The organism is Uliginosibacterium aquaticum (assembly GCF_012972705.2).
GTDB classification, from domain to species: Bacteria; Pseudomonadota; Gammaproteobacteria; order Burkholderiales; family Rhodocyclaceae; genus Uliginosibacterium; species Uliginosibacterium aquaticum.
In genome coordinates, this window is the sequence record NZ_JABCSC020000003.1 from 165,234 (window position 1) to 219,724 (window position 54,491).

A 54,491-nucleotide genomic window follows, 5' to 3' on the forward strand; every position below is an offset into this window, starting at 1 on the left:
AGCCTGGCGTGATCCAGCCCGGTAGGGTGCGCACCGCGCACGCGGAACCGGCGTTGGTGCGGGCACGGCGGTTTGTTCGGCCTCCGCGATGATCGGAGCGGTGTGATGGTGCGCATTGCGCACCCTACAAATTTTGTGCGGTACCAGACTTTGATCGAATTGGCGGAGTTGGCACTCCGCCCTACGCCTGTATTTCCATTCATCCGGAGGCTTCATGAAACTGGCTGTCATTTCCGGTGGCTCGCGCGGGCTGGGCGCTGAGCTGTGCCGGCAATGCGTTGATGCGGGCTTCGAGCTGCTGGAGTTTTCGCGCAGTGCGCCACATGCGTTTTCGGTGGCCTGCGATTTCACTGATTCCTTGTCGGTCGCGCGCATCGTGGCCGAGCATTTGGCACCGTTGGCGGCGCGAACGGATCTGAGCGAACTGGTGGTGCTCAGCAATGCAGCGATGCTGGAGCCGATCGGGCCGGTGTCGCGGCAGGCGCCGGCTGCGGTGCAGGCCAATCTGAATGCCAATCTGGTCGCCGCGATCCTGTTCATGGGTGAGGCGGTCCGCGCATTCCAGCAGCATCCGGCGCGCAAGACGCTGGTGAGCCTGTCTTCCGGCGCGGCACTCAAGGGGCGTGCGGGCTGGTCGCTGTATTGCGCGGCCAAGGCCGGGCTGGACAATTTCATCCGTGCGCTGGCGCTTGAGCAGGCACTCGAAGCGGCGCCGTTCCGTGCTTTGAGCGTTGATCCCGGCGTGATGGATACCGACATGCAGGCGGAGATCCGTGCGGCTTCGGCGGAGGATTTCCCGAGCGTTGAACGCTTTCATGCGCTGCTGCGCGAGGGTGAGCTGCGCACACCGCAGTCGATCGCCGGAGCGATCCGCCGAATAGTGGCCGGGGAGCATGAGGGCGGCGCGCGGCTGGTGGCGGCGGACTTTCTCTGAGCGCGCAAAACGCGGGCCAACATAAAAAAACCGGGCTCAAGGCCCGGTTTTCTTTTGGTGCGCCAGGCGAAGCTTACGGCCGGGCGTTCTTGCTGCTCCAGCTGGCGAAGTTCGTCAGCATGGCCTGAGCGGTGCTGTTGTACTGCGCGTAGCCGGTCAGGCGCTCGGCAGACACTGAAGTGGTCGAGCCGAAGATCAGGCCGTACACCGTGCTGGCGCTGCCGTGGCGGTCGGCAAAATCACCGAAGAGCATGCGCACGCGGGCGGTGACGGTGCTGGCAGCGGGGTTGTAGACCGACAGGTCGTAGTAGCGTGCCCAGGCGTTGGTGCCGGAGACGCTGGAGAGCACGCCGCTGGACCACTTCTTGTCGTTGATCTGGCTGGCCTTGAAGAAATCGGCCGCGGCGTAGACCGCTTCGCGCGTGGTGGCGTCCGGGTTCGGCAGGCTCATCAGGAAGCTGACGACCTTGGCGCTTTCCTGCGAGGTCAGCGAGGGCATTTCGTAGGCACGGGCCGGAGTCGGGGCGCCGGTCAGTACGTCATGCTGCTGGCCCCATACGGTGCGCTTGCCATTCACGAAGACCTGATTGGCGAGTAGCCAGCTGGTGCCGTTGCTGGCCGCGGTGGCGCACTTGTTGCGCAGCGGGGTGTCGATGAAGGCGAAGTCGCTGTTGGCGCTGGTGCCAATTTCGCGCAGCAGCTTGATGACGTTAAGCATGGCGTCGTCATTCAGCGTGATGGCGTCGTGATAGTCGCCATTGAGCGGGTAGACCTGCGGCCAGCCCCAGTTGGGTGTCTGCGCCGCGAGCAGGTAGTTGAGGCCCTTGGTGATCGAGGCCTGGATGCTGGCGCGATCACCGGTCTGGGCGGCCTGCACCTTGCCCAGGTAGCGGAGCTCGGTGATGGTGGCGCCGTTGTCGATGGTGCCGACATAGGGCCAATTGGCCGGATCGGAGCTGTTCGGGTCGATGCCGCCACCGGTCCAGGACTGGCCCTTGGCACGCACAACACCCGTCCGCACCATGTTCTTGGCCCAGCCACCCGAGGGAATCTGGAAGCTGACGATCTCGCGGGCGATCGACAGGGCCTTGCTGCCGGCGTAGTAGGAGGCGGTTTCCGAGAGCGGCATGGTGTCCGGGCCGGTCTTGTCCGAGCCGCGTGCCGAGGGCACCGAGGAGAGGCCCGCGCGCTCGGCCTTCAGCGCGGCCTTGTCGGCAGCCAGCGCAGAGTTCGAGGCACTCAGGTAGGCGGTGAAGGCGCTCTTGAGGCTGCCGGCTTCGCTGTCGATGCGCGCCTGGGTGAGCGGCTTGGCCTTCACGTTCTGGCGGATGTAATCGGTACAGGCGCTGACGCAGGCGCCGTCATTGCCGGTACTGCTTGCTGCGCTAGAGGAAGCAGCCTTCGAAGAGGCGGCGACCGACGAGGCTGCTGTAGAAGAGGCTTTCGACGAGGCCGCAACCGAGGACGCGGCTGTCGAGGAGGCTGCTACAGATGAAGCCGCTGCGGAGGACTGGGCTGCAGAGGAGGCACTGCTGCTGGCCGGGCCAATCGAGCACCAGGCCGAATCGGCGAGGGCGCTGCCGCCGGTGAACAGGGATTTCGAGCAGGTGAAATTACCGCTCAGGTTGGCATAAACGAAGCTGCCGGACTTGCCCAGGGCGACGCTGTGCGTGCCGCTCATGCTGCAGGCGCCGCCCACTTGTGCGCACTTCGTGTAGCCCGTGGGCGCATCGCTTGCGGCATGCGCCGGTACCGACAGAATCAGGGCGGCAGCACCGCCCAACAACCATTTGCTCTGCATTGCTTGTCTCCGGAATGGATGGCGCGACTCTTCGGGCGCGCTCGTGTGATAAGACTTTGGTTGTAAGAAAAGTTCTTACATAAGGAATGCTAACGTAGTCGGACAAATGAATTCTGGCAAGCCTTGGTCATGTTTTTGCGGCCCGGCGGCGGAGTTTGGGCCACTTCTTTCGCCGTCCCTGACCGAAAATACCCGCATCAGCTTTCATGACGGATAACCGCATGATTCATTCCTTCCGCTTGTGGGTTTTGTACCTGATGCTTCTCGGTCCATTTGCGCAGGCGGCTTCGTTCGAAGACATCCTGGCGAGCCATGAGGCGCGTCTGGGCGGGCGCATCGGTCTGGCTATTCTCGATACCGGTAGCGGCGCGCTGCAGACGGTAAAGGGCACGCAGCGGTTCCCGATGATGAGCACCTTCAAGACGCTGGCTTGCGCAATGCTGCTAGCGGAGGTCGATGCCGGGCGTCTGCGTTTGGAAACACTGGTGGAGATCAGGCCCGAGGCCTTGCTGAGTTACGCACCGGTGAGCACGAAGCTCGTCGGCCAGCCTTTTAGCCTGCAGCAGGCCTGTGACGCAACGATGCGCACGAGCGACAACACGGCAGCCAATCTGGTGCTGCAGGCCATCGGTGGTCCGGCGGCGGTGACGCGTTTCATGCGTGGCCTGGGTGATGAGGTGACGCGGCTGGACCGCATCGAGCCGGCGCTCAACTCGGCGCTACCCGATGATCCGCGTGATACGAGCAGCCCGTTAGCAATGGTGCGCAGCTTGCAGACTTTGCTCTTCGGGGAGGTGCTGCAGCCGGCCTCACGGGCGCAGCTGAAGCAGTGGATGCTGGATAACGAGGTGGCTGGGCCGCTGTTCCGTGCCGAGCTGCCCTCGGGCTGGGTGATCGCTGATCGCTCCGGTGCTGGCGACAACGGCTCGCGCGGCATCACGGCGATCCTGTGGCCGCCGCAGCGCGCGCCGTTGATTGTCAGCCTGTACCTGACCGGGACCCGTGCCGACATGCCCGAGCTCAATCGCAGCGTGGCTGAAATCGGCCGTGAGATTTTCGCTGCCTATCGTCCCTGAGTGCGCGGGTCAGGGCTTGTGCGTGCTGCCCTTACTTGAGGTGAAACAGGCCAACGATGAGGGCCACCATGCCGCCGGCGATCAGTGGGCCAACTGCGAGTCCCTTGAAAAAGCACACGCCGATCAGTGTGCCGACCATCAGGGCGGTGACGATCTCGGGTGAGGCCTGCATATAGCCCACGCCCCGCCCGGCCACCCAGGCGACGGCGAGCCCGGTGATTACCGCGATCACGCCGGCCGGTGATTTGAAGGTATTGCCGAGCCCGGCGAGGTCGATCTTGCCCGAGGCCAGGGGCGCCAGTACAGCGGCGGTAAGGATGATCACCCCGGTGGTGAGGCCATGCGTTTCCACCGTGCCCAGCCAGTTCGTGAGCCCGAGCAATTTCAGCAGGAGCAGGGCGCTCGCCGCGATGGCAACCGAGCTGTTGTTGCCGACCACGGCCAGCGCAAGGATCAGGAGGAGGGGCAGGTTTTCGAAACTCATGGGGATCCGACCCATCAAGGGCCACCGTCGTACTGGGGATGTGTGGAGTCTAGTCGCCCTTGCCTGAGCATGTCTGGCGGATCTAGCCAAGAAAGCTGGTTGGCCTGTTCAGGGCAAATCGATGCCGCTTGTCCGTCTGAGCCTGTTTTATGCCCGTTCATCAGGACTGCTCTGAGCTCAATGCTAAAAATGTAAGAGTAAACCCCTACTTTTGAGTGTCGGCAGCGCGGAGGGAATGCCCTGTCTGGCACTGCCACGCCGGCAGATTTCTTCAACATCACCCTTGCCCGGGACCTACCGCATGAAGCTCACCCCCACGATCCTTGCCACAGCGATCCTGCTGTTGGCAGGCAACGCCTTTGCCGCCCGCACCGGTGGTTTCGCAACCGCTGATGGCGGTGATCTGCCTGGCGCACGGTATTTCACTGCCGCGAATTACCAGGAGATCAACAACATCATCACCAGCGCATCCACCGTCCCCGGTGGCGCCTATCCGCTGGTCATTACCTACACCGGCAACGAGGATGCCGCGATCGCCACGATCGTGATGGATCACAATCCGGATGCCGCCGGCAATTGCCCGAATCCGCACTGGAACGACGCTTACCGCCAGGTGGCCGTCACCGGATATACCGCCGGCTTGACCATCCTCGGGGCCGACGGCTCCTCCGGCAACTTCGGCATCACGCTGACCAACTCCAGCAATGTCGTCATCCGCAACATGAAGCTCGGCGCGCTCGGCGGCGCGGCCAAGGATGCCGATCTGCTGCGCGTCGATTCTTCCTCGAATGTCTGGATCGACCACAACGAGCTTCTGAGCAACAGTCACGAGTGCAACGGTTCTCCGGACGGTGACCTGACTTTCGAAGGCGCTGTCGACATCAAGAAGAACTCGCACAACGTCACCGTTTCCTACAACTACATCCATGACCACAAGAAGGTCGGCCTGGATGGCTCTTCCGGCACCGATATCGCCGGCGGCCGCGAGATCACCTTCCACCACAACCTGTACTCGAACGTGAGCCAGCGTCTGCCCCTGCAGCGTGGTGGCTGGACGCACATGTACAACAACCTCTACAGCGGCATCACCGATTCGGGCATTAACGTGCGCCGCGAAGGCTATGCGTTGATCGAGCAGAACTGGTTCGAGAACTCGGTCAATCCGGTGGTCTGTCGCTATGACGCCACGCTGTGCGGCTGGTGGGATCTGCGCAACAACAACGTGAAAAGCCCGGCCGATTTCACCCGCTACGGCATCGCCTGGACGCCGGATGACGGCATCAATACCGTGACCGCCATCGAATGGAAGACCACCGCCGTTTTCCCGAAGACATTGCCTTATGTGTACGAATCGGTCAGCCCGCAGTGTGTGAAGAACAAGCTGCGCAAGTACGCCGGGGTGGGCAAGAAGCTCAAGCAGCTGACGCCGGTTGCCTGCCTGGGGCGTGATGATGACGAACACGACATGCATGATCGCCATGCACCGGCAGGTGACTACATGGAGAATTACACCAAGTGTGCCGATGCCGGCGAGATCTGCAAGGTCAAGACTGGCGCCGGCTGGGTGGCCTTTGGCCGCAAGGGCAACTGGGTCACCAAGTACATCGGAACCGGCCATGCGGTGAGCTGCACGGTCGCCAGCTTTGGTTCTGATCCGGGTGGCCGGCCGAACAAGTGCTCCTACCGGGTCTATTGATCCAAGCCTTCCGGCAGACACTTATGAAAAGCCCCGTCGGTTCGCCCGACGGGGCTTTTTCGTGAGTCGCGATATCCGCCCGGGGCTGACCAGATGCGCCGGGTGCTTGCCGGGGGAAATGAACGCAGCACGCTATTTGTGCGGACCTATACTCAAAGCGGGCAGGGCGCCTCTCTGGCGCCCGGTCAGGAGGCCCGTATGACGATGCCTGTGCATGCCATTGATTCAAGCGCTGTTCCCCGCCTGCGCAGTGTTGATGCGGTGGGAACGCCGGAGGAATACACCACTACCGGTGCGCGATCGCGTGCCCAGCTGAATGCCTCGATCCTGCAGGCATCGCTTGATGTGTCGATCAGTTCAAGGAATGAGCCACTGGCGCTGCTGTACAGATCGGCGATTGATGCCATCAATGAAGCCCTCCAGCCGGAGCTGGGCGACAACGCGCTGCAGGCGGCGATGAGTCAGGACAACACGCCGGAAGGCACCGCCGGGCGCATCGTGGCCCTCTCCACCGGCTTTCTGGAGGCTTTCAAGACCCAGCACGCGGGGGAAGACGAAGCCGAGGTGCTGAAGAACTTCATGGCCACGATCCGCAGCGGTTTTGAGAGAGGCTTCAAGGAAGCCGTCGATATCCTCAAAGGCCTGAAGGTGTTCGAGGGCGATATCGCGAGCAATATCGAAAAAACCCATGCGCTAGTGCTGCAAGGCTATGCCGATTTTGAAGCGGCGCGCACCGCCAGGGCTGCTGAGCCTCTGGCAGACCGGGTGGGGTAAGCGGAGCGCCTGCTTTACGCGACCGGACAGTCTCCGGCCGCTGCCAGCCTCTTGCAGGCTTCACACTCAAAGCCGTTCGCGCTGAGCCATTCCCAGGCCTGCTCACGCGCGCTGACGGTGATGACCGGCACTTCGATGCCGTCGAACACCCCCTGGTTTTCAGTCACGCGGGCCAGGAAGCCCACGGTGTGGATGCGGATGATGGCATCTGCGCCATGACTGGTGGCCCATACCAGCAGATCGTGCGAGGCGGCGAAGCCGCTTTCGGTGCCGCCCTGCCATTGATGCAGATCCATGACATGTGCCCAATGCGTGGGCTGCCCAGCGTCACGCCAGGCTTGCTGGATCGTGGCCGTCATGACCAGCACGCCTTCGCGGTTGAAGCTGCCTTGCAGCACGGCAAAGCATGCCTGATCGCACCAGTAAACCTTGCATTCACCATGAGGGGGATGGGGCATGGCATTTCTCGCCGGATACGCTGAACTGCACTATAGATCCGGCGGTGCCTGGCTTGCCATCAGGGCTGATCCTGTGGGCTCCAGGTTGGCCTGGGCCCTTTTGCTCAGGCCCAGAAGCGTTTGAAGCTGCCGACCACCACGCCCCAGATTGTCAGCTCGCTGCCGGCTTCGAGCAGCAATTCGGGCAGATCCGGGTGGTCGGCCTGCAGCGCCGTTTTATGCCCGCGGTGGTGCAGGCGGCGCACCAGGCGCTCGCCGTTCACGAAGGCCAGCACGATGTGGCCGTGCACCGGCTGGATGCGCTTGTCCACGATCAGCAGGTCGCCCTCGAAGATGCCGGTGCCGGTCATCGCGTCATCACGCGCTTCGAAGACGAAACTCGCTTCGTCGCGACGCACCAGATAGTCGTGTACATCGAGGCTGTTGCTGTCGTCGTCGGCGCTTGTCAGCGGCGGAGCTTCTGCCGCCCGGCCTGCTACCAGCAAGGGCCGGCTGCGTGCAGGGTTGCGACGGGTTCGGCGGATGCCCGGCAGCGCTTCCGGCGGCGCGGACGGCGAGGCACCGACGAGGCTGACGAAGGGGAGCGGGATCTGATCGGTCATGGCGGCAGATGCTGTAAATAAATACAGTATCCGAGTCTGGGGCTGTTGCTGTCAAGCGCAGTGTGGGCTGTAAGCAGGGCTTTGGCCGACTCGTGCTCGAGGCTGCAGATCCATGCAATTGGTATGACAAATGTTTTCACAAGCACACAGTGCTTGAGTGGGTATTGAACTTTTAATGCAACGCATTGTTAATAAATGAAATGTTGGATATTTGAGGGCGCTTTCGGGCGGAATGACCCTCTATATCCAAAGGCCTATATGAAAGGTATCCGGGCTAAAGTTGTTTGACGACTTATCGTTAGTTTCAAGCAGCAAGACATGCAAAGTTTGACAGGCAAGATCACCTGCACAGGGGCGGCCAGAAGACAGGCAATAACCCAATGGAGCCCCCGACATGCGCAGCAACCTTCCCGTCACTCAAGTCGAGACAATCATCCCCAGCGGGGTGTTCATCTATTCGCGTACCGATCTCAAGGGACGCATCACCGAGGCCAATGCAGCCTTTGCCGAGATCAGCGGTTTTCTGCGCGAGGAAATGATCGGCGAGCCGCACAACATCGTGCGCCACCCGGACATGCCGGAAGCCGCTTTCGATGACATGTGGCGCACCCTCAAGGCCGGTACGCCCTGGCGCGGAGTGGTCAAGAACCGGCGCAAGGATGGCGGTTTCTACTGGGTGGAGGCGAATGTTTCGCCGGTGCGCGAAAACGGCCAGGTGGTCGGCTTTCAGTCGGTGCGTACGCGCCCCACGGCGCAGCAGATTGCAGCGGCCAGCGCGGCCTACGCCCGCCTGCGTGCTGGCGATCGTAGCCTGCGCGTGGAGCAGGGCTTGGTGCGGCGCAATCACGGCCCGCTGGTGCGCGCGGCAACGGCCTTCCCGGTGCAGATGGCAGCCGTGGCGGCCTTGGCCTGCCTGGCCGCACTGAGCTGCCTGGCCTTGCTGCTGTGGCCCGGGGCGCTCACGCGCACGCTGGCTGGCGCTCTGGCCGGGCTGAGTCTGCCCGCCAGCCTGTGGCTGGTGGTCTGGCAGATGCCGCGGGTGTGTGGCGAGCTGCGCAGCATGCGGCGCAGCCTGGATGATGTGCTGAGCCATGGCGATCTGCTGAGCAATCTGAATTCGACGCGTAACGATGAGATCGGCGATATCGCCCGGCGTGTCGACAGCCTGCTGGCGGCCACCCGCGCCACCCTGCAGATCATTGGCGATACCACCCGTGAGGTGGCGGAAGCCACGACGCGGCTGGGCAGTGACATGGCCGGGCTGCTCACTTCTTCCGAACAGCAGAGCCGCGACACTTCAGGTGCGGCGGCCAGCGTGGAGGAGATGACGGTGTCCATCGGCGAGGTGGCCACGCATGTGCAGGAAACTCATCGCATCTCGCGTCAGGTGGAAGAGGAAGCGCAAGCCGGTGCGCGCCTGTCCGTGGAGGCCAGCCAGACCATCAGCGCCTTGTCGGTCACCGTTGGCCATTCCGCCGGAACGGTGGAGCAGCTGGGCCTGCGCACCCAGGAGGTGGGCAAGATCGCCGGGGTGATCAAGGATATTGCCGACCAGACCAATCTGCTCGCGCTGAATGCCGCCATCGAGGCTGCGCGGGCCGGCGAGCAGGGCCGCGGCTTTGCGGTGGTGGCGGACGAGGTGCGCAAGCTGGCTGAGCGTACCCGCCAGGCCACCCAGGAGATCGACACCATGATCGGCCGGATTCAGGGCGATACCGGCGAGGCCGTCGAAGGCATGCGTCGCAGCGCCGAGCAGGTGGGGCAGAGCGTGGCGCTGGTGCATGATGCCGAGGCTGCGCTGCGCCGCATCACGCAAGAGGTGGACACCATGCTCGAGCGCATCGGCGAAATCGCGCATTCCACCCAGGAGCAGCGTGGTGCGATGGAGCACATGGCCGGCGGCATCGAAGCCATTGCGCGCCAGACCGAGAGCAATCTGGGGGTGGCACACGCCACGGACGATACCACCCATCAGCTGGAACGCAGCGTGGAACGCATGCGGCGGGCAGTGACCCAGTACCGGGTGTGAGCGGCCGCTCACGAACTTTGGATGGCCATCCATGCACCCATCACAGGCTCAGGCCGGTTTGCGATGGCGCGAAAAGAGGTCGTGAATCTTGCAGAACTTTGCCGTGATATCGAAAGGCGGTTTGGGCTGCGCGTCTCCGGCCAGGAAGTTGCGGATCGCGATCACCGGATCAGGCTCGCCGGTGAGCAGCACGCGAGTGCCGCGTTGCTCCATGCGCCGGAAGAAGCCATCGCCGGCGCTGAAGCTCAGGATCAGGTCGACGCCATCCAGCGGATGCGGCCCCTGATCATTGAAATGATGGATGGCCATCTCCTTTGGCAGCTCGATTTCCTCGGCGGCGGGCAGGGTCTGGGTAAGGCCCACCGGTGCGGGCAGGGTGTAGAGCAGCCAGCGGCGGGCCTGACCGGCGTGGCCGCAGACCGTCCGGAAGTCCTTGGTCGGAATCGCTATCTTCATCGCCTGCGCCTTTCGCTGAAGCATCGGAAAACGTCAGCTTGGCGCAAGTGGGCAGGCGGGGAATCGATGCAGGTCAAATCCTGCGGGCTGCCTGGCGAAGGCTTTCGTTGAAGCTCGCCCGGGGCAAGGAGGCCGGCCGCAATACGGCGCCCAGGAGCGCGCCGGTGGCGGAGGGGCAGCGGATGAAGCAGAGCGCGAAGCACAGCAGGTCGAACATGATGTCAGCCCCTTGGATTGCGTCGGCTCAGTTCAGCACGCGCATGCCGATGACCTTCACCTTGCTGAAACCGAAGGCCTTGCCGATGTACTTGCCCTGGATTTCGAGCCGGGTCTTCGCATCCACCGGGCTGCCTAGGGGCCAGGCCCAGTGCTTGTCGTCGATATCGAGATAGATGTTGCCGCTGCCGTCGGTGAACGCGTAGAGATCCTTGCTGGCACGGCGGGTGATGTGGCCCTGGAGGGTGACGAACTGGTCGTGGCTGGACAGGCCGTTGAGCTGATTGATATGGGTGGCCGCGCTGTTCGGGCCGACGTATTGCGCCGTGACCGGGGCGGCGCAGAGCAGGGCGGACAAGCTGCAGAGGGCGAGCAGGGATTTCATTTTCAACTCCTTTGGAATGGGGCCGGCTGGTCTTCAGCGCGGCATGGAAACCAGTCTAGTGAGCGGATCCTGAACGCCGGATGAATGCCTGCCGGCGCGTTCCGGCGGCCTAGGGCTTGCGAGGATTGCGGATGCCGTTATGCTCCGGCTGATCGAGTTCCGATCCAGGAAAGCCCGGCATGAAATTCCGTTCCCTCCTCCTCGCGCTGGCCTGTGTGGCGACCAGCGCGGCCGCAGAAACCGTATTCCTGATCGGGGATTCCACCGTCTCCAGCTACACCCCGCCGGATCCGCGCAATGGCTGGGGCCAGGTGATCGGTCAGTACTTCACGTCGGAGGTGGCGGTGAAGAATTTCGCCCTCTCCGGGCGCAGCTCGAAGAGCTTCCTGGAGGAGGGCGCATGGGCACCGGTGGCTGCCGCGATCCAGCCCGGCGATTACGTTTTCATTCAGTTCGGCCACAACGACCAGAAGCGCGATGCAGCGCGCAGCACCGATCCCTTCGGCAGCTATCAGGAATTTCTCTCGCGCTATGTGGAAGACACGCAGAAGGCCGGCGGCATACCGGTGCTGGTCACGCCGGTCGGGCGCGGCGGGCTGAAGCGCTCCAGTGGGCCGGGCTCGCACGGGCGCTACCCGGATGCCATGCTGGAGCTGGCGAAGAAGAAGGGCGTGCTGGCCATCGACCTCACCGCGCTGAGCGAGGCCTACTACAGCAAGATCGGCTATAGCGCGACGATCAAGCTTTTTGTCGCCGCCCAGGACGGCAAGGACGACACCCATTTCCTGCCCGCCGGCGCAGCCGAAATCGCGAAGCTGATGGCGCGGGCGATCAAAGGCCTCGATACGCCCCTGGCGCAGCGCGTCAGCGGGCTGGACTGAGCCTTGCAGAAAGGAGACGCACGATGGGCAAAACCCGGCTTGAAGCCTTCAGCGATGGCGTGCTCGCCATCATCATCACGATCATGGTGCTGGAGCTGAAAGTGCCGCACAGCAGCGATCTGGCGGTGCTGCAGCCCCTGCTGCCGGTGTTCCTCAGCTACCTGTTGAGCTTCATCTACATCGGCATCTACTGGAACAACCATCACCACATGCTGCACACGGTGCGCGAGGTGACTGGCGGCATCCTGTGGGCCAACCTGCACTTGCTGTTCTGGCTGTCGCTGATTCCCTTCGCCACTGGCTGGCTCGGCGAAAACCACTTCGCTGCCGCTCCGGCCGCGCTGTACGGCTTCGTGCTGCTGATGGCGGCGGTGGCCTACTGGATCCTGGCCCACGTCATCATCTGCGCGCAGGGCTCGGGCTCGCTCCTGAAGAAGGCCATCGGTCCGGACTGGAAGGGCTATGGCTCGGTCCTGCTGTATGCCGCAGCGATGGGTCTGGCCTTTGTGTCGGCCTGGCTGGCCTGCGCGATCTACGTGCTGGTGGCGATTCTGTGGCTGGTGCCGGATACGCGGATCGAACGAGTCCTGCGTGCGCGGGGCGAGCAAAGCGGTAGCGCGCCATGACCCAGCCTGAGCGGGAGCTTTTCGCGCGCGATGATCAGGCCAAGGATGCGGCGCTGCTGAAGTTGCGGGCGCGCTTGGCCGCGGCCACCCCACCTACCCGGGCGCGCCCCTTGCAGCGCCTGGCGCGGGACTGGCCACGCAGCCTGAAGGCTGCCGCCCTGATCCTGTTGCTGAGCCTGATGCTTGTGGCTGGCAGCGGTCTGTTTGGCTGAACAAGAACGCAGGTGCGAGCTCCATCGCCCCTTTAGTGCTGGCGGGCCGAAGTCAGCCCTGCAGGCTTTTGCGAATGAATCGTGAATCGCTTCCGAGGAGAGTTAACGATGCGAGCCGTACTATCCGTGATCCTGATCGTGCTGGGCCTGCAGGCCGCCCAGGCCGGCCCTTTGCTCGATCGCCTGCGTGAGCGCCGTGCCGAGCGTGCGGAGTGGGGCGAGGAGGCCGATGGCGCGAGCGCCGGCAAGCTGCCTGCCGGTAGCCGGGTGCTGCGCGATCTGGCCTACGGTCCGGATGCCCGTCAGCGTTTGGACGTCTATCTGCCGGCCGCGCCGAAGCAAGCGCCGGTGATCCTGATGGTGCATGGCGGCGCATGGCGTACTGGCGACAAGGCCATGAGCCGGGTGGTGGACAACAAGGCGGCGCGCTGGCTGGCACGCGGCGTGATCTTCATCTCGACCAACTACCGCTTGCTGCCCATCCCCCCGCACGAGCAGGCCCAAGACGTGGCCCGGGCGCTTGCCTTCGCGCAGGGCAAGGCGGCCGGCTGGGGCGGTGATCCGGCGGCCTTCGTTCTAATGGGGCATTCGGCCGGCGCGCATCTGGTGAGTCTGCTCAACAGCGCCCCGCAGATCGCGCTGGGCTTGGGGGGCCGCCCCTGGCTGGGCACGGTATCGCTCGACACAGCCGCGATGGATATCGTTGCCACGATGGAGGGCAAGCATTACGGCTTCTACGACAAGGCGTTCGGCAGCGACCCCATGGTGTGGCAGGCCAGCTCACCCTACCAGCAGCTCACCCGCGAGGCGCCACCCCTGCTGGCGGTATGCTCCAGCCAGCGGCCGGACCAACCCTGCGCCGGCACCCGGCGCTATGCACAGCAGGCACGCAGCCTCGGTCTGCGCGTGGAGCTTCGGGAGCAGGCCGCCAGCCACGGCGAGATCAACGAGCAGCTGGGTTTGCCAGGCGCCTATACCGACGCGGTGGAAGTCTTTCTGGCGAGCCTGGCACCCGCCTGGCGGGCGGCGCTGGCGCCCTGAGCGCATGTCAGCTTCATGCAAGCTCCGGCTCAGGCTTCGGTCAGCTTGCAAGGCCATGATGAACCCATCGGACAAGCACACAGCGAGTCCGGGCCATCAAACCCAAGGAGCCTGACCATGAAAAAGACCATCCTGACCGCCCTGATCGCCACCTTCGCTGCCGGCAGCGTGTTCGCCGCCGATGTACCGGCTGCGGCCTCCGCGCCTGCTGCGGTGAAAGCCGAGCAGCCGGCCAAGGAAACCAAGCCGGTCCACAAGGCTGAGAAGAAGGTCGAACACAAGGCTGAAAAGGCGCACGGGGCTGCAACCCCGGCGGCTTCGGCACCGGCAGCCACCAAGTAAGGTCTGCCCGGGCTCACAGCGGGCGCCGCCCCTCCTCCATCGGCCCCGTTGCCCGCGCCACCCGCTGACCCGGGTGGCGTTTTCGTTTACGGCGTGGGCGTCGTGCCCCCGGGTGTAATCAAGGCGCTGGCGGCGCGATGCTCTCGGCGTAGTCATAGAGCGCGCCGAGAATTTCCTCGCCTCGCTCATCCACTGTTTCACTCAAGGCATCAATCTTCTCGAAGAAGCTCATCAGGTCGCGCGGGCCGGCACCTTCATGCAGGCAGGCCACGCGATGGGCTTCCCAGCGCAGCTGTTCGTCTGCCGAGAGGGTGTGCGGGAAATTGCGGGCGCGGTAGCGGAAGACGAGCTCTTCGAGGCGCTCGTCCTGAAAGCTCACCGGGGTCTGGGCGAGTTCGGCCGGGTCCAGCGCCCGCAGTTCATTGAGCTTGCGTCGGTCGCCATTGCCTACGAAGCCGCCGTAGAGGTCCTCATCCACATCGGCCCGCCCCTCGCTAGCCGGGCGCTGAAACACGGCTGCCCACTTGGCCGTGAGCGGGGGCAGGGCGCGCGCGGCAGCGGCGTGCTGCTCGACGAGCGCGAAATCCACGCCCCATTTTTCGGCGCTGGCAGCGTTCAGCACTTTCAGATTGCCGATCGCGATGGGCGACTTGTTGATGTGGATGGTTTTGATCGGCAGGCGGCTGACGCCCTCGGGCAGCTCATCCGTTTTGGTGAACATGCGCAGGCGGATCGTGTCGGCATTCAGCCCGGCGAGTTCGGATGGATCGGCGGCCAGATCCCACACGATGATTTCGTTCTTGTTCGTAGGGTGCTGCGCCAGCGGCCAGCAGATGGCCAGGCAGCCACGCTCCGGGCCGAACATGCCGGAGATGTGCAGGAAGGGCTTCGGATTCAGCAGGTCGATCTCGGCGGCGACCGCGTCTTTCTTGCGCAGCTTGAGGCAGAAGTCCCACAGGCGTGGTTGTTTTTCGCGGATCAGGCGGGCCAGGGCGATGGTGGCGCGCACGTCCGAAAGCGCGTCGTGGGCGGCTTCGTGCAGCAGGCCGTTGGCCTTGGAGAGGTGCTCCAGCTTGAAGGAGGGGCGGCCGTCTTCGTGCTTCGGCCATTCAATGCCTTCCGGGCGCAGGGCGTAGACGGTGCGCACCACGTCGAGCAGATCCCAGCGGCCACAATCGTTCTGCCACTCGCGCGCATAGGGGTCGATCAGGTTGCGCCAGAAGAGGTGGCGGGTGACTTCGTCATCGAAGCGGATGGTGTTGTAGCCCAGGCCGACGGTGCCCGGCTCGCCCAGCTCGCGCTCGATGATGGTGGCGAACTCAGCTTCAGGCACGCCCTGGGCGAGGCAGGTCTGCGGCAGGATGCCGGTGAGCAGGCAGGATTCCGGGTCCGGCAGGTAGTCGGGCGCCGGCTGGCAGTAGATCATCAGCGGCGCGCCGATCTCGTTCAGCTCGGCATCGGTGCGGATGCCGGCGAACTGGGCCGGGCGATCACGACGGGTCGAGATGCCGAAGGTTTCGTAGTCGTGCCAGTAGAAGGTGTGGCTCATTGCGGGCGGGGTGGGCAAAAAGGAGGGCAGGGCGGATTCTACGCGCCGGGCCGGCGCGGGCAGCTCTGCGTTACCATTACGGGTTAGCAAAAACCTGTCTGAAAGCCTGCCATGCGTCGCGATTGGGAAGTTGTCATCGGTCTGGAAACCCACGCCCAGCTCAACACCACCTCCAAGATCTTCTCCGGAGCCAGTACCGCCTTCGGTGCCGAGCCCAATGTGCAGGCTTGCGCCGTGGATATCGCCCTGCCCGGCGTGCTGCCGGTGCTCAACCGCGGCGCCGTGGAACGCGCGATCCGTTTCGGCCTCGCCATCGGCGCTGAAGTCGCGCCGCGCTCGGTGTTTGCGCGCAAGAATTACTTCTATCCCGACCTGCCCAAGGGCTACCAGATCAGCCAGATGGACCTGCCGGTCGTCGTGGGCGGTGAAATCACCATTCAGGTCGGAGAAGGCGACAAGGCTTACACCAAGGTCGTGCATCTGACCCGCGCCCACCTCGAAGAAGACGCCGGCAAGAGCCTGCACGAAGACTTTCATGGCCAGAGCGGCATCGATCTGAACCGTGCCGGCACGCCGCTGCTGGAGATCGTGACCGAGCCGGACATGAGCTCCTCGGCAGAAGCCGTGGCCTATGCCAAGGCCTTGCACGCGCTGGTGCAGTGGATCGACATCTGCGACGGCAACATGCAGGAGGGCAGCTTCCGCTGTGACGCCAACGTTTCGGTGCGTCGCCCCGGCGAGCCGCTGGGCACCCGCCGCGAGATCAAGAACCTGAACTCCTTCCGCTTCCTGCAGCAAGCCATCGATTACGAAATCAACTGGCAGATCGAGACGATCGAAGACGGCGGCAAGATCCAGCAAGCCACGGTACTTTTCGACCCGGACTCGGGCGAGACCCGCGTGATGCGCACCAAGGAAGACGCGCACGACTACCGCTACTTCCCCGACCCCGACCTGCTGCCGCTGGTGATCAGTGACGAGTGGAAGGCCGAAGTGGCCGCTGCCATGCCGGAACTGCCGGTACAACTCGCCGCTCGCTTCCAGAGCGAATACGGCCTGTCTGCCTACGATGCCGCTGGCCTGACCTCAAGCCGCGACACCGCGCTGTACTACGTCGAGGTGGTGAAGCTGGCCGGTGCCGCGCAAGCCAAGATTGCCGCCAACTGGGTGATGGGCGAACTCGCCGCGCGCCTGAACAAGGAAGAGAAGAGCGTGGCCGCCAGCCCCGTCTCCGCCGCCCAGCTCGCCGGCTTGATGCAGCGGATTGCCGACAACACCATCTCCAACAACATCGCCAAGAAAGTCTTCGAGGCGCTGTGGAATGGCGAGGGCGCCACGGCCGACGAAGTGATTGAGAAGCAGGGCCTCAAGCAGGTGACTGACGCTTCGGCCATCGAGCCGATCATCGACGAGGTGCTGGCCAACAACGCGCAGAACGTCGCCGAATACAAGGCCGGTAAGGAAAAGGCCTTCAACGCGCTGGTGGGTCAGGTCATGAAGGCCAGCAAGGGCAAGGCTTCGCCGGCGCAGGTGAATGAATTGCTGAAGAAGAAGCTGGGCTGAGCGCGATGCTGAAGTCAGGAGTCGCCTGGCTCCTTTTGATGGGCGCTCAGGTGGCCGCTGCCGAGGCTTTGCCATCCCCTGGGCAATACGGCTTCGACTGGCTCAAGCCCGAAACCACGCGTTGCGTGGCGATCAAGCCGGCCTTGATCGCCCGCTTCAAGCACTGCAGTCCGGCCGATGTCAGCAACGCCTTCGGGCTGGACTTCCCTGGACGGGCCTGCCGGGTCAGCCCGCAGAGCGAATACATGGTTTATGCCACGCGCAAGCAATGCCAGGAAGCGCTGGAGACCATGCAGGCCAACGCACCTTAGTTGCTCTTCGAGCAGCAGCAGATCAATGCGCTGAGAAAACCGGGCGGAATGGTTGGGGTGTTCACTTACAACTGGACACACTTCTTTAACTCTCTGCACATCTCGCGCAAACGCGCTTTACATCTGCCTGCAGCAAGATGGACTCATGGCGAATCCGCCTGAAGGAGTTCCATCATGATGAAGAAACAGATCATTGCCCTGACTCTCCTGTCCTGCCTGAGCAGCCTGGCTGCAGCCGCTGAATACGGCCAGGTGATGTCCAGTACGGCAGTCACCCGCGAAGTGCTTACGCCGCAGCGCACCTGCCGTGATGAGCAGGTCGAAGTCGAGCAGCCTCACAACGCCGCAGGCTCGGTGATCGGCGCGGTGGCCGGGGGCATTCTCGGTAGTACCGTCGGCCGCGGCGCCGGCAATGCTGCGGCCACGGCAGCCGGTGTGATTGCCGGTGCGGTGGTCGGTGATCAGGTGGCGAATGCCGACAAGGGCACGACCACGCGTACGGTGCGCCGCTGCAGCACGCGGCAGGTGCGCAGCCAGCAGATCATCGGTTACGACGTGGTCTATGAATACGCCGGCCGCCGTTACACGACGCGTCTGGCCAACGAGCCCGGCGAGCGCATTCCGCTGCAGATCGGCCCGGCCGCTTCTGTGGTGCAGGACGATGATCAGGCCTATGACACGACTGAAACCGTGATCGAAGAGCCGGCGGTGGTCACGCGCCGGGCGGCGCCGGTGTATGTGACGCCGCCGGTAGTGCTGCACTGGGATCTGTGGCCTGGCCCGCGCGGCCCCTACGGCCCGCACCATCGCTGAGGCGGGCGGGGCTGCTGATCCGGACTTACTGAGAAGCGTCGATGCTGGCCTGGGTGAAGCTCGGGTAGCTCGCCGGCTTGTAGGTGTTCAGATTGCTCAGGAAGTTGCTGTCCTTGAGCGGGATGCTGGCCGAGCCGTAATCGAAGCTGTTCAGATTGGCGCGCAGGGTGGCGTTGCTCACGCCATCGCCCTTGAGCGCATACCAGCTGATGATCTGTGGCGCGACGAAGCTGCCATAGCTGTTCTCGGCCGCTTCGCCGCTGGACGCGAAGCGCAGGGCGTGGGTCGAGACGCCATCCTTGTGATACACGATCTTCACATGCCCGCTCTGCTGGGCCAGCGTGCCGATCTCGGCGTTGTAGAGCTTGCCGTGGGCGCTGTAACCGGCATGGGTAACGACGCCATTCTTGGTCCATACGGCGGCATGCTCCCAGTCGTGGCGATGGCCGCCGCCCAGCGTGCTGATCTGGTCCTTCAGAAAGTAGAGCGCGTAGAAGTGGCCGCAATAGCTGTCGCTGCCGCTGGTGATGCAGGCGTAGCGATGCAGGGTGTTCGAGCTGTCGAGAAAGGTGGTGGCGCGGCAACCGCCACCGAGGCTGCCGGAAGGATTCAGGCCACCGTTCTGCTTGCCCTCGCGGCTGATGCCGGCGCTGGGCAGGCAACCATCGCTGTCGAAATCAAACACCGGGTGATTGGCCGTGATGCTGACTTTGGCGGGCAAGGCCTGGTCGAGCTTGCCGAACAAATCGGCATGGGCGTTGCCGGTGAAGGCCAGGGTTAGCAGCAAGGCGCCGAGCAGAGGGTGGCGGGGCATGTTTGGGTCTCCTTGGTGTGGTTTTCCCGGCGGGAGCGCCGGTACGCCAGCAAGTTTCACCAGCCCTGATTACGCCGCCATGAAGCGTGAATGACACTCGCCGGAAGGCTGTTCGCCTTGCCCGCGCCGCGTCTTGTCCCGGAGAATGCCGGGCATGAATCCCGTGATCCTGCTTGTTGAAGACGAACCGGCGATTGCCGACACCCTGGCCTGGGCGCTCAGGAGCGAGGGCTTCGAGCCCTGCCATGTGGCCACCGGTGGCGAGGCGCTGACGCGGCTGGCCCAGGGCGGGATCGCGGTGGCGGTTCTGGATGTGGGCCTGCCGGACCTCTCCGGCTTCGAGCTGTGTCGCCGCATCCGTGCGCAGGACGCGGCCCTGCCGGTGATGTTCCTCACCGCGCGTTCCGAAGAGATCGACCGGGTGCTGGGCTTCGAGATCGGCGCGGATGATTACGTCGCCAAGCCCTTCAGCCCGCGCGAAGTGGTGGCCCGCCTGCGTGTGATGCTGCGCCGCTCCGGTGCGATCGCCGCACCCGCTCAGGCTGCGCCGGGTCTGCAGCTCGATGAGGCCGGCGCGCGCGTCCTGCATGCCGGCCATCCGCTGCCGCTTACGCGCTACGAATACCTGTTGCTGCGCCATCTGCTCAGGCAGCCCGGCCGCGTGTTCTCGCGTGATCAGCTGCTGGACGCGGTGTGGGGCGCGGGCAGCGAGAGTACGGATCGCACCGTCGACACCCATATCAAGACCCTGCGCGCCAAGCTGCGCGCGGTGGCGCCCGAGCTGGATCCGATCCTCACCCATCGCGGCATGGGCTACTCGCTGGCGCTGGCATGAACCTGCCGCTGCGCATCCTGCTCGGTTACTTCCTGGTCGTCGGCCTTGCCGCCTTTTTCGTGCTGCGCATCTTCGTGGGCGAGGTGCAGCCCAGCGTGCGCGAGGCCATCGAAGAGACCATGGTCGACAGCGCCAACATCCTCGCCGTGATGGCCGCCGACGAGTTGCGTGCCGGCCGCATCGGCGAGGGCGAGTTCGCCGCGCGGATTGCCGACTACCGCAGGCGCGGCGTGGATGCGCCGATCTGGCACTTTCGCAAGAGCACGCTGGATTTCCGCGTCACCGTCACCGATGCCGACGGTATCGTGCGCTTCGACTCTGACCAGCGCGCCTTAGGGGCCGATCACTCACGCTGGAACGATGTGTACCGCACCCTGCGTGGCGAATACGGCGCCCGTTCCACCCGCGATGATCCGGATGATGACGGCTCCTCGGTGTTCTACGTCGCCGCGCCAGTGCGCGATGGCGAGCGCATCATCGGCGTACTCACCCTGGCCAAGCCGGTGCGCACCGTGCAGCCGATCATCACCCGCAGCGAGCAGACCATCCTCAAGCACGGCTTCTGGCTGATGGGTGGTGCGGCGCTGATCGGCCTGCTGGTCACCCTGTGGCTCACCGGCTCGATCCGCCGCCTGCGTCACTACGCCCAGGCCGTGGCCGCCGGCGAAGCGGCCAACCCGCCGCTCGGGGGCGGGCAGGAACTCTCCGACCTTGCCCGCGCTATGGAAGCCATGCGCCAGAAGCTCGAAGGCAAACAGTATGTGGAGCAGACCGTGCAGGCGCTGACCCACGAGCTCAAGAGCCCACTCGCCGCCTTGCGTGGCGCCGGTGAAATCCTCGCCGAAGCCGAGTTGCCAGCCGAGCAGCGCCAGCGCTTCGCCGGTCATGTGCTGAGCCAGAGTGCGCGCATGCAGGAATGCGTCGAGCGCATGCTCTCCCTTTCCCGCCTCGAAGCCGGGCGTGGCCTGGGTGAGCTGGAAACGCTGGAGGCAACGGAGTTGCTGGACGATCTGTGCCGTGTGCGCCAGCCGCGTGCTGATGCTCAGGGCATCAGCTTCGAAACGCTTGTGCCGGCGACCTCCATCGCCCTGCGCGGCGAACGCGAGCGTCTGCTGCTGGCACTCGGCAACCTGCTCGACAACGCGCTGGACCACGCCCCCGCCGACAGCCTGATCTGCCTGTCCGCGAGCATCGAGGCGAGTGAATGCTGCTTCCGCATTCGCGATCAGGGCGAGGGCATTCCGGACTACGCCCTGCCGCATCTCTTCGAGCGCTTCTACGGCCTGCCGCGCCCCGATGGCAGCAAGGGCTCCGGCCTTGGGCTAGCCATCGCGCAGGAAGTCGCTCGTCTGCATGGCGGCAGCGTCAGCCTGGCGAATCATCCCGAGGGCGGGGTCGAGGCGTGTCTGCGGGTGGCGCTTGGGTGAGTCCGATGGGTGCGGCTTTGTGGAATGCTGAATGCGTACAATCGGCCCGCTGCGGCCGGTCGCATCTTCTTCAATCCCGCCATTCAGGCGGCCGCTTCGCCTCGGAAACCGGCCAGACAGCCACTGCCAACAACTCGGCAATAGCCGCCCGTCGAAGCGCCTTTTATGAGCGACGGCATCCAGTACTTAGCGGCCTGCTAGATCACTCGCCCCTGAGCTGAAACCGCTTCGTGCAAGCTTGCCGTCAAGCTGCTTGAGCCTTGAAAACAAAACAGGTTGTAGTCGCGTGGGCGTACAAGCGGCCTTTCTCGTCTTCGACGCGCGCCTCGGCCGTCGCCATTTGACCGCCCCGGTGTAGGACTGTCGCGACGGCACGCAGCGGGCCGGTCCTTTGCGATGCGGGCCGCACGATGTTGATGCTGAGTTCCGCCGTCGTGTAGGAGCGCCCAATCGGCAGTGTCGTTTGAACAGCACAGCCCAGCGCGGAGTCCAGCAGCGTAGCGAACCAGCCGCCGTGCACCGTGCCCAGCGGGTTGTAATGCTGCAGCAACGGGATGCCCTGGAACACGGCGCGGCCGTCGCCTACTTCCAGCAGCGTCATGTTCATGGTTTCGTTCATCGGCGGATAGGGCAATTCGCCAGACATCATGGCTTCGAGAATGGCCCGCCCGCTCTTGCCCGCAAGCTGATCCATTCGGGCCAGACCAGGCGATCCACCGCTGTCGCGCGCGCGTTGAATGGCATCCGATTGCTGGCTCGCCCAGCCAGCCGGGCTCTTTTCAATTTCCATGATTATTCCGCTTGGTGAATGCCGCTTGATGCTGGGTCAACTTACGATTTCCTGGCAAGGCTTGCCGGCCCGGTTCTGACCGGGAGGCACAAGGCGGCGGTCAGCAGCGCCAGACTCATATGGCATAGATAAACCGCATCGAAATTGGCGCGGCTGAGAACTGCACCGCCCAGCAGCAACACAGTAAGCGCGACGCCCATGACCGACCCGATCTGGCGTATCGCCTGATTGATGGCGCTGCCGACGGCGTAGTGCTGTGCGGGCAGGTGGCTGACGGCCGCGCCCGACAATGAGGGCAGCACCATGCCCACGCCCATGCCGCTGAGCAGCGCGCCCGGCAGCCATTGCGTCAGGTAGGCCGGCTCGGTGCCCGGCACCAGCAAGAACCATAGTCCGCTCAGCCCGTAGATCAGGCAGCCGACGACCAGCAAGGGACGGTGGCCGTAGCGCCCCGCCAATCGCCCCGACAGCGCTGCCACTGGCACGACGCACAGCGGCCCGGGCGCCATCGCAATGCCCGCCAGCGGCAGCGAGTAGTGCCAGATCGCATTCATGTAAAAGAAGAAGGCGAAGAACATCATCGAGAAGGCGATGCCGAAGCTCAAGCTCGCGAGATTTACGTAACGGTAGGTAGCGTCGCGAAACAGGCTCAGGTCCACCAGTGGCGCGCTGGCAAGCCGCGCCCAGGCGATGAAGCCGGCGATGCTTGCGAGCCCGAGGCCGGCAATTTCCAGGAGTTCATGGCGCGACCAATCGGGCGACTCGGCCTGCACGATGGACAGCGCCAGGGCGCCGATGCCGAGGATCAGCAAGCCCATGCCCACCAGATCGAGTGGCCGTCCTTTGTTGGGCTGTTTTGCTTCGGCCAGCAGCGTGACGCCGCGCCAGATGGCGAACATGCCCAGCGGCAGATTCAGGTAGAAGGCCCACGGCCAGCCGAGCGAGGCCACGACGAAGGCGCCCAGACTGGGCCCCACGGCAGCGGCCAGGCCCCCGACCGCGCTCCACAAGCTGACTGCCACCGCACGTTTGTTGGCCGGGAAGGCCGCCAGCACCAGCGAGAGCGAAGCCGGCGTCAGTAATGCCGCGCCCAGGGCTTGCAACGCTCTGGCCGCAACCAGCCAGGCCACGTTCGACGCCAGACCGCAGGCCGCCGACGCCACCAGGAACAGCGCAACGCCGAGGAGAAACACCTTCTTGCGCCCATGCCTGTCAGCCAGCCCCCCGGAGGGGATCAGCATCGCGGCATACACCACCGTGTAGGCGTTCAGCACCCACGAGAGATCGGCCGCCGTGGCCTGCGGAAAACCTGCCCGCAAGGCGCTGAAGGCGGCGAACAGCATGGTGCCGTCCATCGACACCAGAAACACCGCGATGCTGGCCACCCAGAACACTGGCCAGGGCGAGGCGGTGTCTGGCGAGGCCTGCTTCACGGAGGCCGGCGAGGAGAGAACGATCTGCTTGTCGGGGGTGCTCATGGGGCGCTTCGAATGTTGGCGACGACGGGATATCTGCGGCGAGGAATCAGGCGAGCCCGAAGGTTTTTCGCAAGCCCTTCTCGACCGGGCCGGCGGGCATGAAGCGGCGCAGCTTGGCCAGCAGCGAGGCTTCACCCTTGGGCGTGTGGCGCATCTTCCAGGAGCCCAGGGCGGCGTCGACAATCGTCTTGGCGACGCCATCGGGCAGCGGCGCTTTCTGCACGTTGTTCTGGATGGCCTGCGACACGATGCTCAGCTCCTTGCCGTAGGCCGGAATTCTGGCGACGGTCTGCGGCGCGTTGAGATCCAGATTGGTCTTGGTGAAGGAAGGCTCGACCAGCGCCACGCGAATGCCGAACTGGCGCACCTCGTGATCCAGCGTTTCGGACAGGCCTTCCACGGCATGCTTGGAGGCTGAATAGAGCGCCATGTACGGTGCGGGCAGGAAGCCCAGCACCGAGCTGACGTTGACGATGCGCCCCGACCCCTGACCACGCATGTAGGGCAGCACGGCCTTGATGGTGCGCAGCAGGCCGAACAGGTTGGTGTCGAACAAGGTCCGTGCTTCGTCGATCGAGGTTTCCTCGGTCGCGCCCAGCAGCGTCACGCCCGCGCTGTTGACCAGTACGTCGATGCGCTTGGCATGGCCGATGACGGTCTGGATGCCGCGCTCGATGGATGCTTCGTCGCGGATATCCATCTCGACCAGTACGACACCCGGAATGGCTTGCGCGCTGGCTTTATTGCGTACGGTGCCGAAGACCCGGCAACCCTGCTGGGCAAACTTGCTGGCGGCGGCGCGCCCGATGCCCGACGACACGCCGGTCACAACGACAACTTTTGAATTAGACATGGCAAATCCTTTTTATGCGGGTAAGTTGGGGTAAAGGAATCAGCCCTGCGAAGGCGCGGGCCTGATCTTGAACCAGATGGAATACATGGCTGGCAGGAACACCAGCGTTAGCACCGTGCCGGCGAGCGTACCGCCAATCAGCGTGTAGGCCAGTGTTCCCCAGAACACCGAATGGGTCAGCGGGATGAAGGCCAGGATCGCCGCCAGCGCGGTCAGGATCACCGGTCGCGCACGCTGCACGGTTGCCTCCACCAGTGCGCGGAAGGGGTCGAGCCCGGCCTCTTCGTTCTCGCGGATCTGGCCGATCAGGATCAGCGTGTTGCGCATCAGGATGCCGGACAGCGCGATCAGCCCCACCAGCGCATTGATGCCGAAAGGTTGCTGGAACAGCAGCAGCGTCGGCACCACGCCGATCAGCCCCAGCGGGCTGGTCAGGAAGACCATGACCATGCCGGAGATCGAGCGCACCTGCAGGATGATGATCAGCAGGGTGGCCGCCAGCATGATCGGGAAGATCGGCAACATGGCGACCGTCGCCTTGCCGGCTTCCTCGATGGAGCCGGCCTCCACGATGCGGTAGCCGCTCGGCAGCTTGGCCATGATGGGCTGGAGCTGCTGGGTCATGGCCGTCGACACATCGGGCGGCTGCAGGCCTTCGGCGATGTCGCCGCGCACGGTGATCGTCGGCGTGCGGTCGCGTCGCCGCAGGATCGGGTCTTCCATGCGCACCTCGACCTTGCCCACCTGCGACAGCGGGATGCGCTGCCCGGCCGAGCCGACCAGCGTGAAGCCGGCGATCTTGGCGGGGTCGAGACGGGTGTCGCCGGCCGAGCGACCGACCACCTGCAACGAACGGATGTCCTCGCGCACCTCGGTCAGCGGCGCGCCGCTCAGCAGGAACTGCAGCTGCAGGGCCACCGAGCTGGAGCTGAGCCCCAGGGCATGGAGCCGGTCCTGGTCGAGGGTGAAATGCAGGGTGGGGACGCGCGGACCCCAGTCCGTGTTCACGGTGCGCATCATCGGGCTGGCGTGCATGACGGTCTCGACTTCGGCGGCGATCTCGCGCAGCTTGTCCGGGTCCGGCCCGGTGACGCGGTAGGCCACCGGGAAGGGTGAAGGCGGCCCGAACACGATCTGGGTCACGCGCACCCGCGCCTGGGGCGCCAGGCCCTCGGCGATCACCTTGCGCAGCCGGAATTTGAGCGCCTCGCGTTCCTTGTCGTTGCCGGTGAGCACCACGATCTTGGCGAAGGACGGATCGGGCAGCTCGGGCGACATGGCCAGGAAGAAGCGCGGCGCGCCCTGGCCGATGTAGGCAGTGACGATCTTGGCTTCCGCCTGCTTGGCGAGCCAGGCCTCGACCTTCGCCGTCGCGGCGCTGGTCTGCTCGATCGAGCTGCCATAAGGCATCTGCACCTCGACCAAGACTTCCGGCCGGTCTGAGGTGGGGAAGAACTGCTTCTTGACTGCTCCCATTCCTAGCACCGACAGCACGAACAGGCCGACCACCGTGGCGGCGACGATCCACTTGCGGGCGATGACGCGCCCTAGCAATTGGCGGAAGCGGTTGTAGCGCGGCGTATCGTAAATGGCCGCGTGGCCGCCCTCGACTTTCTTGAACTCAGGCAAGAGTTTGACGCCGAGGTAGGGCGTGAACACCACTGCCACCACCCAAGAGGCGATCAGCGCGATACCGACGATCCAGAACATATTGCTGGTGTATTCACCGGCGGTGGAGCGGGCGAAGCCATTCGGCATGAAGCCGACCGCCGTGACCAGTGTGCCGGACAGCATCGGCGCCGCGGTGTGGCTCCAGGCGTAGGCCGATGCGGCGATGCGGTCATAGCCCTCTTCCATCTTCACCACCATCATTTCGATGGCGATGATGGCGTCATCCACCAGCAGACCCAGCGCCAGGATCAGCGAGCCGAGCGTGATGCGGTCGAAGTTCTTGCCGGTGGCCGCCATGATCACGAACACCGCCGCCAGCGTCAGCGGCACGGCCGCCGCCACCACGATGCCGACATGCCAGCCCATGCTGACAAAACACACCACCATCACCACCAGCAGGGCGACGAAGAACTTGACCATGAATTCGTCGACTGCCGAGCTGATGTTGACCGCCTGATCGGTCACCTTGGTCAGCGTCATGCCCAGCGGGAGTTCCGCATTGATCTTGGTGACTTCCGCTTCGAGCGCCTTGCCCAGGTCCAGCCCGTTCCAGTCGTCGCGCATCACGACGCCCAGCAAGAGCGCCGGCTCGCCGCCGTTGCGCACCATGAAGGTGGCGGGGTCTTCGTAACCGCGCTCGACGCTGGCCACGTCCGACAGTTTCAGCGTGCGCCCCTGCGCGACGATGGGCGTCTGGCGAATCTTCTCTAGCGTGTCGAAGGCACCGTCGACGCGCACGAATACCTGTGGCCCCTTGGTTTCAATCGAGCCGGCAGGGGTCAGCAGGTTCTGGCTATTGAGCGCGGCGAAGATGTCCTGCGGCGCGACGCCCAGCGTCGCTAGGCGGTCATGCGAGAAGGACACAAAAATGCGTTCGGGCTGCTCGCCGATGATGTTGACCTTCTTGACGCCGGCGACGTGCAGCAGTTGCTGGCGCAGCGCTTCCGCGTCGCGCACCAGCAGGCGCTGCGGCTCACCCTTGGCCTTGAGGGCGAAGAGTGCAAAGGTCACGTCGGCATACTCGTCGTTGACCATTGGCCCGATGACGCCGGCCGGCAGCTTCTTGGCCTCATCGCTGATCTTCTTGCGCGCCTGGTAGAACTCCTCCTGCACCTCGGACGGCGGCGCGCTGTCGCGCAGGGACACCATGGTGAAGGCCAGCCCTGGGCGGGTGAAGGTCTCCGTGCGGTCGTACCAGCGCAGTTCCTGCATGCGCTTTTCCAGCGGTTCGGCGACCTGGTCCTGCATCTCTTGCGCCGTCGCGCCTGGCCAGGCAGTCACGATGGTCATCTGCTTGATCGTGAAGGGCGGATCTTCCGCGCGCCCCAGTTTGAAGAAGGCGAGAATGCCGGCTGCCGAAATCAGGAAGATCAGGAACAGGGTGATGGCGCGTTCGCGTACCGCGAGCGCCGACAAATTGAAACGGCTCTCGCTCATGGATGCGCTCCTTCCGTTGCTTTGGCCGAGGCAAGACCCGCCACGCGGACCTCTTCACCTTCGCGCAGCAGATGCGCGCCGAGCGCGACGATCTGCTCGCCTTGCTTGAGCTGGCCCGCGACGTAGGCGCCAGCGTCATCAATGCGCTGGACCACGACCGGCCGCCAGGACACCTTGGCCGGCTCACCCTGGATTACCCACACCCCGGAGCCCTTGCCCGGATCGAACAGGGCGCCGATGGGTACATGCAGGCCGCCTTGTGCCGACGTAGCCCCGTCTGGAATCTGGATCACGACGGTGCTGCCCAAGGGCGCGTTCGACAACTCGCCCTCCAGCACATAGCGCGCCTCGAAGGTGCGCGTGAGGCGATCCGCCGAATTGGAAAGCTGGCGCAGCCTGGCCGGAACGGCCGTGCCTTCCTTGCCGAACAAGGTGGCTTGCGCCACCGAGCCGATGGCCGGGCGCAGCGTTTCCGGCAGCTGGATCACCGCTTCGCGGCGACCGGCATGGGCCAGGCGCACCACGGCCTGCCCCGCGCTGACGACTTGGCCCGGCTCGGCCAGCGTCTCCATGACCACGCCGTCGCCATCGGCCAGCAACTCGGTGTAGCGGCTGGCATTGCGGGCGACATCCGCCTGGGCCTCAGCCGCACTGAGCTGCGCCTTGGCGGCATCGGCCGCAGCCTTGACCTGGTCATACGCGGATGCCGAGATGGCGCCGGTGCCGCGCAGATCGCGGTAGCGGGCCTCATCTTCCGCCGTCTGCTGGGCGCGGGCGCGTGCGGCGGCCACCGCCTCCTGTTGGGCATGCGCCGCCAGCTTCAGATCGACCGGATCGATACGCATCAGCGGCTGGCCGCGCTTGACGCTTTGCCCGGCGTCCACCAGGCGCTCCAGCACTTTGCCGGAGACGCGGAAGCCGAGATCGCTCTGCACCCGGGCTGCTACGGTCCCGGTGAATGAACGCGAAGCTGCGCTCGCCTCGCGGGCGAAGGCAGCGCGCACCATGGGTTGCCCGGTGCGCGGATCGGCCGGGGCCTTTTCGCCGCAAGCGACCAGCGCCAGGGGCAAGGCGCAAATGAATAGAGGAGTGGCGAGCCGGAGCATGAAAGTCCCTTTGGCGAAGTGATCGGGACCTTCATCATCTTTCTTGTGACCAAATTAGTCAATAGTCACTGTTGATTTTGCATTGTTTCACGGTGACAGGCTGCGCAGCACCAGGCTGGAGAGTTGGCTCGGTGCGTCCTCGGTGTAGTCCAGGCTGTGCTGCAGGATCAGCGGGTTCAAGTAAGGGCGCATCACCAGATAGATCGCCATCACGGTTTCGTCCAGCGGCGTCTTGCGCTCGAAATCCCCGCTCTGCCGCCCCTCTTCCAGAATGCCTCGCAGCAAGGTCCGGATCTGCTCTTCGTAGGCAAGCGTGGACTGCCAGCGCTCGGTGGCGGCGGAGGTCGCGATCTCGTACAGCTTGCGGTCCTGGGAGAACAACTGCAGGCTCAACTCGACGATGGACTTGAACATGCGCCGCAGCTTTTCGGGCGGGCGATCAGCCTGGTCGATGGCGGCCTTGATGTCGGTGCCGATCTGGCCCAGGCAGTTGGCGCAGATCATTTCGCCAATCGCCTGCTTGGACTCGAAGAACTTGTAGATGTAGGCCTTCGAGAAACCGATGGCCTTGGCGAGATCGGAAACGGTCGTCTTCTCGTAGCCGTAGCGGCTGAAGTGTTCGGTGGCCGCGAGCACGATCTGGTCGCGCACCTCGTGGTCGGCCGGGCCCCGCGCCGAGGCGGCATAGGTACTGGTTTTTTTCATGGGCGCCAGCTTACGCCAGCAGGAAAGACTAGACAACTTGTGACTGATTGGTATTATGGTCACTAGTCTGACGTTAGAGAGAAACCCATGTCGCCCAAACTCACACTCATCGCCTTGCTGGTCGCTGGCCTGTCGACCGGCTGCGCCGTCGGCCCCGACTACATTCGCCCTGACACAGCCTTGCCCGAACGCTTCCAGGGCCAGGCTGCGGTGGATCAGCGACTGGCAAAGTCCAGCGCCGAGCTCGCCACCTGGTGGGCAGGATTCGGCGATCCGCAGCTGACACGCTTCGTGACGCTCGCACTGGAGCAGAACCTCGATCTTGCCCAGGCCTCGGCCCGCGTCACGCAAGCGCGGGCCGGGCTGGGCGCGGCCAATGCCGCCTTGCTGCCCTCCGGCACAGTGAGCGGTCAGGCGGCGAGGGCTTACCAGTCGGTCGAAACGCCGCTGGGGCAAGTCCTGAACTCGACGCCCGGCTTCGACCGTTACGGCAATGCCTATGAAGCGAATCTGGGCGCGAGCTGGGAGCTGGACGCCTTCGGCGGCTTGCGCCGGGGCCGCGAAGCCGCGCTGGCCGAGTACCGCGCCTCGGAAGCTGGCGCAGTCGCCACGCGGCTGGCCGTGGCGGCACAGACCGCCGACATCTACATCAGCATCCGTGGTCTGCAGGCTCGCCTGGATGTCGCGCGCCGCCAGGAACGCACGCAGCAGGACCTGCTCGCCACCATCAAGCTGCTCTACGGCAAGGGCCTGGCGCCCGAGCTGCAGGTGCGCCAGGCCGAAGGCGCGCTGGCCCAGGTGCGGGCGTCGATCCCGGCGCTGGAGGCGGGTCTGGAGGTGGCCATGAACGCACTGGATGTGATGTTGGGCACGGCGCCCGGTACGCATCGCGCCGAGCTGAACGACAGCGCCGACATCCCGGCCGCCCCGCAGATCACCGCCAGCGGGTCGCCGAGCGATCTGCTGCGGCGCCGGCCCGACCTGATCGTGGCCGAGCGCCGCCTGGCCGCCTCGAACGCACGCATCGGCGTCGCCATCGCCGAGTACTACCCCAAGCTCTCGCTGAGCGGGCTGGTCGGCAGCGCGACAACGGTAGCGAGCGGCAATCTGTTCACCACCGGCGCCAACCAGGCTTCAGGCATGTTGGGTCTGCGCTGGCGTCTGTTCGACTTCGGCCGCATCAACGCACAGATCGAGCAGGCCAAGGGGCAGGAAGCCGAGATGCTGGCAGCCTATCGGCTGGCCGTGCTGCGCGCAGCGGAAGACGTGGAAAACGCCTTGTCGACCCTGGTCAAGCGCGAAGCGCAGACGGCCGAACTGAGCCTGGGCGTGGATTCGCTCAGCCGCGCGCGCGGCGCCTCGTTTGCGGCCTACCAGAAGGGCGTCGTCAGCCTGATCGAAGTCCTGCTGGCTGATGAGAACCTGTTGCGGGTCACCGATGCGCGGGTGCAGGCGCAAACCGAATCGGCGCGTGCAGCAGTCGCTGCTTTCAGGGCCCTGGGTGGTGGGTGGCAGCCCCGCGGGTCAGACGCAGTGGCAAGCAAGTAGCAGATCGGAGGGAGAGCGCTGTCTGGTTACGATGTAGCAGCCATCGTTTGGGTTAGGCGAGGCGACCGGCAGCTATGGTCGAAAGCAGTCTTGTAGGTGCGCAATGCGCACCCTGGCTCTAGCTCCCACTTCACTCCCACTTCACACAGCCCTCATTTGCGCCTCAAAGTGACATCGCATCCTGACGGCATGTTCAACCGGAGGGAGATTCCGATGCGCAGTTTCTTTTTCAAGATGCTGATGATCAGCGTGCTGGCGGTGGTGTTGTTTGTGGCGGGCACGATGGTGCGCGGCGTGGTGGCGGACCGGATGATGAACCGCGAGGTGGCGCGCCAGTCGATCAGCGAGGGGCTGGCCGAGCGGCAGATGCTGGCCGGGGTGGTGTTGCGGGTGAGCTATACCGAGCACTGGCAACAACCGGTGGCGGACAAGGACGGGCGGGTGCTGCGCCAGGAGCCGCGCAGCCAGAAACATGAGCAGCTGGTGCTGCCGGAGACCCTGAGGCTGAGCGGCAGCCTGATCAGCGATCCGCGCCAGCGCGGCATCTTCCATATCAATGCCTATGTACTGAGCGGGCGCCTGGCCGGCACGCTGAAGCTGCCGGCTCTCGGCGAGCTGGCGCGGCATCAGCCGGATTCGAGCGTGGTGATCGATTCGGCCGATGCGGTGCTGGCGGTGAGTGATCCGCGTGGCCTGCGCAAGGCCGAGCTGAAGGTGGCCGGGCAGGCGCTGGCACTGGAGCCGGGCACTGGCCTGAACGGCGCACGCGAGGGCGCCCATGCCGTGCTGAGCGAAGCAGCCGCACTCGCCGGCAAGACGCTCGCCTTCGAGCTGGCGCTGGATCTGGCCGGTACCGACTCCTTCAGCATGGTGCCACTGGCACGCGACACCAGCGCCAGTCTGAATTCGCGCTGGCCGCATCCGTCCTTCGGCGGGCGTTTCCTGCCGGAGTCGCGCTCGGTGAGCGAGAACGGCTTCGAGGCGCAGTGGCATGTCAGCGCGCTGGCTTCTAATGCGCGCCAGAACTGGCCGGTGGGGGCAGAGGGGGGCGTGCGCTCGGCGGACGCTTTCTCGGTGAGCATGATCGATCCAGTGGATATCTATTCGATGTCCGACCGCGCCAGCAAGTACGCCGAACTTTTCATCGCCATCACGCTGGGCGCCTTCCTGCTCTTCGAGTTGCTACGCCGCCTGCGTCTGCATCCGATGAACTACCTGCTGATCGCGGCGGCACTGCTGATCTTCTTCCTGATGCTCTTGTCGCTCTCGGAACGGATTGGTTTTGGCCTGGCCTACCTCTCGGCGGCGAGCGCCTGCGTGTTGCTGATCGGTTTCTACAGCGCGCATCTGTTGCGCAGCCTGTGGCTGGCGAGCGGCTTCACGCTAGGCTTGGGCGCCTTGTACGGGGCGCTTTACATGATCCTGCTCTCCGAGCAGAACGCGCTCCTGATGGGGAGCCTGCTGCTCTTCGCCTTGCTGGCCTGCGTGATGGTGGGAACCCGTAAGGTGGACTGGAACGCGCTGCTGGCGCCCAGCCCGGCGCCTGAGCTGATGGATTGAATTTCGGCGCGTTGAAAACCCGGTGCCCGCTCACGCGGCTCCGGGTTTTTGCATTGTGCCGCCTACCTCTTTTGACCGCCTGAGCGCCGCTCATTCGGCGGAAACGGCCATTCATTCCAGGAGGATGACTTTCAGCGGCGACTAGCGGCAAATGCCGGATCAATCGCACCCGGATCAATGAAAATCCATGCAAATCAATTCAAGAACTGCTCAAGCGCGGGCGGCTTTTTCCGGCGCTTGTGCCTGAATTTTCAAGCTTTGCTGCACGCGCAACGTGAGCTGCGCTTCGCACACAACAATTCATTCAGGGAGATTGAACATGCATATTTCATCCAGACTCGGTGTGCTGCTGGGCCTGCTCATGCTGTGTGGCACGGTGGCCGCACAGCATCCGATGGTGGCGGCGCGCAAGGAGCTGTTTGCCGCCAGGCAGGCGGAAGCACGCCATGGCCAGATCAGGGAGGCGCGCATCCAGGGGCGCAGCGAGAAGCTCCGGTATCAGGTGATCGATGGCGCGGCCATGCTGGGTGGGGACATGATGCTGGGCGATGCGGAATTCGTTCGCCAGCACGGCATGCCGGATTTCCGCCATCTGCTCAATCACCGCTCGCGCGAGGCGCTCAAGGCGCGTGAAGCCCAGATTGCCGCCAGCAATGTTTCGCTTGCCGCGCCCACCGGCTCGGCTTCGAATGGCGTGACCCGTGCAGTCAGCCGCTGGCCGAACAATGTTCTGTACTACGTCATCGATGCTTCGATGAATGCCAAGGGCCGTCAGGCCATCACGGATGGTCTGGCCATGATCAGCGGGCGCAGCGCAATCCGTTTTGTGCCCCGGACGGCGGAGAGCAACTATGTGAACTTCACCGCCGGCAGTGGCTGCTGGTCTTATGTGGGCATGATCGGCGGGAAGCAGGATATTTCGCTGGGTTCGGGCTGCGAGTATTCATTCGTCGTTGCCCACGAAGTCATGCACGCTTTGGGTTGGCAGCATGAGCATCAGCGCTCGGACCGGGATCAGCACCTCACCATCAACGTCGCCAACATCAGCAGCGGCATGGAGTACAACTTCGACAAGTTGCCCGCCACCAGCGCCGATGCCTTCGGGGCCTATGATTTCGCCTCGATCATGCATTACGACGCCTATGCTTTCTCAAGCAACGGCCAGCCCACCATGGTGCCGGTCTCCAGCAGCGTTGGCCTGAATTCCTTTGGCAATTCGACCAATCTGAGTACGGGCGACATCGCTGCGCTGAACCACTACTATCCGGGCAGCAGTTCTTCCAGCAGCTCTTCAAGCAGTGTCTCGTCGAGCGCTGCTTCGTCCCGTGCCGCGTCCTCATCGTCGCGCGCCTCATCTGCGGCGGCGGCCTCTTCGGCAGCGAGCAGTCGTGCGTCGAGTGCGAGCAGCGCTTCGAGCGTGTCTTCCAGCCGTGCCAGCAGTTCGTCGCGTAGTGCTTCTAGCGCGTCGAGCACAGCCAGCCAGGCCTTCGTGATTACCCCGGCCAATTCTGCGCTGACCGTGAATCTGGGCCAGACCGGTGCCTTTGCCTTTACCCTGGCAGGCACGCCGGCCGAGCTCAGCGGCAGCATCCGCTATGCGGCCAGCATCAGCAATACGACGGTGGTGGGCATTAGTGGCCTGCGCCTCGCCAACGGCAGCAGCGCCAGCAACAAGTGGCTGACGGTGACGCCGGTGCGCCGTGGCACCTCGACCATCCGCCTCTACGCGACAGCTGCCAGCGGACGGATGAGCAGTTTTGCCGTGACGCTCACGGTGCGCTGAACGCCGTATGCGGCCGGGCGCTTGAGCCTGGCCGCAATTACGGCAACACTGCTGTCCCGGCTCTTGAATGAAGAATGGATTGAATGCACCCATGCTCAGCTTTCTACGCAGAGTCCTTCTCCCGGTGGTGTGCCTGAGCATGTCAGCCTGTCTCAATGCCGCGCCGGATGCTTTGCCCTGGCTGCAGGGCGAGGCCCGCATCGCTGCTGCACTGGCTGATTTTCCGGTCAGTGAGCTGGAGCTGAGCCTTTACCGCATCGGTCCGCCGGATCGGGCCGCTGAGCTCATCGAGCGCCGCAGCTTGCCGCTCCCGGCCCATGTTCGGGGCGCAGAAGCCCGTCTGCCTTTCAGCCTTGGCCAGGCTCGCCAGTACCTGGCCGGCGAGCGCTACTACTTCACGGCCTACATCCTTCATCAGGGTCAGCGCAGCCATGCCGGCCGTTGTGGGGCAGAGGCCGCACCGATCTGCCCGGTCGGTGAGCCAGTCACGATGCAGGCGCTGCAGATCGAGTTCGACGCTTTGCCTGCCACCCGTTACGAAGCCGCGCCTCAGCCTTCACGCTGGCGCTGAGCGGCTCGACCGCCAAGACACCGGGTTCAGCGTTTGCGCCTGGGATCAAGCTCGCGCAGATAGGCCTCGGTGCGTTTGCGGCCTTCGGCATCCTGGCGCAGGAAGGCGCTGCGGCGAAAATCCGGATCGTTCCAGTACTGGCGTTGCAGGGCGTTGATGCGGGTGATCATCCGGCGGCCCCAGTCGGTTTGCGGAGCGACAAAGTAGGCCGGTATCAGGCGGGGCATGCCAGCGATAGGCAGTGTGACCAGCGGTTCGGCCGGGTTGGGGTAATGCTGGCGGTAGATGCGCAGTTCGCTGCCAAAGGCGATGGCCATGTCCAGCCGGCCCAGTTGCATCATGCGGATCAGTCCTTCGCCCACGTCGTCGGCTGCGGGGCGGCTGATGATGGCGGGGTGATTGCGCAGGGCGCCGAGTTGCTCGTCGATGGCCTGGCCGTAGGAGCGACCGCTGCTGATGCCGAGGGTCAGGCCACTGGCGCTCACGGCCTGACTCAGTTTCACTTCACCTGCGGCGTTGAGCCAGGGCTTGAGGCTGGCGAGCCGGCTGCTCGGCAGGATCAGCTGCGGCGGGGTGCTGGCATAGAAGGGTTCGGCGAAGAGCATGTAGCTTTCGCGTTCGGCGTTGCGCTGCAAACCACCGCAGATGAGTGGGTTGCCGGCCTTGATGTCGGCCTGGGCGCGGGCAATGTTGGAGTATTGCCACTTATGCTCGAACTCCGGCATCTTGCTCATCAGGAAGGCGGCATGCCCGTCCACGATGCCGCTGCCGGCTTCCGGGCCGCTGGCGATATACATCGGCGGCAGATCGAACTGGCACCAGCTCACGCTTTCGGCCGCAGCAAGGGGCAGGCTTACAAGGCTTAGCAGGAGGGCGTGGCAGATCCGGTGCATCAGAACTTACCGGCTGGACAGCCGCTTTCTTGAGCCGTCGCCCCGCCTCCGTCGTCACTTCAGCGGGTCGGCATCAGCGCGCAGCCAGCTCGCTTAGGTAGACCTCCAGCCAAGTGTAGCCACTGGCGTGCGGGGCGGCACCGTCCTTCGGATTCTGCGGGTCAAGGCCATGAGCGCTTTCCCATTCATCCGGCAGACCGTCCTCGTCACTGTCCAGCGGGGCCGGGCCACCCGCCAAGGCTGGCCAGCCACCGACATCTTCCTGATCATTGATGAGGCGTCCGGTGCCGCTGCGTACCTGTTGTACGACACGCTGGTCCACACCATCGCGGGCGAGGCTGGCGCCGGCCTTGGAAAGGACCAGGGCATAGGCCTCGGAGGCGCTCTGGGTGGTGAGCGGAGGCGCGGCGAAGGCGTCCTTGCTGAGGGTGTGGCGGTTGACGGCTTCGCCGGTGGATAAGCCGAAGAAGCGCCCGCCTTCGGGGCCGGAGAGTTCGGGGTGGCCCTCGAAGAGGTTGTCGGCGACGTGGAAGCGGGTCTTCGGGCCGACGCCGTCGGTGAAGGTCACGGCCTGCAGCAGCTTGGTGTTCGGCCCCGGCTTGAGGTAGTTGGCCACGTAGTTGACGCGGATGTCGCCATCGACCATTCCGCTGGCGTAGTCACCCCAGTCGTAGATCACGTTGTTGCGGAAGTCGAAGGTCGGGGTGGGGTTGAACATTCCGCCGTAGTTGTCGCCAAAGCGCGGGTTGCGGCCACGGTGGTGGGCCCACAGATTGTGGTGCAGGCTCACACCGCCGGTAGCGCGCAGCAGGCTGCCGTAGCCGTGGGCACCTTTCTTGTGGTGACTGTAATTGAGGCTCTCGCTGATGATGCTCCACTGGATCGTGATGTCGCGGATCGGGCCGGAGGGCGAGAGGGTTTCGTCGATCGACCAGCTTGCCGAGAGGTGATCGAGGATGATGTCGTGGCCGTCGGTGATCGATACCGCGTCATGTTCACCGCGCGCGGTGGAGCCCATGCGCACCCGCAGGTAGCGCACGATGATGTTGCTGCCGCTGATGATCAGCGGCGCGCCGCGCAGGGTGATGCCATCGCCCGGGGCTGTCTGGCCGGCGATGGTGACGTTGCTGCCATCGATCTTGAGCGGCGACTCCAGCTGGATCTCGCCCCCCACCTTGAACACGATGGTGCGCGCGCCCCAGCCGAGCAGCGCCCAGCGCAGGCTGCCGCTGCCCGAGTCCTTGAGGTTGGTGACGTAGATCACCTTGCCGCCGCGCCCGCCCGAGGCGTTGGCGCCAAAGCCTTCGGCGCCGGGAAAGGCTGGTAGGGCCTGGGCGGCGGGGATCAGGATGGCGGCAAGAAGTACGGCAACAATCGGCTTGAGCAACATGATGTAACCGGGAACAGAATGGAAAGCGCCATTGGAACAGGAATGGCAGGGCGAGGCGAGGGCGTTTTTCCGCGCATTTGTCTGACATCAGGCAGCACCCGTCAGGCTGCTTTGCGCTAAGGTCTGGGCTTTCGTTTTTGGGGTGGCGCGGGCATGTCGCGGCTGATTCGTCCTGAAGTCTGGAAGCTTGCCGCCCCGGTGCTGGTCGAGCAGCTGTTCGTGAACCTGCTAGGCAGTCTCGGCGCGATCATGGCGGCGCGCCTGGGCAGTGAGCCGGTGTCGTCGATCGGTAACGTTGAAGCCTTCACGCTGGTGGTTAGCTCCTTGTTCTCGGCGCTGGCCATCGGGGCGACGGTGGTAGTGGCGCAGTGCATCGGCGGTGGGCAGCGCGAGCGGGCTGCGGGCGCTGCCCAGCAGGCGCTGGCCTCGGGCCTGCTGATGGCACTGCTGGTCGCGGCGGCGGCCGGGCTGTGGGCGCGCGAGCTGTTGGCCTTGCTGTATCCGGGGGCAAGCAGCGTGATGGTGGAGCACATGCACCAATACCTGCTGTGCGCCGCGGCCACCTATCCGCTCACTGCACTGACCCTGCTGGCCTGTGGCGTGTTGCGCGGCGCTGGCGATACGCGTCTGGTGATGCAGGTCAATTCGCTGGTGACCCTGCTCAACGTGTTGCTCGGTTATGCGCTGATCTATGGTTTCGAGTTGCACACCGGCTGGTTCGCGCTTGGAGTGCCACGCCTCGAAGTGCTCGGGGCGGGGCTTGCCCAGTGGCTGGCGCGTCTGGGCGGAGTGATCTTCCTGATCTGGGCCTGGCGTCGCAGCGGGCCGCTGTTTCCGCAGCAGGGCTGGCGCAGCTTCCGCTTCGATACGCGTCTGCTCCGCTCGCTGTATTCCATAGGGATTCCCGCGAGCGTCGAGTCGCTGGCCTTCAACGGCGGCAAACTGCTAGTCCAGGTCGTGGTGATGAGCCTCGGGCCGGTGGCCGTGGCGGCCAACTACATCGCGTTCTCGATCGCCGGGATCATGAATATCCCCGGCAACTCCCTGTCGGTGGCCAGCACCACCCTGGTCGGGCAGGCTGTTGGCCGCGGCGACGAGGATGCGGCTGCCGCCAGCATGCGCTACATGTTGCGCCTGGGTTGGTGCGTGACGGCCGCCATCGCGCTGGTTTTCAGCCCGCTGGTGCCGACGGTGGTCAGTCTCTACGCCACCGAAGCGGCCGTGCAGCACCAGACCAGTGTGCTGGTGTGGCTCAACTGCGCCTTCCTGATCGCCTTTCCGACCACCTTCATCCTGCCCAACGGCCTGCGCGGTGCGGGTGACGCGCGCTTCGCGATGATCACCACCATCATCGGCATGCTGCTGTTCCGCATCCTGCTGGGCTATATGTTCGGCCTGCTGCTGGGGTGGGGCATCGTCGGGGTGTGGCTGGGCATGTTCACCGACTGGCTGCTGCGCAGCGCGCTATATCTGTGGCGTCTTGGCAGCGGGCGCTGGCGCGGGCGGCGTCTGGCGGCCTGAGTGCGGGGCGACGAAGGGAGATCAGCCGGGCTTCAAGTTTGCTTGCCTCCATCTGTGTCAACAGGCTGAACGGTCGTTGCCGGAAGGCCTGATGGCGCTACCCTTACGGGTGAAAGCTGCGGTCGCCTGAAGGCTGCTGCACACACTGAATGAGGCAGGCTCCAAGCCTGCCCGCCCCGAATGGAGAGATGCGTGGAAAAGCAGTGGTTTCTGGAGTCGATCGCCGCGGATGGTTCGCACATCACGTACACCGTGAATGCGCTGCCCTTCCGTGTTGGCCGCGATTCCGAGAACGAACTGGTGGTGACCACCCTGGGCCTGTCCCGTCATCACGCCATGCTGACCCGCGATATCAGCGGTCTGCTGCGCCTCACGGATCTGAACAGTACCAATGGCAGTTTCGTGAACCGCGAACGGGTGGAAGGCTCTCGCCTGCTCAAGGAGCACGACATCATCCACTTCGGCACGGCCGAATTCCGCCTGCGTCAGCGCGAGCTCGAATCGGAGCAGGCTCAGGTCATCACGGCCAATGACATGCGGACCATGCTGGTGCCCAATGGCATGCTGCTGTCCGAGTACTTCGTGCCGAACGAGGCCGAGTTCATGGAGCTGCTCGATGGTCACGGCCTCACCGGCGCGGCTCAGCCCATCGTCAGTGCGATCGACAATTCGATCTTTGCCTACGAATTGCTCGGGCGCGCCAATCATCCCCTGCTGCCGCCCTCGCCGATCCGCCTGTTCGAGCTGGCCAGTTCGCTTGACCGTGAGGTGGAGCTGTCGCGGGCTTTCCGCCGCTTCGGCATTGCCAGCATCGCGCCGCGCCTGCGGGGTTTTCCCCTGTTTGCCAACACCCACCCCAAGGAAACCTTCAGCGCGGAGTTTTTCGCCTCGCTGATCGAGTTGCGCCAGAGCATGCCCGAGCTGGATCTGGTGGTGGAGATCCATGAGACCGCTGTGACGGATCTCAATCGCCTGCGCGAGCTGACGGCCCAGTTCAAGGATATCGGCGTGCGTTTCGCGTATGACGATTTCGGGGCAGGTCAGGCCCGCCTCAACGAATTGGGCGATGCGCCGGCGCACTTCGTGAAGTTCGACATGGGCCTGGTGCACGACATCCATCTCGCCAGCCCGCGCAAGCGCCGCGTGGTGAGTGATCTCGTCAAGCTGGTGCTGGATCTGGGCTCGGTGCCACTGGCTGAAGGCATCGAAATGCAGGCTGAGGCCGAGATCTGCCGCGAAATGGGCTTCCAGCTGATCCAGGGCTTTCTCACCGGCAAGCCGATTCCGGCCGAACAGTTCTGAGCGTGAAGACGCCGCGCGGCCGGCGCGGCGTGTCTCCAGGCCTGTGGCTCAGTAGCTTGGCCAGCCACCCGAGAATTTCAGATCGCTGATCAGCAGCTTCGGAGCGCCATTGGCCGTGGCATCGTAGGCGTGCCGGGCGATGATGCTGTAGCCATTCTCGCGGTAGATATCCTGACCGCCGGGGCCTACCCAGCGCGAGTTGCCCGCGTCGAGCACGCTTGAATAGCCATCTGTCATCTTCTTGCCGTTCTTGTCGTAGTACGGCCCGGTAATGCTGGTGGCGCGCCCATAAGCCACCTTGTAAGTGCTGGAGGTTCCGGCACAGCATTTGTCGATCGACACGAAAAGGTAGTAGTAGCCCTCGCGCTGCACGATGGCAGGCCCTTCTATGCCGCTGCTGCGCTTGGCCAGGGTGGTGATCGAGCCGGTCGGCTTCATCGTGCCCTTGTCGATCTTGACGATCTTGATGCCCGAGAACCAGGAGCCGAAGACCAGCCAGGGCTGGCCGTCCGCATCGAAAGTCAGGTTAGGATCGATGGCGTTGTAGTCGTTTGTGCCGCTCTTGCTGCTGATGACCTTGCCCCTGTCGCTCCAGTCACCCTTGGCGACCGAGGTGGCCGACAGCAGGCCGATTGCCGAGGTATTCGAGCCAAAGGTCGAGATCGAGTAGTAGAGCCAGACCTTGCCGTTGTAAGTCACCACATCCGGAGCCCATACATCGAGCCCGCTGTGAGCTGGCACATAGGTGCTCCACCAGGCCGGGCGCGCACCGAGCACCTTGATGCCGCGGCTCCAGGCCTTGCCGTCGCCCGAGTACAGCACCTGGATGCCCTCGCCGGTCGAGAAGGTCCACCAGGTGGCGCCTTCCTTGAGGATGGCCGGGTCATGAACCCCGACATCGCCGGACAGCGTCCAGTGATCGGCGTGAGCAGCCAGCGTGCTACCGGCCAGCACCGCAGCCAGCAGCGTCTTGCGGAAAATGTGTCGCATGAATCTGTCTCCTGAGATTGTTGATGACCCGTTCCCGGGCTGCCTTTTTGTTGGCAATCAGCACCTTAGCATTCATGCGCATTGAATATCCGGCGCCAGCGGTGGCGGGCGCTTAGTCAGGCGTGCGGACTATCAACGGAAACTTGTCTGACTTGCAGTGCGCGGCAAGCCGCAGCATGGCCCTGATCAGCTCGTGCTGCGGCCTGGGCCCTCAGTTTGGATCAGGTCGGACAAGTCGCCCGTCAGGCGCGGCGCGCCGGCCACAGCCGGGTGATCAGTGCAGTGATGCCACAGATCAGGCCGACGAGCGCAACCCCGCGCCAGCCAGCTTGCGCCAGCGCCAGGCTGCCGATGGCCGAGCCGGCTGACATGCCCACGAACATGCTGCCGATCAGCACCGCGTTGAGGCGGCTGCGTGCGGCCGGCTCCAGCCCGTAGATGATGCTCTGGTGCGCGATCAGCGCGGCCTGGACGCCCAGATCGAAGAGCAGGGTGCCGGCGATCAGCAGTCCAAGGTTCTGCGGGGCGGCGGCAAAGGCGGCAAAGCTTACGATGACTAGCACGGCGCCCGCGCGGGTGACCGGCTCGGGTCCGCGGCGGTCGGCAAAATGCCCGGCCAGGGGGGCCGCCAGGGCACCCACGGCGCCCGCCAGACCAAAGGCGCCGGCGATGGCACTGCCGAATCCGAAGGGCGGCTGCAGCAACATCACCGCCAGCGTCGACCAGAAGGCGCTGAAGGCGGCGGACAGGCACAGTTGAGCCAGCGCGGCGCGGCGCAGCGCGGGATGGCGCTGCCAGAGCGTCACCAGCGAGCCGAGCAGGCGCAGATAGGGTTCCCGGGTGGTGGGCGCGAAGGCCGGCAGGCGGCGCTGCATGATTACGGCAAGGCCCAGTACGGTGAGGGCCGCGGCAATGAACATGCTGCGCCAGCCAAAGGCTGCGGCGACCGTGCCGGAGACTACGCGCGAGAGCAGGATGCCCAGCAGCAGGCCCATCATCACATGGCCGACGATCTTGCCGCGCTTTGCTTCGGGGGCCAGCGTGGCCGCGGCTGGTACGCAATCCTGTGCCACCGAGGCGGCGATCCCGATGGCCAGGCTGGCGGCGCAGAGCTGGAGCAGGGACTGGGTTATGGCCATGGCGAACAGGCCGGCGGCCAGGATCACCAGTTTCACCAGGATCACCCGGCGGCGGTCATAACGGTCACCCAGTGGTGCCAGCAGCAGGATGCCGATCGTGTAGCCGATCTGGGTCAAGGTCGGGATGCGGCCGATGGCGGCGGGCGAGGCGCCCAGTTCGCTGGCCAGCAGGCCAAGGATGGGCTGGTTGTAATACAGGGCGGCGCAGGTCAGGCCCGCCGCACAGGCGAGCAATACGACCAGCATGTTGTCGAGCCCGCGCGGGAGGACCAGGCCATCGGCGGTGGTGGAGGAAGCAGGGGTGTTCATGATGCGTTTGGGGTGGGGAAGGGGTGGGCAGAGTGTGTCGTGTAGTCGTAAAGCACGGAAGGCGTATGTTGCGCAGAACTGTTATACATTCTGTGTATGAGCGCTTCGCCTGACCGCCTGCTGCTGACCCAGACCTTCATCCGCATCGTTGAAGCCGGCAGCCTGTCCGCGGCGGCCGCGCAGATGAATACCAGCCAGCCGACCGTCAGTCGTCGTCTGCAGGCGCTCGAACGCTCGCTGGGCCTGAGCCTGATCCTGCGTTCGACTCATGCCTTGCGTCTGACCGAGGCCGGGGCGCGCTATTACACCCGGGCCAGGGAACTGGCCCTGGCCTGGAGCGAATTCGAATCTGATCTGCGTGGCGCGGTGGATGAGCCGCAAGGCCTGCTCCGCGTGGTGGTGCCGCACGCCTTCGGCCAGAACCACCTGATCGGGCCGATGGCCGCTTTCCTGGCGCGCTATCCGCGCGTGTCGATTGAATGGCTGCTGCATGACACGCCGCCGGACTTTGTTGCCGAAGGGATCGATTGCGCGGTCCGCGTTGGCGAAGTTAGCGATCCTGCTGCGGTGGCTATCCGCATCGGCGAAGTGCCGCGGGTGCTGGCCGCGGCGCCGGCCCTGCTGGCCGGATGTGCCCTGCCGCAAACGCCGGAAGCCCTGGCCGAACTGCCCTGGCTCGCGCTGCTGCCCTTCTACCGCAAGGAGGTGCGCCTGCAGCGCGGCAGCGAAACTCATTTGCTGGCGATCGAGCCCCGCGTCACCACCGACAGCCTTTACGCCATGCGCAATGCCGCGCTGCTGGGCGTTGGCGTGGTGCTGGCCTCGGAATGGCTGTTGCGCGAATCCTTTGCCAGTGGTGAGCTGGTCCAGTTGTTGCCGGAGTGGCATGGCGCACCGCTGCCGGTATATGTCACCTATCCCTATGCCGCGTTTTATCCCGCCAAGCTGCGCGCTTTCGTCGAGGCCATGCGCGACACGGTGCGTCTGCTCGGTTGAGGCGGCGCGCGGCTATGCAACAATCACGGCCCCTGCCTGTCCGTCCGCCATCATGCCTGCGCTGCTGCGTCGCCTCGATCAACCGTTGCTCCTGCTGGTCCTGACGGTTCTATTCTGGTCTGGCAACTGGGTGGTCGGGCGTGGCTTGCGGGCCGATGTGCCGCCGGTGGCACTGGCCTTCTGGCGCTGGGTGATCGCTTTTGCCTGCACCCTGCCGTTTGCCTGGCCCTGTCGCGCCCAGGCCTGGCCCGCGCTGCGTGGGCACTGGCCGATCCTTCTGATCCTGGCCCTGCTGGGCATTACCGGTTACAACACCCTGGCCTATCTGGGCCTGCAATACACCACGGCCACCAATGGTGTGCTGCTTAACTCCTTCATTCCGGTGGTGATCCTGGTGCTCGGCTGGGGTTTTCTCGGCAAACCGGTGCATGGGCGTGCGCTGCTGGGCCTTGGTGCCTCGCTGCTGGGTGTGCTGGTGATCGTGGCGCATGGCGAGTTTGCTCGCCTGCGGGGCCTGAGCTTCAATCCGGGCGACCTGTGGATCATGGTTTCGGTCTTCGTGTGGGCGGCCTACACCCTGCTGCTGGTGCGCCGCCCGGCCGGGCTGGAGCCGATGCTGCTGCTGGCCCTGCTCACCGCCATCGGCGTGCTGGGGCTGGCGCCCTTCTACCTGTGGGAGCTGGCGCAGGGGCGCAGCATTCATTTTTCGGCCGGAGCGCTGCTTGGCATGGCCTATACCGGCATCTTTCCGGCCTTTCTCGGCTATGTCTTCTGGAATCGTGCCGTGGCCCAGGTGGGCGCGGCTACGGCCGGCCTCTTCATCCACCTGATGCCGGTGGCTACGCCACTGCTGTCAGCGCTGTTCCTCGGCGAGGCGCCCCGGGTCTACCATCTGGCGGGTATGGGCCTGATCATCGGCGGGATTTTCATCTCTACGCGGCGCGCCTGAAGTCGCCAGCGCCAGTCGTCGCGGACGATTCGGGCAGGTTAAGCAATGTGCGGCGTTCCGCGCTAAAGTAGCCATACGCACCGCAGTGTGCGGCCCCAGAAAACCGTCCAGAGAGCCCGACCATGACTACAGTCCGCCAGATTCTCGACAGCAAGAAGTCCGCCCAGATCATTTCCGTGAGCCCGGCCTCTACGGTTTTCGATGCCCTGACGCTGATGTCCAGCAAGGATGTCAGTGCCGTGCTGGTGCTCGAGAACGAGCGCCTGGTGGGGATCTTTACCGAGCGCGATTACGCCCGCAAGCTGATCCTGCAGGGCCGCAGCTCCAAGGACACGCGGATTGGTGACCTGATGACCCAGAACCTGCTGACCATCTCGCCCTCACAGACGGTGGATGACGTGATGGCGATCATGACCGAGAACCGCTTCCGCCACCTGCCGGTCGTGGAGCGTGGCCAGTTGATCGGTATCGTCACCATCGGCGATGCGGTGAAGGCCGTGATCGATCAGCAGCAGCAAACCATCAAGCAGTTAGCTGGCTATATCTCGGGGGATATCGCGCCTGGCATGTGAGTTTCGTCATCCGCCACTCAGGGCCGCCCGTGGGCGGCCTTTGTTTTGCCCTGAAGATGAGTCTGATTCTCAATACAGCATTGATTTTATTGACTAATTTTTGTTGTGGAGGGATTTGTTGAGTCAAGCGGTGGGATAATCGCCGCCGCTGAAATTCAACCGTGTGCCTCATGAGTCGCAAGAAGAACGTTGCCCTACTTTCCGTTGCTTCCAATACCCTGCTGATCGTTCTCAAGCTGGCGGCAGGGGTGTTGTCCGGTTCGGTGTCGATCATCTCTGAAGCCATTCATTCGATGATGGATCTGGTCGCGGCGGTGATTGCCTTCTTCGCCGTGCGCCTGGCCGATGTACCGCCTGACGAGGATCATCCTTACGGTCACGAGAAGTTCGAAAACGTGTCGGGCGTGATTGAAGGCGTGCTGATTGTGGTGGCCGCGCTGTGGATCATCATCGAAGCGGTACACAAGCTGGCCAGCCCCGAGCCGATGCAGGCGGTGGGCTGGGGTGTGGCGGTGATGTTCGTGTCGGCCCTGGTCAACACCCTGGTGGCGCGCCAGCTCTACAAGGTGGCGCGCGAAGAGCAGTCGATGGCGCTGGAAGCGGACGCCCTGCACCTCAAGGCCGACGTGTACACCTCACTCGGCGTGGGGTTCGGCCTGGCCGCGATCTGGGCGACCGGCTGGCATCAGCTTGATCCGCTGGTGGCGATCGCCGTGGCGCTGTTCATCCTGAAAGAAGCGGTCGAGCTGATCGCCAAGGCCTTCGCGCCGCTGATCGATGCCAGCCTGCCGAAAGAAGAGATCGAGGCGATCCACGCCGCACTGTCCCGCCATGCGCAGGATTTCATCGACTACCACGAGCTGCGCACGCGCCAGTCCGGCAAGATTCGCCATGTCGACCTGCATGTGCGCCTGCACCGCCACACCACGCTGGAGAATGTACATGTCCTGTGTGACCGGCTGGAGACGGAGATCGTGCGTAGCGTCGAGCACGCCAAAGTGCTGATCCATGCCGATCCCTGCAAGCCCGGTTGTGCCTGTAGCGATCAGGCCTTCTTGCGCCCGATCAGCAGCACGCCGGCAATGACCAGCGTTGCGCCGACGAGCTGAATCGTACCCAGCGACTCACCAAGGAAGATCCAGCCAAACAGGATGGTCAGCACCGGGCCGAGGGTGCCGATCATCGAGGTGGGGCCGGCGCCAATACGGCGCATGGCCACCGCGATCAGCCAGATCGGCAGCACCGTCGACACCAGTGCCATGGCGAGGCCCAGTGCATGCACCTGCCAGGGCTGGACGAGATTCGCCAAGGGCCGCATCACGGCGAACTGGGCGAGGCTCAGGAGGCAGGCGATGGTCGAGGCGAAGGCCGCGACACGCGTTGCTCCGAGGGTCTTCACCTCCTCGCCGCTGAGCATCAGGTACAGCGCATACGAAAGTGTGCTGCCGAAGACCAGCGCGCAGCCAAGCAGCACATTGCTGCCAGCGTGGGCCGGATCCAGATCATGGCCCACGGCCAGCGCGATGCCCAGATAACAGAGCCCCATCGGCAGATACAGCGCACGGGCTAGCGGCTTTTTCAGGAACACGGCCGAGAGGATCACCACCAGGGTCGGGTAGATGAACAGGATCAGGCGTTCCAGCGCAGCCGTGATGTAGTGCAGGCCGAGGAAATCCAGATAGCTGGCGAGATAGTAGCCGGTGAGGCCCAGCACCCCCAGCATGCCCAGATCACGATGCGAGAGCGGGCGCGGTTCGCGCCGTGATACCGAGATGCCCATCGCAATGAAGAAGGGCAGGGCATAACCCATGCGCAGCGCCAGCAGGGTTTCGGCATCCACGCCGTAGCGGTAGGCCAGCTTGACGAAGATCGCCTTGAAGGAAAAGCACACCGCACCGAGTACGGCGAAGGCGAAACCAGAGGCCTGGGTCAGACGCAGCATGTCAGCGGTTTTTCGTACGCAGCCAGGCCTGCAGCTCGTTGAGCAGCAGCGCACCGATGACCACGCTGCCGCCCTGCAGGGTCGCCACCGAGGGCACTTCGCCGGCACCGAGCCAGGCCCATAGCGGTCCGAACAGGGCTTCGAGCAGGCCCAGCAAGGCAATCTGTGGTGCGGCGAGGCTGCGCGCTGCGACCACCATCAGCATGCAGGGCAGACCCAACTGGAAGAAGCCGAGGCTGGCGAGGATCAGCAGATCGTGCGCCGTAGCCTCTAGCGGCCAGGCAAACGGGAGCATGGCCAGCGCCGAGAAACAGGCGCCGAGGCATACCGCCGGCACCAGATCCACGGCATGCCCGGAACGCTTGAAGAGGATCACGTTGGTCGAGGCCGCCAGCGGCACCACGAAAGCTACGCCCATGCCGAGCAGATCGCGTGCACTGCCGGCGGCGACCCCGCCGGCGAAAATCCAGGCCATTCCACCAACGGCCAAAGCAATCGCCAGCCAGGTTGCCAGCGCCACCCGCTCGCGTAGCACCAGCCAGGCCAGCAGGGCGGTCACCAGCGGGGTGGCGCTGCTCACGACCAGGGTGTTGCTGGTGCTCGTGAGGGTCAGGGCGAGCATGAAGCAGGAAAAGGTGATGCCCCACATCAGCCCCGAGGCGAGCAGCGAGCGGCTCGGCCGGCGCAGGCTGGCCAGGGCGGCATGGCCGTTGGTGGCGGCCAGCGCGGCGATCACGAAGGGCGCGCAAAAGGCGCTGCGCCAGAAGGTCACCTCGAAACTGCGGGCCGCATCCAGATGGCGCGTCAGCACGCCGGCAATGCTCCACAGCAGGGTGCAGAGCAGCATCACCGCGATCGCGGCTGGGCGATTCAGGCGTCGCGTGAACATCCTCAGCTGCTGCCCAGCAAGGCGTCGATCTCTGCGGCTTCGTCGTCTTCCTCGACGACCGGAAAGCTGGCGCGTACCGAGTCGAGGATGGGCATCGGCAGGCCGGTCTTGAGGTCGATGAAGACCCAGGCGGTTTCAGCGCGGGCCAGCACCTGCCGGTCACTCTCACGCCAGAACAGGTATTTTCGCGTGCTGCTGCGCTCGCCGACGCCAGCCACCCAGGTCAGCAGCGTGATCGGGTCATCCAGCACGGCAGAGCGCAGGTATTCGATGAAGTGCGAGCGGATCACCCAGCTGCAGCGCTCCTTGAAGTAGCGCTCCATCGGCCAGCCCAGATCGGTGGAGTGGGCAATTGCCACATCCTGCATCCAGCGCAGATATTCGATGTTATTGACATGCTTGAGCATGTCGATGGATTCGGGTGGAACCGTGAAGCGGTGGCGGTAGATGCGGGTCATGGCCGGCGGCGGGAAGGAAACATACCGGCTCGTATTGTGCCATGCATCAAGCCGGCAACAGTTCGCGGAAGACCTCTGGCAGCAGGCAGGTCTGCAGGCTGCGCTGGGTGAACAGGAAACGCCCGTCGCAGACGAAGCCCAGCTCCTGCCAGTCGACGGCGGTATTGAGCAGCGCGGTGGCGCGGTCGAGGTCCAGCCCGGCATGGCGCGGGAACAGGGCCAGGATGGAACCATCGAAATTCCGGCAGGGGTGCGTGAAGAAGGGTTGGGCGCGGCGCGTCTTGCCGTTCACATAGATGCGTGGCGCATCGCTTACCGGATGACGCCGGCCCCAGCGCCACCAGTTGCTTTCGTCGAAGGGCTTGATGCGGCGGGCCAGCAGCGGCGCTTTGTGCGCCTCGAGGTGGGGATGCTGGATCTCGTAGAACATGCGCCGGGTTTCGCCGGTTTCGACGCTGCGCGAGCAGACGAAATCGAGATTGCCTTCTGGGTGCGTGAAGATCGCATCCGCGCCAGAGACTGCCCCGACTTTCACGTCGAAGAGCTCGGCCAGTGGCAGGGCATATTCGCCGCGCAGGAACATCAGCTGGCCGTCGACCAGCGCGAAGCTGCGGCCGTCGTGCAGGCGGCGGTCGAGGCGATCCTTCTCGAAGCGGAAGATCGCGCAGTTCGGCACATAGGCGCCGAAGATCGTGCTGTCGCCGGTCTCGATGAAATCGGTGATCGTGCCCTGTTCGAAAATCCAGGCATTGAGCTTGCGCGCCGCGGTGAGCTTGATGAAGTCGCGCGGCACGATGAAGATCAGCTCGCCGCCGGGTGCCAGATGGCGGATGCACTTCTCGATGAAGAACAGGTAGAGGTTGCTGCGCGAATCAAACAGCGCCATGTCCAGCCGCTTGCGGGTCTGCGGCAGGATGTCCTGATAGCGCACATAGGGCGGGTTGCCGATGATGGTGTCGAACTTCTCGCTTGGCGGGTAGGCGAAGAAATCCATCTGCAGGGCGCCGACTGGGGCCACCCGGCCATCCAGCTCGATCGCTACGCAGTCCGGCAATGCGCGCGCAAAGGCGCCGTCGCCACAGGAAGGCTCCAGCACCCGGCCGCGATTGCGCTGCAAGGCCAGCATTTGCGTCACCACGGCGGGCGGGGTGAAGACCTGACCAAAATGTTCGACGGGGTGGAAGGGCACGGCAGCGGCGCGCAAAGCAAAGCGCGCATTCTACTCGCGTGGGTGAGCCCCTCGGCGCGTCACCCGGTAGAATGCCGTCACCATGTTCATGATGCCCTGGATAGCCCGCCTCACCCGCTCGCGCCTGCCGCTGGGGGTGATCCTGCTGGTGCTGATCAATCTCTTCGTGTTCTTCGCCCTGCAATCGCGGGACGAGAAGCGCTACGAGCTGATGGTCGACTACTACGCCGGCAGCGTACTGCCGAACATCGAGTTGCCGGCCTTTGAAGCCCATCTGCGCAAGGAGGGCGAGGGCAAGAAGCTCAAGCGCCTCGAAGCCATGAAGCAGGCCAAGGCCTTGTTCCCGGCCCTGCGCATGATGGAAGCTGACGACAAGTTCATGCGTGCGCTGCATGCCGGGGAGGTGGTCACCGATGCCCATCTGCAGTACGAGGACTGGCTGCGTGCCCGCCACCAGTTCGAGGCCATGCAGGCGCGCCTGTTCACCGAACGTTTCTCTTTCGACGGTGAGCATCCGAAGTGGTACACCGCCATCACCCACCAGTTCCTGCACGGCGATCTGGGCCACATTACCGGCAATCTGGTGGTGCTGATTCTGATTGCGCCGGCGGTCGAAGCGCTGCTGGGCACCGTGCCCTTCCTCGTCGTGTACCTGCTTGGCGGGCTCGGTGCGGTGGGCATGCACTGGCTGCTGATGTCTGGCGCGGCCGGTTCTCTGGTCGGCGCTTCGGGCGCGATATCGGCTGTGATGGGCGCTTTTGCGGTATTGCTCGGGATGCGCCGGATCCCCTTCTTCTATTTCGTGTTCTTCTACTTCGATGTCGTCAAGGCGCCGGCCCTGCTGGCGCTGCCGCTGTGGTTGGCCAACGAGGCGATCCAGTTCGTGTGGTTCTCCGGCAGCTCCAACGTGGCCTATGGCGCTCACTTCGGCGGCCTGCTGGCGGGGGCTTTGCTGGTGCTGCCGCTACGCCGCGCCGCCCTGGCCCGGCTGCAGGCGGCAGACGAGGAGGGGAGCGATGAGGAAACGGCGGACGGCAAGCCGGCGCCACGGCCGGCGGCCGAACTGGCCGTGCTCGAAGCGCGCCGCCTGATGGCTGCGCAGCGTTTTGACGATGCCCGGCGCGCCTACGCGCGGGTGGCGCGGGAAGCTGGCAGTCGCGTTGACTTGTTGCGCGAGAGTCTCAACGTGGCGCGCCTGGCGCCGGCCAGTGCCGAGTACCACGCCATCGTGGCCAGCGCCCTGGCCAGCAAGGGTCAGGATGCAGCCAGCCAGACCCTGGTGCGCGAATGCTTCACGGAATACCTCAAGCAGGCCAAGCCGCGGCCGCAACTGGCGCCCGAGCTGATCGCCGTGCTGATCGAGCGTTTTGCTGAAAGTCGCAGCCTGCCGGAGCTGGAGCGTTGCGCCCGCCTGCTGCAGGCGAGTGCACCGGCGCATCCGGGGCTGGATGTGATCCTGGCTCGCTGCGTGCAGGTCTTGCGTGCAGGTGGGGCCTTGCAGCCCGCGATGGAGATCGCTCAGCTACGCAGCGCAAAGCCCATGTAGGTGCGGCTTCAGCCGCAGCCCCCTGTTCATCTCTCCGGGCTCCGCCGGCTGAAGCCGGCCTTACTTCTCAAGCTGCGGGGGCTGAAGCCGCGTTCTTGCGCATGCGGCGAATGATGTCGCGCAGGCGTAGCGCCTCTTCCACGCGCGGGTGTTGCGGATAGCGGTTGCACAGGGTCAGCAGGAACTTGTCGGCCAGCTCGTCCTTGTGCAGATCGTCGCAGAGGATGCTGCCCCCGAGGAAATACACTTCGGGTAGCAGAGGATGGTTGCGGAACTGCTTGTCGAAGCCGTTGAGGATGTCCATCGCACGCTTCGGCTCACGATTGGCACGCGCGGCTTCGGCCAGCTGCAGCACGTGGCTGGCCTCTTCCAGCCGGAACTCGGGCTGGCGCTCGCGGCAGCGCTGCCAGGCCTCCAGCGCGCCCTTGCCCTGGGCGTTGCGCAACATCAGCGGGATCAGGCGCAGTGAGTGGTTGATCAGGCGATCATCCTTGCCGGCCAGGTGCAGTAATTTGTTGTAGCGCTCCTGCGCGGCGATATTCTGCGGATCAAGGCGCTGCGCCTCGTAAGCGACCTCAAGCGCCTGATCGATCTGTCCCTCGGCAATGAAGGCCGCGATGCGCTCGGATTCCTCATCGCTTTGCGACTTCACCGGGGCCTTGCCGCGCCGGCCCGGCAGTACTTCGACTTCCAGCCCCAGCGCCTCGTGATACTGGTAGAGCACATAGCCCAGCATGTTGAAGGCGATCAGGGTGAAGTGCATGGCGACTGCCGTGATCAGCCAGATCACGCCCGCCAGGGTCGGCTTGATGGCCGGGAAGAAGTTGCGGATGCCTTCCATGGCTGCTTCGAAAGCCACTTCATCCTGCGCCTGGAAGGCCTGCTGGGCAGCCGCCTGGAGAGCCTGCCATTTCATGAACAGCGGCAGCAGCTTGGCTTCGCCCATCTGCATGACGAGGAACATCTGTCCGGCTGACAGGAAGAACAGGAAGACGCACAGCAGCGCATAGGGCTTGCCGACGCCGCTCATGACATCCCAGCTGGCGGCCGGATTCAGGCCGGTGCCGAGACTGCGGCTGACCACCATGGCCATCAGCGCGGCCGGTGTCACCACGGTGACCGCGAAGTTGGCCAGCATGCCCATGGTTTCGCCCAGCAGCGCCGCGATCAGGCCGACGAAGAAGGCCGGGATCACGAACAGGGCCATGATCTTGTAGGGCATGTGGGCCAGCGAATCGTCCGGCAGGGGCGAGTAGTCCGACACCGACAGGCGCCCGACCGAGGTTTCGTGCAGCACGCGGCTGCCGAAGCGCAGCAGGAAGACCCAGGCCAGCAGGGACAGGCCGCCGATCAGCACGACCAGTGCGCCGGGGCTGGTGCCGAAGGCGCCCAGTGCCGGGATGGCCGCGAACACCAGCACACGCCACAGGGCAGAGGGTTGCAGCGGGAACAGGAAGAAGCGCGGGACGCGGGTCCAGAACGGCGCAATCAGGGAAGAGGTGCTGCTGACCATGCTGTGCGCTCCGCGCGAATCCGGGAAACCCCGGATTATGCCTAGCAGGCGCCGCCCTGCCCACTTGGCTTAGGGGCATTCCGGTGCGAGATGCTGCAAATTTCACGCCCCGGCCATGATTTCGGCAGGGGCTTTTGATGCCTTGCCCAGGGGCTCTTGTACCCCGGACTGAGCTCAGCGACGCTTGCCGCCCAGAATGGAGCCGAGTACCCCGCGTACGATTTCGCGGCCGATGGAGCTGCTGATGGTGCGGGTCAGGGTCTTGGCGGCGGTCTGCACGAGGCCGTCGTGCTGACCGCCGCGTGGGCCGGTCTTGCCAAAGAGGATCTCGCCGAGCGCGCCATCTAGCAGACCTCCGCCCGCTTGCCCGGCTGAGGTTCCGGGCGCCGGGCTGCCGACGGGTGCGGCGCCTGTGGCGGGGGCTGCGCCGGCACCGGCGCGCAGCTTCTCGTAAGCCGATTCGCGATCGAGCGCCTCTTCATAGGCGCCATACACCAGCGATCCGTTGATGGCGGCGTTGCGCTCGTCCGGCGTCAGCGGGCCGATGCGCGAAGTCGGTGGCAGCACGAAGGCTCGCTCGACGATGGCGGGTGTGCCCTTGGCGTCAAGGAAGGAGAGCAGGGCTTCGCCAACGCCAAGCTCCATGATTGCGGTTTCGGTGCTGAACTTTGCATTCGCGCGCATGGTTTCGGCGGCCACCTTGACGGCCTTCTGGTCGCGCGGGGTGAAGGCGCGCAGTGCGTGCTGCACGCGGTTGCCGAGCTGACCGAGGACTTTCTCGGGCACATCGAGCGGGTTCTGGGTCACGAAATACACGCCTACGCCCTTGGAGCGGATCAGGCGCACGACCTGCTCGATCTTGTCGACCAGGGCTTCCGGCGCATCCGAGAACAGCAGATGGGCCTCGTCGAAGAAGAACACCAGCTTGGGTTTTTCCAGGTCCCCCGCCTCGGGCAGGTTTTCAAACAGTTCGGCGAGCAGCCATAGCAGGAAGCTGCCATACAGCTTGGGCGAGTTGTAGAGCTTGTCGGCGGCGAGGATGTTGATCACGCCGCGGCCCTGCTGATCGGTCTGCATCAGGTCGGCGATGTTGAGCATCGGCTCGCCGAAGAACTTGTCGCCACCTTGCTCTTCCAGCGTAAGCAGGCCGCGCTGGATCGCGCCGACGCTGGCCGCCGAGACATTGCCGTAGTCGGTGGTCAACTCGCGACCGTGCTCGCCGACCCACTGGACCATGGCGCGCAGATCCTTGAGGTCCAGCAGGAGCAGGCCGTTGTCATCGGCGACCTTGAACACGATCTGGAGCACACCGGCCTGGGTCTCGTTCAGTGACAGCAGGCGCGAGAGCAGCAGCGGACCCATGTCCGAAATGGTGGCGCGCACCGGGTGGCCTTGCTCGCCGAACACGTCCCACAGCGTGGTGGTGAATTTTGCGGGCTCCCAGTCCGTCACGCCCAGCGCATCCAGGCGCTCCTTGAGCTTGGGTTTGAGTTCGCCCGCTGCGCCGATGCCGGAAAGATCGCCCTTCACGTCGGCTAAAAAGACCGGCACACCGATGCCGGCAAAGGACTCGGCCAGCTTCTGCAGGGTGACTGTCTTGCCGGTGCCGGTTGCGCCGGTGATCAGGCCGTGGCGGTTGGCAAACTGGGGCAGCAGGGCAAGATCAAGTTCGCCGCTGCGGGCAATGACGAGGGGCTTGGACATGGGTTCTGGCCTCGGAAAGAGTGAGCGTATTGATACCTGCGGAATGTAATCCCCGCTGTTGCAGACTGCAAAAAAACGGGCGCGATGAACGCGCCCATAAGGGGGAAAACCGGGAGGATACGAGCGGCTATTCCTTGCAGCTCGCGGTGCATTGTTCGAAGGCGCTCTGGCAGTTTGCGGCGCGGCCACAGCTGTAGAGCTTGTTGCCGCACGCCAGGGTGCAGTTGTTCCACTGTGGCGTGGCATTCGGCGCATCGAGCTTGAGTGCGTTACCGCTTGTTTTTGCCTTGGCCTTGGCGGGCTGGGCGCCGGAGCAGCCGGCGAGCTCCAGGCTGCGTGCCGGGCCCGGCACCAGCGGCCAG

General features: G+C 64.6%; 53 protein-coding genes (2 of these 53 cut by a window edge). 27 read left to right on the top strand and 26 right to left on the bottom strand.

The window, feature by feature from the left end; translation table 11 throughout:
* Both HJ583_RS12130 and HJ583_RS12135 read left to right on the top strand, forming a co-directional pair.
* Nucleotides 1–12, top strand: the 3' end of a protein-coding gene (locus HJ583_RS12130; protein WP_170022173.1) for a zinc ribbon domain-containing protein. 1,065 nt of this gene lie to the left of the window's left edge; the window shows 12 of its 1,077 coding nt (coding positions 1,066–1,077); the start codon falls outside the window, past its left edge; the stop codon is at nt 10–12.
* A 202-nt stretch (nt 13–214) separates the two neighbouring features.
* Nucleotides 215–934, top strand: coding sequence for an SDR family NAD(P)-dependent oxidoreductase (locus HJ583_RS12135; RefSeq protein WP_170022174.1), 720 nt, complete (start codon nt 215–217; stop codon nt 932–934).
* A 73-nt stretch (nt 935–1,007) separates the two neighbouring features.
* Here HJ583_RS12135 and pelA read toward each other — a convergent pair whose 3' ends face one another.
* The gene (gene pelA, locus HJ583_RS12140; protein WP_170022175.1) at nt 1,008–2,735 is read right to left on the bottom strand and encodes a pectate lyase; all 1,728 of its coding nucleotides are present in this window, start codon (nt 2,733–2,735) and stop codon (nt 1,008–1,010) included.
* 221 nt (nt 2,736–2,956) lie between these two features.
* On the opposite strand from pelA, the gene bla reads away from it, so the two are divergent.
* Nucleotides 2,957–3,811, top strand: coding sequence for a class A beta-lactamase (gene bla, locus HJ583_RS12145; RefSeq protein WP_170022176.1), 855 nt, complete (start codon nt 2,957–2,959; stop codon nt 3,809–3,811).
* Nucleotides 3,812–3,842: 31 nt separating this feature from the next.
* Here the strand turns inward: bla and HJ583_RS12150 are convergent, their stop codons facing one another.
* The gene (locus tag HJ583_RS12150; RefSeq protein WP_170022177.1) at nt 3,843–4,295 is read right to left on the bottom strand and encodes a DUF441 domain-containing protein; all 453 of its coding nucleotides are present in this window, start codon (nt 4,293–4,295) and stop codon (nt 3,843–3,845) included.
* Nucleotides 4,296–4,596: 301 nt separating this feature from the next.
* Between HJ583_RS12150 and HJ583_RS12155 the strand changes: the two genes are divergently transcribed.
* Entirely contained in the window at nt 4,597–5,991 is a 1,395-nt protein-coding gene (locus tag HJ583_RS12155) for a pectate lyase family protein (RefSeq protein WP_170022178.1), read from the top strand.
* Between the two features lie 198 nt (nt 5,992–6,189).
* Nucleotides 6,190–6,765: a DUF5610 domain-containing protein gene (locus HJ583_RS12160; RefSeq protein ID WP_217423404.1), complete on the top strand. Its 576-nt coding sequence runs from the start codon at nt 6,190–6,192 to the stop codon at nt 6,763–6,765.
* A 14-nt stretch (nt 6,766–6,779) separates the two neighbouring features.
* On the opposite strand, the gene HJ583_RS12165 is transcribed toward HJ583_RS12160, so the two are convergent.
* Both HJ583_RS12165 and HJ583_RS12170 read right to left on the bottom strand, forming a co-directional pair.
* Nucleotides 6,780–7,223, bottom strand: coding sequence for a hypothetical protein (locus HJ583_RS12165; RefSeq protein ID WP_170022179.1), 444 nt, complete (start codon nt 7,221–7,223; stop codon nt 6,780–6,782).
* A 104-nt stretch (nt 7,224–7,327) separates the two neighbouring features.
* On the bottom strand, nt 7,328–7,825 hold the full coding sequence (locus HJ583_RS12170) for a LexA family protein (RefSeq protein ID WP_101940624.1): 498 nt from the start codon (nt 7,823–7,825) through the stop codon (nt 7,328–7,330).
* Between the two features lie 394 nt (nt 7,826–8,219).
* Here HJ583_RS12170 and HJ583_RS12175 point away from each other — a divergent pair, with 394 nt between their 5' ends.
* Nucleotides 8,220–9,854, top strand: coding sequence for a methyl-accepting chemotaxis protein (locus HJ583_RS12175; protein WP_170022180.1), 1,635 nt, complete (start codon nt 8,220–8,222; stop codon nt 9,852–9,854).
* A 48-nt stretch (nt 9,855–9,902) separates the two neighbouring features.
* Here the strand turns inward: HJ583_RS12175 and HJ583_RS12180 are convergent, their stop codons facing one another.
* The 3 genes from HJ583_RS12180 to HJ583_RS12190 all read right to left on the bottom strand — a co-directional run bounded on the left by HJ583_RS12180 (nt 9,903) and on the right by HJ583_RS12190 (nt 10,911).
* Nucleotides 9,903–10,310, bottom strand: a complete 408-nt coding sequence (locus HJ583_RS12180; RefSeq protein WP_101940625.1) for a NifB/NifX family molybdenum-iron cluster-binding protein — start codon at nt 10,308–10,310, stop codon at nt 9,903–9,905.
* 73 nt (nt 10,311–10,383) lie between these two features.
* Nucleotides 10,384–10,527, bottom strand: a complete 144-nt coding sequence (locus tag HJ583_RS12185) for a hypothetical protein (RefSeq protein ID WP_170022181.1) — start codon at nt 10,525–10,527, stop codon at nt 10,384–10,386.
* Between the two features lie 27 nt (nt 10,528–10,554).
* Nucleotides 10,555–10,911 (bottom strand): NirD/YgiW/YdeI family stress tolerance protein, encoded by a 357-nt coding sequence (locus tag HJ583_RS12190; protein WP_170022182.1) that lies wholly within the window; start codon nt 10,909–10,911, stop codon nt 10,555–10,557.
* A gap of 179 nt (nt 10,912–11,090) precedes the next feature.
* Here HJ583_RS12190 and HJ583_RS12195 point away from each other — a divergent pair, with 179 nt between their 5' ends.
* From HJ583_RS12195 to HJ583_RS12215, 5 genes are all read left to right on the top strand, one after another.
* On the top strand, nt 11,091–11,792 hold the full coding sequence (locus HJ583_RS12195) for a rhamnogalacturonan acetylesterase (RefSeq protein ID WP_170022183.1): 702 nt from the start codon (nt 11,091–11,093) through the stop codon (nt 11,790–11,792).
* Between the two features lie 23 nt (nt 11,793–11,815).
* On the top strand, nt 11,816–12,418 hold the full coding sequence (locus HJ583_RS12200; RefSeq protein ID WP_170022184.1) for a TMEM175 family protein: 603 nt from the start codon (nt 11,816–11,818) through the stop codon (nt 12,416–12,418).
* Complete coding sequence (locus HJ583_RS12205) at nt 12,415–12,630, top strand: hypothetical protein (RefSeq protein ID WP_170022185.1); 216 nt, start codon at nt 12,415–12,417, stop codon at nt 12,628–12,630. The genes HJ583_RS12200 and HJ583_RS12205 overlap by 4 nt, the downstream gene beginning before the upstream one ends.
* A 108-nt stretch (nt 12,631–12,738) precedes the next feature.
* A complete protein-coding gene (locus HJ583_RS12210) occupies nt 12,739–13,671 on the top strand; it encodes an alpha/beta hydrolase (RefSeq protein ID WP_170022186.1) in 933 nt (310 codons plus the stop codon).
* Nucleotides 13,672–13,788: 117 nt separating this feature from the next.
* A complete protein-coding gene (locus tag HJ583_RS12215) occupies nt 13,789–14,013 on the top strand; it encodes a hypothetical protein (RefSeq protein WP_170022187.1) in 225 nt (74 codons plus the stop codon).
* Between the two features lie 118 nt (nt 14,014–14,131).
* Here HJ583_RS12215 and sbcB read toward each other — a convergent pair whose 3' ends face one another.
* Nucleotides 14,132–15,562 (bottom strand): exodeoxyribonuclease I, encoded by a 1,431-nt coding sequence (gene sbcB / locus HJ583_RS12220; protein ID WP_170022188.1) that lies wholly within the window; start codon nt 15,560–15,562, stop codon nt 14,132–14,134.
* Nucleotides 15,563–15,673: 111 nt separating this feature from the next.
* On the opposite strand from sbcB, the gene gatB reads away from it, so the two are divergent.
* The 3 genes from gatB (at nt 15,674) to HJ583_RS12235 (ending at nt 18,249) form a co-directional block, all read left to right on the top strand.
* A complete protein-coding gene (gatB, locus tag HJ583_RS12225) occupies nt 15,674–17,125 on the top strand; it encodes an Asp-tRNA(Asn)/Glu-tRNA(Gln) amidotransferase subunit GatB (RefSeq protein WP_170022189.1) in 1,452 nt (483 codons plus the stop codon).
* 5 nt (nt 17,126–17,130) lie between these two features.
* A complete protein-coding gene (locus tag HJ583_RS12230) occupies nt 17,131–17,436 on the top strand; it encodes a hypothetical protein (protein WP_170022190.1) in 306 nt (101 codons plus the stop codon).
* Nucleotides 17,437–17,610: 174 nt separating this feature from the next.
* Nucleotides 17,611–18,249, top strand: coding sequence for a glycine zipper 2TM domain-containing protein (locus HJ583_RS12235; RefSeq protein ID WP_170022191.1), 639 nt, complete (start codon nt 17,611–17,613; stop codon nt 18,247–18,249).
* A gap of 25 nt (nt 18,250–18,274) precedes the next feature.
* Here HJ583_RS12235 and HJ583_RS12240 read toward each other — a convergent pair whose 3' ends face one another.
* Complete coding sequence (locus HJ583_RS12240) at nt 18,275–19,063, bottom strand: NPP1 family protein (RefSeq protein WP_170022192.1); 789 nt, start codon at nt 19,061–19,063, stop codon at nt 18,275–18,277.
* A 154-nt stretch (nt 19,064–19,217) separates the two neighbouring features.
* Between HJ583_RS12240 and creB the strand changes: the two genes are divergently transcribed.
* Both creB and creC read left to right on the top strand, forming a co-directional pair.
* Nucleotides 19,218–19,898: a two-component system response regulator CreB gene (creB, locus tag HJ583_RS12245; protein ID WP_170022193.1), complete on the top strand. Its 681-nt coding sequence runs from the start codon at nt 19,218–19,220 to the stop codon at nt 19,896–19,898.
* Nucleotides 19,895–21,325, top strand: a complete 1,431-nt coding sequence (gene creC, locus HJ583_RS12250) for a two-component system sensor histidine kinase CreC (RefSeq protein ID WP_170022194.1) — start codon at nt 19,895–19,897, stop codon at nt 21,323–21,325. Before creB ends, creC begins: the two co-directional genes overlap by 4 nt.
* A 244-nt stretch (nt 21,326–21,569) precedes the next feature.
* On the opposite strand, the gene HJ583_RS12255 is transcribed toward creC, so the two are convergent.
* From HJ583_RS12255 to HJ583_RS12280, 6 genes are all read right to left on the bottom strand, one after another.
* Nucleotides 21,570–22,115, bottom strand: coding sequence for a PaaI family thioesterase (locus HJ583_RS12255; protein ID WP_170022195.1), 546 nt, complete (start codon nt 22,113–22,115; stop codon nt 21,570–21,572).
* Between the two features lie 41 nt (nt 22,116–22,156).
* Nucleotides 22,157–23,593: a DHA2 family efflux MFS transporter permease subunit gene (locus HJ583_RS19130; protein WP_170022196.1), complete on the bottom strand. Its 1,437-nt coding sequence runs from the start codon at nt 23,591–23,593 to the stop codon at nt 22,157–22,159.
* A 46-nt stretch (nt 23,594–23,639) separates the two neighbouring features.
* The gene (locus HJ583_RS12265) at nt 23,640–24,446 is read right to left on the bottom strand and encodes an oxidoreductase (RefSeq protein ID WP_170022197.1); all 807 of its coding nucleotides are present in this window, start codon (nt 24,444–24,446) and stop codon (nt 23,640–23,642) included.
* Between the two features lie 39 nt (nt 24,447–24,485).
* Nucleotides 24,486–27,554, bottom strand: a complete 3,069-nt coding sequence (locus tag HJ583_RS12270; protein ID WP_170022198.1) for an efflux RND transporter permease subunit — start codon at nt 27,552–27,554, stop codon at nt 24,486–24,488.
* Entirely contained in the window at nt 27,551–28,660 is a 1,110-nt protein-coding gene (locus HJ583_RS12275) for an efflux RND transporter periplasmic adaptor subunit (RefSeq protein WP_170022199.1), read from the bottom strand. Before HJ583_RS12275 ends, HJ583_RS12270 begins: the two co-directional genes overlap by 4 nt.
* 87 nt (nt 28,661–28,747) lie before the next feature.
* Nucleotides 28,748–29,365 carry a TetR/AcrR family transcriptional regulator gene (locus tag HJ583_RS12280; RefSeq protein WP_170022200.1) on the bottom strand — a complete coding sequence of 206 codons (618 nt, stop codon included), beginning with the start codon at nt 29,363–29,365 and terminating at the stop codon, nt 28,748–28,750.
* 87 nt (nt 29,366–29,452) lie between these two features.
* On the opposite strand from HJ583_RS12280, the gene HJ583_RS12285 reads away from it, so the two are divergent.
* From HJ583_RS12285 to HJ583_RS12300, 4 genes are all read left to right on the top strand, one after another.
* Nucleotides 29,453–30,913, top strand: a complete 1,461-nt coding sequence (locus HJ583_RS12285; RefSeq protein WP_170022201.1) for an efflux transporter outer membrane subunit — start codon at nt 29,453–29,455, stop codon at nt 30,911–30,913.
* A 213-nt stretch (nt 30,914–31,126) separates the two neighbouring features.
* On the top strand, nt 31,127–32,473 hold the full coding sequence (creD, locus tag HJ583_RS12290; RefSeq protein ID WP_170022202.1) for a cell envelope integrity protein CreD: 1,347 nt from the start codon (nt 31,127–31,129) through the stop codon (nt 32,471–32,473).
* A 319-nt stretch (nt 32,474–32,792) separates the two neighbouring features.
* Entirely contained in the window at nt 32,793–34,256 is a 1,464-nt protein-coding gene (locus HJ583_RS12295) for a M12 family metallopeptidase (RefSeq protein WP_170022203.1), read from the top strand.
* A gap of 139 nt (nt 34,257–34,395) precedes the next feature.
* The gene (locus tag HJ583_RS12300; RefSeq protein WP_170022204.1) at nt 34,396–34,827 is read left to right on the top strand and encodes a hypothetical protein; all 432 of its coding nucleotides are present in this window, start codon (nt 34,396–34,398) and stop codon (nt 34,825–34,827) included.
* A 26-nt stretch (nt 34,828–34,853) separates the two neighbouring features.
* Here HJ583_RS12300 and HJ583_RS12305 read toward each other — a convergent pair whose 3' ends face one another.
* The gene (locus HJ583_RS12305; RefSeq protein ID WP_170022205.1) at nt 34,854–35,720 is read right to left on the bottom strand and encodes a TIGR02285 family protein; all 867 of its coding nucleotides are present in this window, start codon (nt 35,718–35,720) and stop codon (nt 34,854–34,856) included.
* 73 nt (nt 35,721–35,793) lie between these two features.
* On the bottom strand, nt 35,794–37,110 hold the full coding sequence (locus HJ583_RS12310) for a pectate lyase (RefSeq protein WP_170022206.1): 1,317 nt from the start codon (nt 37,108–37,110) through the stop codon (nt 35,794–35,796).
* Nucleotides 37,111–37,263: 153 nt separating this feature from the next.
* Between HJ583_RS12310 and HJ583_RS12315 the strand changes: the two genes are divergently transcribed.
* Together HJ583_RS12315 and HJ583_RS12320 are read left to right on the top strand one after the other, a co-directional pair.
* Complete coding sequence (locus tag HJ583_RS12315) at nt 37,264–38,631, top strand: MATE family efflux transporter (protein WP_170022207.1); 1,368 nt, start codon at nt 37,264–37,266, stop codon at nt 38,629–38,631.
* Between the two features lie 192 nt (nt 38,632–38,823).
* Complete coding sequence (locus HJ583_RS12320) at nt 38,824–39,933, top strand: EAL domain-containing protein (protein WP_170022208.1); 1,110 nt, start codon at nt 38,824–38,826, stop codon at nt 39,931–39,933.
* Between the two features lie 48 nt (nt 39,934–39,981).
* Here HJ583_RS12320 and HJ583_RS12325 read toward each other — a convergent pair whose 3' ends face one another.
* Nucleotides 39,982–40,923 (bottom strand): glycoside hydrolase family 43 protein, encoded by a 942-nt coding sequence (locus HJ583_RS12325; RefSeq protein WP_170022209.1) that lies wholly within the window; start codon nt 40,921–40,923, stop codon nt 39,982–39,984.
* A 242-nt stretch (nt 40,924–41,165) separates the two neighbouring features.
* Complete coding sequence (locus tag HJ583_RS12330; RefSeq protein ID WP_170022210.1) at nt 41,166–42,371, bottom strand: MFS transporter; 1,206 nt, start codon at nt 42,369–42,371, stop codon at nt 41,166–41,168.
* A 96-nt stretch (nt 42,372–42,467) separates the two neighbouring features.
* Between HJ583_RS12330 and HJ583_RS12335 the strand changes: the two genes are divergently transcribed.
* From HJ583_RS12335 to HJ583_RS12350, 4 genes are all read left to right on the top strand, one after another.
* A complete protein-coding gene (locus tag HJ583_RS12335; RefSeq protein WP_170022211.1) occupies nt 42,468–43,367 on the top strand; it encodes a LysR family transcriptional regulator in 900 nt (299 codons plus the stop codon).
* Nucleotides 43,368–43,419: 52 nt separating this feature from the next.
* The gene (locus tag HJ583_RS12340; protein WP_170022212.1) at nt 43,420–44,316 is read left to right on the top strand and encodes a DMT family transporter; all 897 of its coding nucleotides are present in this window, start codon (nt 43,420–43,422) and stop codon (nt 44,314–44,316) included.
* 122 nt (nt 44,317–44,438) lie between these two features.
* Nucleotides 44,439–44,888, top strand: a complete 450-nt coding sequence (locus HJ583_RS12345; protein ID WP_101940653.1) for a CBS domain-containing protein — start codon at nt 44,439–44,441, stop codon at nt 44,886–44,888.
* Between the two features lie 170 nt (nt 44,889–45,058).
* Nucleotides 45,059–45,997: a cation diffusion facilitator family transporter gene (locus tag HJ583_RS12350; protein ID WP_170022213.1), complete on the top strand. Its 939-nt coding sequence runs from the start codon at nt 45,059–45,061 to the stop codon at nt 45,995–45,997.
* On the opposite strand, the gene HJ583_RS12355 is transcribed toward HJ583_RS12350, so the two are convergent.
* From HJ583_RS12355 to HJ583_RS12370, 4 genes are read right to left on the bottom strand one after another with little or no spacing between them, the layout of a single operon-like run.
* Nucleotides 45,934–46,830 (bottom strand): DMT family transporter, encoded by an 897-nt coding sequence (locus HJ583_RS12355; protein WP_170022214.1) that lies wholly within the window; start codon nt 46,828–46,830, stop codon nt 45,934–45,936. The two genes, HJ583_RS12350 and HJ583_RS12355, sit on opposite strands and share 64 nt — an antisense overlap.
* A gap of 1 nt (nt 46,831) precedes the next feature.
* Nucleotides 46,832–47,719 (bottom strand): DMT family transporter, encoded by an 888-nt coding sequence (locus HJ583_RS12360; protein WP_235943841.1) that lies wholly within the window; start codon nt 47,717–47,719, stop codon nt 46,832–46,834.
* Nucleotides 47,720–47,721: 2 nt separating this feature from the next.
* Nucleotides 47,722–48,177, bottom strand: coding sequence for an acyl-CoA thioesterase (locus tag HJ583_RS12365; RefSeq protein ID WP_170022215.1), 456 nt, complete (start codon nt 48,175–48,177; stop codon nt 47,722–47,724).
* A gap of 46 nt (nt 48,178–48,223) precedes the next feature.
* Nucleotides 48,224–49,303 carry an Eco57I restriction-modification methylase domain-containing protein gene (locus HJ583_RS12370; protein ID WP_170022696.1) on the bottom strand — a complete coding sequence of 360 codons (1,080 nt, stop codon included), beginning with the start codon at nt 49,301–49,303 and terminating at the stop codon, nt 48,224–48,226.
* A gap of 145 nt (nt 49,304–49,448) precedes the next feature.
* Between HJ583_RS12370 and HJ583_RS12375 the strand changes: the two genes are divergently transcribed.
* Entirely contained in the window at nt 49,449–50,912 is a 1,464-nt protein-coding gene (locus tag HJ583_RS12375) for a rhomboid family intramembrane serine protease (protein ID WP_170022216.1), read from the top strand.
* Between the two features lie 67 nt (nt 50,913–50,979).
* Here the strand turns inward: HJ583_RS12375 and HJ583_RS12380 are convergent, their stop codons facing one another.
* From HJ583_RS12380 to HJ583_RS12390, 3 genes are all read right to left on the bottom strand, one after another.
* Nucleotides 50,980–52,425: a hypothetical protein gene (locus tag HJ583_RS12380; RefSeq protein WP_170022217.1), complete on the bottom strand. Its 1,446-nt coding sequence runs from the start codon at nt 52,423–52,425 to the stop codon at nt 50,980–50,982.
* 174 nt (nt 52,426–52,599) lie between these two features.
* The gene (locus tag HJ583_RS12385) at nt 52,600–54,129 is read right to left on the bottom strand and encodes a helicase HerA-like domain-containing protein (protein ID WP_170022218.1); all 1,530 of its coding nucleotides are present in this window, start codon (nt 54,127–54,129) and stop codon (nt 52,600–52,602) included.
* A 127-nt stretch (nt 54,130–54,256) separates the two neighbouring features.
* Nucleotides 54,257–54,491 carry the 3' end of a hypothetical protein gene (locus tag HJ583_RS12390; RefSeq protein ID WP_170022219.1) on the bottom strand. The gene runs 422 nt beyond the window's last position, so the window shows 235 of its 657 coding nt (coding positions 423–657); its start codon lies beyond the right edge, outside the window; the stop codon is at nt 54,257–54,259.

What these genes read in the sequence shown, in the direction of transcription:
- HJ583_RS12280 (WP_170022200.1), bottom strand. Translation starts at nt 29,365, where the DNA reads ATGAAAAAAACCAGTACCTATGCCGCCTCGGCGCGGGGCCCGGCCGAC.
- HJ583_RS12330 (WP_170022210.1), bottom strand. Translation starts at nt 42,371, where the DNA reads ATGAACACCCCTGCTTCCTCCACCACCGCCGATGGCCTGGTCCTCCCG.
- HJ583_RS12360 (WP_235943841.1), bottom strand. Translation starts at nt 47,719, where the DNA reads ATGTTCACGCGACGCCTGAATCGCCCAGCCGCGATCGCGGTGATGCTG.
- HJ583_RS12195 (WP_170022183.1), top strand. Translation starts at nt 11,091, where the DNA reads ATGAAATTCCGTTCCCTCCTCCTCGCGCTGGCCTGTGTGGCGACCAGC.
- HJ583_RS12385 (WP_170022218.1), bottom strand. Translation starts at nt 54,129, where the DNA reads ATGTCCAAGCCCCTCGTCATTGCCCGCAGCGGCGAACTTGATCTTGCC.
- HJ583_RS12325 (WP_170022209.1), bottom strand. Translation starts at nt 40,923, where the DNA reads ATGCGACACATTTTCCGCAAGACGCTGCTGGCTGCGGTGCTGGCCGGT.
- HJ583_RS12380 (WP_170022217.1), bottom strand. Translation starts at nt 52,425, where the DNA reads ATGGTCAGCAGCACCTCTTCCCTGATTGCGCCGTTCTGGACCCGCGTC.
- HJ583_RS12235 (WP_170022191.1), top strand. Translation starts at nt 17,611, where the DNA reads ATGATGAAGAAACAGATCATTGCCCTGACTCTCCTGTCCTGCCTGAGC.
- pelA (WP_170022175.1), bottom strand. Translation starts at nt 2,735, where the DNA reads ATGCAGAGCAAATGGTTGTTGGGCGGTGCTGCCGCCCTGATTCTGTCG.
- HJ583_RS12285 (WP_170022201.1), top strand. Translation starts at nt 29,453, where the DNA reads ATGTCGCCCAAACTCACACTCATCGCCTTGCTGGTCGCTGGCCTGTCG.
- HJ583_RS12315 (WP_170022207.1), top strand. Translation starts at nt 37,264, where the DNA reads ATGTCGCGGCTGATTCGTCCTGAAGTCTGGAAGCTTGCCGCCCCGGTG.
- gatB (WP_170022189.1), top strand. Translation starts at nt 15,674, where the DNA reads ATGCGTCGCGATTGGGAAGTTGTCATCGGTCTGGAAACCCACGCCCAG.
- HJ583_RS12210 (WP_170022186.1), top strand. Translation starts at nt 12,739, where the DNA reads ATGCGAGCCGTACTATCCGTGATCCTGATCGTGCTGGGCCTGCAGGCC.
- HJ583_RS12190 (WP_170022182.1), bottom strand. Translation starts at nt 10,911, where the DNA reads ATGAAATCCCTGCTCGCCCTCTGCAGCTTGTCCGCCCTGCTCTGCGCC.
- HJ583_RS12340 (WP_170022212.1), top strand. Translation starts at nt 43,420, where the DNA reads ATGCCTGCGCTGCTGCGTCGCCTCGATCAACCGTTGCTCCTGCTGGTC.
- HJ583_RS12170 (WP_101940624.1), bottom strand. Translation starts at nt 7,825, where the DNA reads ATGACCGATCAGATCCCGCTCCCCTTCGTCAGCCTCGTCGGTGCCTCG.
- HJ583_RS12230 (WP_170022190.1), top strand. Translation starts at nt 17,131, where the DNA reads ATGCTGAAGTCAGGAGTCGCCTGGCTCCTTTTGATGGGCGCTCAGGTG.
- HJ583_RS12160 (WP_217423404.1), top strand. Translation starts at nt 6,190, where the DNA reads ATGACGATGCCTGTGCATGCCATTGATTCAAGCGCTGTTCCCCGCCTG.
- HJ583_RS12180 (WP_101940625.1), bottom strand. Translation starts at nt 10,310, where the DNA reads ATGAAGATAGCGATTCCGACCAAGGACTTCCGGACGGTCTGCGGCCAC.
- HJ583_RS12295 (WP_170022203.1), top strand. Translation starts at nt 32,793, where the DNA reads ATGCATATTTCATCCAGACTCGGTGTGCTGCTGGGCCTGCTCATGCTG.
- HJ583_RS12375 (WP_170022216.1), top strand. Translation starts at nt 49,449, where the DNA reads ATGTTCATGATGCCCTGGATAGCCCGCCTCACCCGCTCGCGCCTGCCG.
- HJ583_RS12200 (WP_170022184.1), top strand. Translation starts at nt 11,816, where the DNA reads ATGGGCAAAACCCGGCTTGAAGCCTTCAGCGATGGCGTGCTCGCCATC.
- HJ583_RS12365 (WP_170022215.1), bottom strand. Translation starts at nt 48,177, where the DNA reads ATGACCCGCATCTACCGCCACCGCTTCACGGTTCCACCCGAATCCATC.
- HJ583_RS12240 (WP_170022192.1), bottom strand. Translation starts at nt 19,063, where the DNA reads ATGCCCCGCCACCCTCTGCTCGGCGCCTTGCTGCTAACCCTGGCCTTC.
- HJ583_RS12345 (WP_101940653.1), top strand. Translation starts at nt 44,439, where the DNA reads ATGACTACAGTCCGCCAGATTCTCGACAGCAAGAAGTCCGCCCAGATC.
- HJ583_RS12300 (WP_170022204.1), top strand. Translation starts at nt 34,396, where the DNA reads ATGTCAGCCTGTCTCAATGCCGCGCCGGATGCTTTGCCCTGGCTGCAG.
- bla (WP_170022176.1), top strand. Translation starts at nt 2,957, where the DNA reads ATGATTCATTCCTTCCGCTTGTGGGTTTTGTACCTGATGCTTCTCGGT.
- HJ583_RS12255 (WP_170022195.1), bottom strand. Translation starts at nt 22,115, where the DNA reads ATGGAAATTGAAAAGAGCCCGGCTGGCTGGGCGAGCCAGCAATCGGAT.
- sbcB (WP_170022188.1), bottom strand. Translation starts at nt 15,562, where the DNA reads ATGAGCCACACCTTCTACTGGCACGACTACGAAACCTTCGGCATCTCG.
- HJ583_RS12370 (WP_170022696.1), bottom strand. Translation starts at nt 49,303, where the DNA reads ATGCTGGCCTTGCAGCGCAATCGCGGCCGGGTGCTGGAGCCTTCCTGT.
- HJ583_RS12205 (WP_170022185.1), top strand. Translation starts at nt 12,415, where the DNA reads ATGACCCAGCCTGAGCGGGAGCTTTTCGCGCGCGATGATCAGGCCAAG.
- HJ583_RS12155 (WP_170022178.1), top strand. Translation starts at nt 4,597, where the DNA reads ATGAAGCTCACCCCCACGATCCTTGCCACAGCGATCCTGCTGTTGGCA.
- HJ583_RS12185 (WP_170022181.1), bottom strand. Translation starts at nt 10,527, where the DNA reads ATGTTCGACCTGCTGTGCTTCGCGCTCTGCTTCATCCGCTGCCCCTCC.
- HJ583_RS12305 (WP_170022205.1), bottom strand. Translation starts at nt 35,720, where the DNA reads ATGCACCGGATCTGCCACGCCCTCCTGCTAAGCCTTGTAAGCCTGCCC.
- HJ583_RS12310 (WP_170022206.1), bottom strand. Translation starts at nt 37,110, where the DNA reads ATGTTGCTCAAGCCGATTGTTGCCGTACTTCTTGCCGCCATCCTGATC.
- creD (WP_170022202.1), top strand. Translation starts at nt 31,127, where the DNA reads ATGCGCAGTTTCTTTTTCAAGATGCTGATGATCAGCGTGCTGGCGGTG.
- HJ583_RS12150 (WP_170022177.1), bottom strand. Translation starts at nt 4,295, where the DNA reads ATGAGTTTCGAAAACCTGCCCCTCCTCCTGATCCTTGCGCTGGCCGTG.
- creB (WP_170022193.1), top strand. Translation starts at nt 19,218, where the DNA reads ATGAATCCCGTGATCCTGCTTGTTGAAGACGAACCGGCGATTGCCGAC.
- HJ583_RS12275 (WP_170022199.1), bottom strand. Translation starts at nt 28,660, where the DNA reads ATGCTCCGGCTCGCCACTCCTCTATTCATTTGCGCCTTGCCCCTGGCG.
- HJ583_RS12175 (WP_170022180.1), top strand. Translation starts at nt 8,220, where the DNA reads ATGCGCAGCAACCTTCCCGTCACTCAAGTCGAGACAATCATCCCCAGC.
- HJ583_RS12270 (WP_170022198.1), bottom strand. Translation starts at nt 27,554, where the DNA reads ATGAGCGAGAGCCGTTTCAATTTGTCGGCGCTCGCGGTACGCGAACGC.
- HJ583_RS19130 (WP_170022196.1), bottom strand. Translation starts at nt 23,593, where the DNA reads ATGAGCACCCCCGACAAGCAGATCGTTCTCTCCTCGCCGGCCTCCGTG.
- HJ583_RS12165 (WP_170022179.1), bottom strand. Translation starts at nt 7,223, where the DNA reads ATGCCCCATCCCCCTCATGGTGAATGCAAGGTTTACTGGTGCGATCAG.
- HJ583_RS12355 (WP_170022214.1), bottom strand. Translation starts at nt 46,830, where the DNA reads ATGCTGCGTCTGACCCAGGCCTCTGGTTTCGCCTTCGCCGTACTCGGT.
- HJ583_RS12135 (WP_170022174.1), top strand. Translation starts at nt 215, where the DNA reads ATGAAACTGGCTGTCATTTCCGGTGGCTCGCGCGGGCTGGGCGCTGAG.
- HJ583_RS12335 (WP_170022211.1), top strand. Translation starts at nt 42,468, where the DNA reads ATGAGCGCTTCGCCTGACCGCCTGCTGCTGACCCAGACCTTCATCCGC.
- HJ583_RS12350 (WP_170022213.1), top strand. Translation starts at nt 45,059, where the DNA reads ATGAGTCGCAAGAAGAACGTTGCCCTACTTTCCGTTGCTTCCAATACC.
- HJ583_RS12215 (WP_170022187.1), top strand. Translation starts at nt 13,789, where the DNA reads ATGAAAAAGACCATCCTGACCGCCCTGATCGCCACCTTCGCTGCCGGC.
- HJ583_RS12265 (WP_170022197.1), bottom strand. Translation starts at nt 24,446, where the DNA reads ATGTCTAATTCAAAAGTTGTCGTTGTGACCGGCGTGTCGTCGGGCATC.
- creC (WP_170022194.1), top strand. Translation starts at nt 19,895, where the DNA reads ATGAACCTGCCGCTGCGCATCCTGCTCGGTTACTTCCTGGTCGTCGGC.